The organism is Simplicispira metamorpha (assembly GCF_004341365.1).
Classification (GTDB): Bacteria; Pseudomonadota; Gammaproteobacteria; order Burkholderiales; family Burkholderiaceae_C; genus Simplicispira; species Simplicispira metamorpha.
On record NZ_SLXH01000001.1, the window covers coordinates 170,582 to 225,674 of the forward strand.

Annotated in this window: 58 protein-coding genes (2 of these 58 cut by a window edge); 16 read left to right on the forward strand and 42 right to left on the reverse strand. The window is 64.7% G+C overall.

Annotated elements, in window-relative coordinates; genetic code table 11:
- The 4 genes in view from EV674_RS00825 to EV674_RS00840 are tightly spaced (at most 49 nt apart) and all read right to left on the reverse strand, a layout consistent with a single transcriptional unit that may run on beyond the window.
- Positions 1-78, reverse strand: the 5' end (the start) of a protein-coding gene (locus EV674_RS00825) for a F0F1 ATP synthase subunit B (RefSeq protein WP_119014665.1). It extends 393 nt beyond the left edge of the window; only the first 78 of its 471 coding nucleotides appear in the window; its start codon is at positions 76-78; its stop codon lies off the left edge, out of view.
- Positions 79-112: 34 nt separating this feature from the next.
- Positions 113-361: a F0F1 ATP synthase subunit C gene (gene atpE / locus EV674_RS00830; protein WP_091458130.1), complete on the reverse strand. Its 249-nt coding sequence runs from the start codon at positions 359-361 to the stop codon at positions 113-115.
- 49 nt (positions 362-410) lie between these two features.
- On the reverse strand, positions 411-1,289 hold the full coding sequence (gene atpB / locus EV674_RS00835; RefSeq protein WP_119014666.1) for a F0F1 ATP synthase subunit A: 879 nt from the start codon (positions 1,287-1,289) through the stop codon (positions 411-413).
- A gap of 19 nt (positions 1,290-1,308) precedes the next feature.
- Positions 1,309-1,782, reverse strand: coding sequence for an ATP synthase subunit I (locus EV674_RS00840; protein WP_119014667.1), 474 nt, complete (start codon positions 1,780-1,782; stop codon positions 1,309-1,311).
- Between the two features lie 282 nt (positions 1,783-2,064).
- On the opposite strand from EV674_RS00840, the gene EV674_RS00845 reads away from it, so the two are divergent.
- Genes EV674_RS00845 through lipA form a run of 3 tightly spaced genes read left to right on the forward strand, consistent with a single transcriptional unit; the run spans position 2,065 to position 4,090 of the window.
- A complete protein-coding gene (locus EV674_RS00845; RefSeq protein ID WP_119014668.1) occupies positions 2,065-2,382 on the forward strand; it encodes a YbeD family protein in 318 nt (105 codons plus the stop codon).
- A gap of 20 nt (positions 2,383-2,402) precedes the next feature.
- Positions 2,403-3,092: a lipoyl(octanoyl) transferase LipB gene (gene lipB, locus EV674_RS00850; RefSeq protein WP_119014686.1), complete on the forward strand. Its 690-nt coding sequence runs from the start codon at positions 2,403-2,405 to the stop codon at positions 3,090-3,092.
- A 17-nt stretch (positions 3,093-3,109) separates the two neighbouring features.
- A complete protein-coding gene (lipA, locus tag EV674_RS00855) occupies positions 3,110-4,090 on the forward strand; it encodes a lipoyl synthase (protein ID WP_119014669.1) in 981 nt (326 codons plus the stop codon).
- Between the two features lie 203 nt (positions 4,091-4,293).
- Here the strand turns inward: lipA and ptsP are convergent, their stop codons facing one another.
- From ptsP to EV674_RS00870, 3 genes are read right to left on the reverse strand one after another with little or no spacing between them, the layout of a single operon-like run.
- Positions 4,294-6,045: a phosphoenolpyruvate--protein phosphotransferase gene (gene ptsP / locus EV674_RS00860; RefSeq protein ID WP_119014670.1), complete on the reverse strand. Its 1,752-nt coding sequence runs from the start codon at positions 6,043-6,045 to the stop codon at positions 4,294-4,296.
- Positions 6,046-6,094: 49 nt separating this feature from the next.
- On the reverse strand, positions 6,095-6,364 hold the full coding sequence (locus tag EV674_RS00865) for an HPr family phosphocarrier protein (RefSeq protein ID WP_119014671.1): 270 nt from the start codon (positions 6,362-6,364) through the stop codon (positions 6,095-6,097).
- Positions 6,365-6,399: 35 nt separating this feature from the next.
- Positions 6,400-6,807: a PTS sugar transporter subunit IIA gene (locus tag EV674_RS00870; protein WP_119014672.1), complete on the reverse strand. Its 408-nt coding sequence runs from the start codon at positions 6,805-6,807 to the stop codon at positions 6,400-6,402.
- A gap of 210 nt (positions 6,808-7,017) precedes the next feature.
- Between EV674_RS00870 and EV674_RS00875 the strand changes: the two genes are divergently transcribed.
- Positions 7,018-7,521: a TlpA disulfide reductase family protein gene (locus tag EV674_RS00875; RefSeq protein WP_119014673.1), complete on the forward strand. Its 504-nt coding sequence runs from the start codon at positions 7,018-7,020 to the stop codon at positions 7,519-7,521.
- A gap of 118 nt (positions 7,522-7,639) precedes the next feature.
- On the opposite strand, the gene EV674_RS00880 is transcribed toward EV674_RS00875, so the two are convergent.
- Positions 7,640-8,095, reverse strand: coding sequence for a c-type cytochrome (locus EV674_RS00880; protein WP_119014674.1), 456 nt, complete (start codon positions 8,093-8,095; stop codon positions 7,640-7,642).
- 186 nt (positions 8,096-8,281) lie between these two features.
- Between EV674_RS00880 and EV674_RS00885 the strand changes: the two genes are divergently transcribed.
- Together EV674_RS00885 and EV674_RS00890 are read left to right on the forward strand one after the other, a co-directional pair.
- Positions 8,282-8,950 (forward strand): cytochrome b/b6 domain-containing protein, encoded by a 669-nt coding sequence (locus EV674_RS00885; protein ID WP_119014675.1) that lies wholly within the window; start codon positions 8,282-8,284, stop codon positions 8,948-8,950.
- Between the two features lie 76 nt (positions 8,951-9,026).
- A complete protein-coding gene (locus EV674_RS00890) occupies positions 9,027-9,518 on the forward strand; it encodes a GNAT family N-acetyltransferase (RefSeq protein ID WP_119014676.1) in 492 nt (163 codons plus the stop codon).
- 61 nt (positions 9,519-9,579) lie between these two features.
- Here the strand turns inward: EV674_RS00890 and EV674_RS00895 are convergent, their stop codons facing one another.
- The 21 genes from EV674_RS00895 to EV674_RS00995 form a co-directional block, all read right to left on the reverse strand.
- The gene (locus EV674_RS00895) at positions 9,580-10,086 is read right to left on the reverse strand and encodes a peroxiredoxin (RefSeq protein WP_119014677.1); all 507 of its coding nucleotides are present in this window, start codon (positions 10,084-10,086) and stop codon (positions 9,580-9,582) included.
- A gap of 77 nt (positions 10,087-10,163) precedes the next feature.
- A complete protein-coding gene (gene rpsQ, locus EV674_RS00900; RefSeq protein WP_119014678.1) occupies positions 10,164-10,433 on the reverse strand; it encodes a 30S ribosomal protein S17 in 270 nt (89 codons plus the stop codon).
- A gap of 9 nt (positions 10,434-10,442) precedes the next feature.
- Positions 10,443-10,637 (reverse strand): 50S ribosomal protein L29, encoded by a 195-nt coding sequence (gene rpmC / locus EV674_RS00905; RefSeq protein ID WP_119014679.1) that lies wholly within the window; start codon positions 10,635-10,637, stop codon positions 10,443-10,445.
- A gap of 17 nt (positions 10,638-10,654) precedes the next feature.
- The gene (gene rplP / locus EV674_RS00910; RefSeq protein WP_119014680.1) at positions 10,655-11,071 is read right to left on the reverse strand and encodes a 50S ribosomal protein L16; all 417 of its coding nucleotides are present in this window, start codon (positions 11,069-11,071) and stop codon (positions 10,655-10,657) included.
- Between the two features lie 3 nt (positions 11,072-11,074).
- Positions 11,075-11,950, reverse strand: coding sequence for a 30S ribosomal protein S3 (rpsC, locus tag EV674_RS00915; RefSeq protein ID WP_119014681.1), 876 nt, complete (start codon positions 11,948-11,950; stop codon positions 11,075-11,077).
- Between the two features lie 14 nt (positions 11,951-11,964).
- On the reverse strand, positions 11,965-12,297 hold the full coding sequence (rplV, locus tag EV674_RS00920; RefSeq protein ID WP_100412086.1) for a 50S ribosomal protein L22: 333 nt from the start codon (positions 12,295-12,297) through the stop codon (positions 11,965-11,967).
- A 9-nt stretch (positions 12,298-12,306) separates the two neighbouring features.
- A complete protein-coding gene (rpsS, locus tag EV674_RS00925; RefSeq protein WP_047349368.1) occupies positions 12,307-12,585 on the reverse strand; it encodes a 30S ribosomal protein S19 in 279 nt (92 codons plus the stop codon).
- Positions 12,586-12,595: 10 nt separating this feature from the next.
- Positions 12,596-13,420: a 50S ribosomal protein L2 gene (rplB, locus tag EV674_RS00930; RefSeq protein ID WP_119014682.1), complete on the reverse strand. Its 825-nt coding sequence runs from the start codon at positions 13,418-13,420 to the stop codon at positions 12,596-12,598.
- A gap of 2 nt (positions 13,421-13,422) precedes the next feature.
- Complete coding sequence (rplW, locus tag EV674_RS00935; RefSeq protein ID WP_119014683.1) at positions 13,423-13,737, reverse strand: 50S ribosomal protein L23; 315 nt, start codon at positions 13,735-13,737, stop codon at positions 13,423-13,425.
- Positions 13,734-14,354: a 50S ribosomal protein L4 gene (rplD, locus tag EV674_RS00940; RefSeq protein ID WP_119014684.1), complete on the reverse strand. Its 621-nt coding sequence runs from the start codon at positions 14,352-14,354 to the stop codon at positions 13,734-13,736. Before rplD ends, rplW begins: the two co-directional genes overlap by 4 nt.
- Positions 14,354-15,028, reverse strand: coding sequence for a 50S ribosomal protein L3 (rplC, locus tag EV674_RS00945; protein WP_119014685.1), 675 nt, complete (start codon positions 15,026-15,028; stop codon positions 14,354-14,356). The genes rplD and rplC overlap by 1 nt, the downstream gene beginning before the upstream one ends.
- 213 nt (positions 15,029-15,241) lie before the next feature.
- A complete protein-coding gene (rpsJ, locus tag EV674_RS00950; RefSeq protein WP_005796953.1) occupies positions 15,242-15,553 on the reverse strand; it encodes a 30S ribosomal protein S10 in 312 nt (103 codons plus the stop codon).
- Positions 15,554-15,574: 21 nt separating this feature from the next.
- Positions 15,575-16,765 (reverse strand): elongation factor Tu, encoded by a 1,191-nt coding sequence (gene tuf, locus EV674_RS00955; RefSeq protein WP_132750334.1) that lies wholly within the window; start codon positions 16,763-16,765, stop codon positions 15,575-15,577.
- Between the two features lie 251 nt (positions 16,766-17,016).
- The gene (gene fusA / locus EV674_RS00960; protein ID WP_119013552.1) at positions 17,017-19,119 is read right to left on the reverse strand and encodes an elongation factor G; all 2,103 of its coding nucleotides are present in this window, start codon (positions 19,117-19,119) and stop codon (positions 17,017-17,019) included.
- 152 nt (positions 19,120-19,271) lie between these two features.
- Positions 19,272-19,745 (reverse strand): 30S ribosomal protein S7, encoded by a 474-nt coding sequence (rpsG, locus tag EV674_RS00965; RefSeq protein ID WP_027996767.1) that lies wholly within the window; start codon positions 19,743-19,745, stop codon positions 19,272-19,274.
- 170 nt (positions 19,746-19,915) lie between these two features.
- Positions 19,916-20,293, reverse strand: a complete 378-nt coding sequence (gene rpsL, locus EV674_RS00970; RefSeq protein ID WP_056266875.1) for a 30S ribosomal protein S12 — start codon at positions 20,291-20,293, stop codon at positions 19,916-19,918.
- Between the two features lie 102 nt (positions 20,294-20,395).
- On the reverse strand, positions 20,396-21,568 hold the full coding sequence (locus EV674_RS00975) for a D-alanyl-D-alanine carboxypeptidase family protein (RefSeq protein ID WP_119013553.1): 1,173 nt from the start codon (positions 21,566-21,568) through the stop codon (positions 20,396-20,398).
- Between the two features lie 89 nt (positions 21,569-21,657).
- A complete protein-coding gene (locus EV674_RS00980; RefSeq protein WP_119013554.1) occupies positions 21,658-22,299 on the reverse strand; it encodes an alpha/beta hydrolase in 642 nt (213 codons plus the stop codon).
- A gap of 83 nt (positions 22,300-22,382) precedes the next feature.
- Positions 22,383-22,736, reverse strand: coding sequence for a (2Fe-2S) ferredoxin domain-containing protein (locus EV674_RS00985; protein WP_119013555.1), 354 nt, complete (start codon positions 22,734-22,736; stop codon positions 22,383-22,385).
- Between the two features lie 9 nt (positions 22,737-22,745).
- Positions 22,746-23,873 (reverse strand): VanZ family protein, encoded by a 1,128-nt coding sequence (locus EV674_RS00990; protein ID WP_119013556.1) that lies wholly within the window; start codon positions 23,871-23,873, stop codon positions 22,746-22,748.
- A gap of 19 nt (positions 23,874-23,892) precedes the next feature.
- Positions 23,893-24,321 carry a CopD family protein gene (locus tag EV674_RS00995; RefSeq protein WP_119013557.1) on the reverse strand — a complete coding sequence of 143 codons (429 nt, stop codon included), beginning with the start codon at positions 24,319-24,321 and terminating at the stop codon, positions 23,893-23,895.
- Between the two features lie 91 nt (positions 24,322-24,412).
- Between EV674_RS00995 and hemB the strand changes: the two genes are divergently transcribed.
- Entirely contained in the window at positions 24,413-25,420 is a 1,008-nt protein-coding gene (gene hemB, locus EV674_RS01000) for a porphobilinogen synthase (RefSeq protein WP_119013558.1), read from the forward strand.
- A gap of 52 nt (positions 25,421-25,472) precedes the next feature.
- Positions 25,473-26,603 (forward strand): magnesium transporter CorA family protein, encoded by a 1,131-nt coding sequence (locus EV674_RS01005; RefSeq protein WP_119013559.1) that lies wholly within the window; start codon positions 25,473-25,475, stop codon positions 26,601-26,603.
- A 92-nt stretch (positions 26,604-26,695) separates the two neighbouring features.
- Here EV674_RS01005 and EV674_RS01010 read toward each other — a convergent pair whose 3' ends face one another.
- Positions 26,696-27,388 (reverse strand): dienelactone hydrolase family protein, encoded by a 693-nt coding sequence (locus tag EV674_RS01010; protein ID WP_119013560.1) that lies wholly within the window; start codon positions 27,386-27,388, stop codon positions 26,696-26,698.
- Between the two features lie 67 nt (positions 27,389-27,455).
- Between EV674_RS01010 and EV674_RS01015 the strand changes: the two genes are divergently transcribed.
- Complete coding sequence (locus EV674_RS01015; RefSeq protein ID WP_119013606.1) at positions 27,456-28,091, forward strand: MarC family protein; 636 nt, start codon at positions 27,456-27,458, stop codon at positions 28,089-28,091.
- A gap of 141 nt (positions 28,092-28,232) precedes the next feature.
- Here EV674_RS01015 and rsmA read toward each other — a convergent pair whose 3' ends face one another.
- The 3 genes from rsmA to EV674_RS01030 are packed head-to-tail and all read right to left on the reverse strand — an operon-like array spanning position 28,233 to position 32,985.
- Positions 28,233-29,000, reverse strand: a complete 768-nt coding sequence (rsmA, locus tag EV674_RS01020; RefSeq protein WP_119013561.1) for a 16S rRNA (adenine(1518)-N(6)/adenine(1519)-N(6))-dimethyltransferase RsmA — start codon at positions 28,998-29,000, stop codon at positions 28,233-28,235.
- Between the two features lie 38 nt (positions 29,001-29,038).
- On the reverse strand, positions 29,039-30,472 hold the full coding sequence (locus EV674_RS01025; RefSeq protein ID WP_119013562.1) for a peptidylprolyl isomerase: 1,434 nt from the start codon (positions 30,470-30,472) through the stop codon (positions 29,039-29,041).
- A gap of 11 nt (positions 30,473-30,483) precedes the next feature.
- Positions 30,484-32,985 carry an LPS-assembly protein LptD gene (locus EV674_RS01030; protein ID WP_374761684.1) on the reverse strand — a complete coding sequence of 834 codons (2,502 nt, stop codon included), beginning with the start codon at positions 32,983-32,985 and terminating at the stop codon, positions 30,484-30,486.
- Positions 32,986-33,094: 109 nt separating this feature from the next.
- On the opposite strand from EV674_RS01030, the gene EV674_RS01035 reads away from it, so the two are divergent.
- The 6 genes from EV674_RS01035 (at position 33,095) to EV674_RS01060 (ending at position 41,861) form a co-directional block, all read left to right on the forward strand.
- Positions 33,095-34,240 carry an aminoglycoside phosphotransferase family protein gene (locus tag EV674_RS01035; RefSeq protein ID WP_119013563.1) on the forward strand — a complete coding sequence of 382 codons (1,146 nt, stop codon included), beginning with the start codon at positions 33,095-33,097 and terminating at the stop codon, positions 34,238-34,240.
- Positions 34,241-34,317: 77 nt separating this feature from the next.
- The gene (locus tag EV674_RS01040) at positions 34,318-35,064 is read left to right on the forward strand and encodes a 16S rRNA (uracil(1498)-N(3))-methyltransferase (protein WP_119013564.1); all 747 of its coding nucleotides are present in this window, start codon (positions 34,318-34,320) and stop codon (positions 35,062-35,064) included.
- A gap of 170 nt (positions 35,065-35,234) precedes the next feature.
- The gene (locus EV674_RS01045) at positions 35,235-36,404 is read left to right on the forward strand and encodes a LuxE/PaaK family acyltransferase (protein WP_132750335.1); all 1,170 of its coding nucleotides are present in this window, start codon (positions 35,235-35,237) and stop codon (positions 36,402-36,404) included.
- Between the two features lie 23 nt (positions 36,405-36,427).
- A complete protein-coding gene (locus tag EV674_RS01050) occupies positions 36,428-38,962 on the forward strand; it encodes an acyl-CoA reductase (protein WP_119013566.1) in 2,535 nt (844 codons plus the stop codon).
- 30 nt (positions 38,963-38,992) lie between these two features.
- Positions 38,993-40,294, forward strand: coding sequence for a phenylacetate--CoA ligase family protein (locus tag EV674_RS01055; protein WP_119013567.1), 1,302 nt, complete (start codon positions 38,993-38,995; stop codon positions 40,292-40,294).
- Positions 40,287-41,861 (forward strand): ATP-binding protein, encoded by a 1,575-nt coding sequence (locus EV674_RS01060; RefSeq protein ID WP_157983688.1) that lies wholly within the window; start codon positions 40,287-40,289, stop codon positions 41,859-41,861. The genes EV674_RS01055 and EV674_RS01060 overlap by 8 nt, the downstream gene beginning before the upstream one ends.
- Positions 41,862-41,939: 78 nt before the next feature.
- Here the strand turns inward: EV674_RS01060 and EV674_RS01065 are convergent, their stop codons facing one another.
- The 4 genes from EV674_RS01065 to EV674_RS01080 form a co-directional block, all read right to left on the reverse strand.
- Complete coding sequence (locus EV674_RS01065) at positions 41,940-42,485, reverse strand: phasin family protein (RefSeq protein ID WP_157983689.1); 546 nt, start codon at positions 42,483-42,485, stop codon at positions 41,940-41,942.
- Between the two features lie 246 nt (positions 42,486-42,731).
- Positions 42,732-43,103: a carboxymuconolactone decarboxylase family protein gene (locus EV674_RS01070; protein WP_119013570.1), complete on the reverse strand. Its 372-nt coding sequence runs from the start codon at positions 43,101-43,103 to the stop codon at positions 42,732-42,734.
- A 72-nt stretch (positions 43,104-43,175) separates the two neighbouring features.
- Complete coding sequence (locus EV674_RS01075) at positions 43,176-46,466, reverse strand: efflux RND transporter permease subunit (protein ID WP_119013571.1); 3,291 nt, start codon at positions 46,464-46,466, stop codon at positions 43,176-43,178.
- Positions 46,467-46,476: 10 nt separating this feature from the next.
- The gene (locus tag EV674_RS01080) at positions 46,477-47,598 is read right to left on the reverse strand and encodes an efflux RND transporter periplasmic adaptor subunit (RefSeq protein WP_241524954.1); all 1,122 of its coding nucleotides are present in this window, start codon (positions 47,596-47,598) and stop codon (positions 46,477-46,479) included.
- Between the two features lie 233 nt (positions 47,599-47,831).
- On the opposite strand from EV674_RS01080, the gene EV674_RS01085 reads away from it, so the two are divergent.
- Entirely contained in the window at positions 47,832-49,010 is a 1,179-nt protein-coding gene (locus EV674_RS01085; RefSeq protein ID WP_119013573.1) for an MFS transporter, read from the forward strand.
- A gap of 80 nt (positions 49,011-49,090) precedes the next feature.
- Here EV674_RS01085 and EV674_RS01090 read toward each other — a convergent pair whose 3' ends face one another.
- From EV674_RS01090 to otnI, 5 genes are all read right to left on the reverse strand, one after another.
- Complete coding sequence (locus tag EV674_RS01090; RefSeq protein WP_119013608.1) at positions 49,091-49,453, reverse strand: hypothetical protein; 363 nt, start codon at positions 49,451-49,453, stop codon at positions 49,091-49,093.
- Positions 49,454-49,665: 212 nt separating this feature from the next.
- Positions 49,666-51,138, reverse strand: coding sequence for a M20 family metallopeptidase (locus EV674_RS01095; RefSeq protein WP_119013574.1), 1,473 nt, complete (start codon positions 51,136-51,138; stop codon positions 49,666-49,668).
- A gap of 58 nt (positions 51,139-51,196) precedes the next feature.
- Positions 51,197-52,408, reverse strand: a complete 1,212-nt coding sequence (locus tag EV674_RS01100) for a GGDEF domain-containing protein (protein WP_119013575.1) — start codon at positions 52,406-52,408, stop codon at positions 51,197-51,199.
- A gap of 213 nt (positions 52,409-52,621) precedes the next feature.
- Entirely contained in the window at positions 52,622-54,619 is a 1,998-nt protein-coding gene (locus tag EV674_RS01105; protein ID WP_119013576.1) for a methyl-accepting chemotaxis protein, read from the reverse strand.
- Between the two features lie 96 nt (positions 54,620-54,715).
- Positions 54,716-55,093 carry the end of a 2-oxo-tetronate isomerase gene (gene otnI / locus EV674_RS01110; protein ID WP_119013577.1) on the reverse strand. Its footprint extends 438 nt past the window's final position, so only the last 378 of its 816 coding nucleotides appear in the window; the start codon falls outside the window, past its right edge — the gene reads right to left on this strand; it ends in the stop codon at positions 54,716-54,718.

A 55,093-nucleotide genomic window follows, 5' to 3' on the forward strand; every position in this document is an offset into this window, starting at 1 on the left:
CCACACGAACTTCATCGTGAACAGCACCAGGATCAGGAAGACGATGGCCTGAACGAACAGGGTCGCGTTGATACTCACGGCAACACCTTTCTATTTGGGCGTTGAGGGGAGCTTAGGCCAGAACGAAGGGGTTGGCGAAAGCGAACAGCAGGGCAATGGCCACGCCGATCAGGAAAGCAGCGTCGATCAGACCAGCCAAGATGAACATCTTGGTTTGCAGTTCGTTGATCAGTTCAGGCTGGCGAGCCGAGGCTTCCAGGAACTTGCCGCCCATCAAAGCAATACCGATCGAAGCGCCGATAGCGCCCAGACCAACGATCAGACCACAAGCCAGAGCGACGAGACCGAGAATGTTTTCCATGATGACTCCTGATTAAAAAAAGAAAAGTTGAAAAAGAAAAGGGAAATGGTCAGTGGGCTTCATGCGCCTGGCCGAGGTAAATCAGCGTCAGCATCATGAAAATGAAGGCTTGCAGGGTGATGATCAAAATATGAAAAATCGCCCAGATCGAGCCTGCAATGATGTGCCCCACAGGGAGCAACACACCAGAGAGCGACATGGCAGCAGCACCACCCATCAGGGCGATCAGCATGAACACCAACTCACCAGCGTACATGTTGCCGAACAGTCGCATGCCATGCGAAACGGTCTTGGCAACGTATTCAATGACCTGCATGAGCAGGTTGACCACACCCAGAACCAGGGCGAAGACAGGATTCTTGCTGGTACCGAAGGGAGCGGTAACCAATTCGTGCGCCCAGCCGCCCATGCCTTTGATCTTGACGCTGTAATAAAAGCACAAGATCAGCACAGCAGAGGACAGACCCAGTGTGGTGGACAAATCCGCCGTAGGCACAACACGCAAATAGGCATGCGCCGGATCATGGCCCGCAGCGCCGTAGATTTGCGCCCAAATGACAGGCAGCAAGTCCACGGGCAACAAGTCCATGGCATTCATCAGGAAAATCCAGACGAACACGGTCAGTGCCAGTGGCGCAATGAATTTGCGGCTTTGTGCGTTGTGGATATTGGCCTTGGCCTGGTTGTCCACCATTTCCACCATCATCTCGACTGCTGCCTGAAAACGCCCGGGGACGCCGGAAGTTGCTTTGCGGGCAGCAAGCCAAAAAACGAACAATCCCAAAAAGCCCACCAACACGCTCACGATGACGGAGTCGTAGTTGATCACCGACATATCGATGATGGATTTTTGCTTGATGTTCTGAAGGTGCTGCAGGTGGTGAACGATGTATTCACTTGCAGTCGGAGCGTGCGCTTCTGCGGCCATCGGACAACTCTTCTCTTAATCAATCGGTTTTTCGGACACCAGACTGCACCATGAGCGCAATCCAGTACGTTTTCATCGTCACCACCATGCCAGCCAGCAGTGCCAGCCAACTCAGCTGCGCTACCAGCCGGGGCGCGGCCGCCAGCATGGCAACAGTCAACACAATCTTGACCATTTCCCAACCAAAGAACCCCACCATGGCCGCCCCAGGCGACCCAGCAAAGCGCTGACGGGCCATACCGCGCGCAAACAGCGCTGCGGGAACCACCACCGCCAATGCACCGTAACCAGCAGACCACCCTATCGGGGGCTTGCCAGAAACCAGTCCGGCTAACAAAGCCACCAGCCCACCCACCAGCGCCTGCACCACTACCAGCCGCCATACCGGGATGGCCCGGTGGCGACTGCGCCACGCCTGCGCTTCTTGTGCAGTCAGGGGCTTGAAGTCAGATTCTTCAGCCTCAGCTTCTGTCTCGGGAGCGATTGTTTTCATCGTTTGAAGCCCCCGCGCTACAGACATAAACTTTTACAAAGCCCCTGATTATAAGTAAAAACCCCTGCATTTCAGCAAAGACCTGCTTGTCTGGGGGCTGCGCCGTGCCTGAAAAGCACTGTTGTGGTGGCATTCCAACGCAATGCGCCACGGCCTGAAAGCCCCCGCGCAGACCTGACGTCCTGCGCTGCACACCCATACCAGGGCGTACAAAATTCATGTCCAACGGCCTCTGAAGCACAATACGCCTGCCCCTGAAGCTATTGAATTAAGAGCATTTGCATGACAACGCCCCCCATTTTTCACGCCAACGGCGCAGTGCCCCCCCCCGCCGATCCACGGAAAGATTCGCTGATCGAATATCCGTGTCTTTTTCCCCTCAAAGTCATGGGTGCCCAGGTGGAGGGTTTTGTCCAAGCCATCACAGAACTGGCGCAGCGCTTTGACCCCACTTTCGATCCGACCACCATTGAGCTGCGCCCCAGCAGCGGCGGCAAGTACGTGGGCGTGACCATCACCATCACCGCCACCAGCCGCGAGCAGCTTGATGACCTGTACCGCGCGCTGTCCGGCCATCCCATGGTCAAGATCGTGCTCTGACGCGCATGAGCGCCGCCGCCATGCAGACCCGTCTCTGGGGACATACACCCTATCTGCCGGTGTACCAGGCCATGCAGGAATTCACTGCCCAGCGCACCGCCAGCGAGCCTGACGAGCTATGGATTTGTGAGCACCCCGCCACCTTCACCCAAGGCCTGGCCGGGCGTGCCGAACACTTGCTCCAGCCCGGTGGCATTGCCGTGGTGGCCACCAACCGGGGTGGTCAGGTCACTTTTCACGGGCCGGGCCAGGTCGTGGCGTACCCGCTGGTGGATTTGCAACGCGCTGGCTACTACGTCAAGGAATATGTGTACCGCATCGAAGAAGCCGTGCTGCGTACGCTGGCGCACTTTGGTGTCACCGGCCACCGGGTGGCGGGCGCGCCTGGCATTTATGTGCGGCTCGATGATCCGCACAGCCACGCCCAGCTGCCCCAGCGCCCGCAACAACGCACGGGCAGCGCGCCGCCCGCGCCCGATTTCACCGGCCTGGGCAAAATTGCCGCGCTCGGCATCAAGGTCAGCCGCCACTGCACGTACCACGGCGTATCGCTCAACGTGGCCATGGACCTGGAGCCCTTCGGGCGCATCAACCCTTGTGGCTACGCGGGTCTGCAAACCGTAGACCTTTCTACAATCGGCGTCCACACCACTTGGGAAGACGCCGCGAATGTGCTGGCCCGGCAACTGTTGGCCCGCCTCGCGCCCTAACCTCTCCCGTACCAGCCATGAGCACCTCCGACGTCGTGCGCGAAGCACAATCCTCCGAAAACTACAACCCGCTGGCCAAGCAAAAGGCAGCCGCCAAACTCTCGCGCATTCCGATCAAGGTCGAGCAGGGCGAGGCACTGAAAAAACCCGACTGGATTCGCGTCAAGGCGGGCAGCCCCACCACGCGCTTCTACGAGATCAAGGACATCCTGCGCGAGCACAAGCTGCACACCGTCTGCGAAGAGGCCAGCTGCCCCAACATCGGTGAATGCTTTGGCAAGGGCACGGCCACCTTCATGATCATGGGCGACAAGTGCACGCGCCGCTGCCCGTTCTGCGACGTGGGCCATGGCCGCCCCGACCCGCTGGACAAGGATGAACCGCTGAACCTGGCCAAGACGATTGCAGCGCTGAAACTGAAATACGTGGTCATCACCAGCGTGGACCGCGACGATCTGCGCGACGGCGGTTCAGGCCATTTTGTGGAGTGCATTCAGCACATCCGCCAGCTCTCGCCGCAAACGCAAATCGAGATTCTGGTGCCCGACTTCCGGGGCCGCGACGACCGCGCACTCGACATCCTCAAGGCCGCGCCACCCGACGTGATGAACCACAACCTGGAAACCGCGCCGCGCCTGTACAAGGAAGCGCGCCCGGGTTCGGACTACCAATTCAGCCTGAACCTGCTGAAGAAGTTCAAGGCGCTGCACCCCAACGTGCCGACCAAGAGCGGCATCATGGTCGGCCTGGGCGAGACGGACGAGGAGATTTTGCAGGTCATGCGCGACATGCGCGCGCACGGCATCGACATGCTCACCATCGGCCAGTACCTGGCGCCCAGCAACAGCCACCTGCCGGTGCGCCGCTATGTCCACCCCGATACCTTCAAGATGTTCGAGGAAGATGCCTACAAGATGGGCTTCAGCCACGCCGCCGTGGGCGCCATGGTGCGCTCAAGCTACCACGCCGACCAGCAGGCGCACGCAGCGGGCGTATAACTACCAAAGTGATAGCTGCTTGCGCTTACTGTGCAAGGCTTTGCGCCTGATTTGATCTGAAATTTTGGCCTCCGGCACCTTGCCGGAGTGCTGGAAGTGGCTGCCGCAGCGGCCAACGCAATCGGGCAGCCTGAAAAAACCCACCAAAACAGTGCCAAGCGCCCGCACAATGGGCGCTACCAGCTATCAAATAAAGAGCGCCATCAAGCCCCCAACAGGGCCGATGGGTCTTCCGCGGTCAGCACCTGCTGGGCCCAGGACGCCAGCTTGCGCGTGTCCGCGCGCAGCACCTCTTGCTTGACGGCCAGAATTTGCGCCGGGTGCATGGAAAAGCTGCGCAGGCCCAGGCCCAGCAGCAAGCGCGTCATGGTGACATCGCCCGCCGTCTCGCCGCACACCGAAACGCTTTTGCCTTGCGCCCGGCACGCCGCGATCACCTCGGTAACCAGGCGCAGCACGGCTGGGTGCAGCGGGTCATAGAGGTGCGACACCGCCTCATCGGTGCGGTCAATGGCCAGGGTGTACTGGATCAGGTCGTTGGTGCCGATGGACAAGAAATCAAAGTACCGCAGGAAGGTGTTCACCATCAACGCAGCCGCCGGCACCTCGACCATGGCGCCCAGGCGCACTGCGCCATACACCTGGGGGCGCGCATCCAGCTCGGCACGGGCCAGGGCCACCTGCGCCAGGGCTTGGTGGATCTCGCTGGCGTGGGCCAGCATGGGAAACAGCACGTTGATCTGGCCGTGGGCCGCCGCCCGCAGCACGGCGCGCAACTGGACGCGGAACATGGCCGGATCGGCCAGGCTCCAGCGGATGGCGCGCAGGCCCAGCGCGGGGTTGAGGTGGTCGTCTTTGTGCGTCTTGTCCAGGGGCTTGTCGGCGCCGATGTCGATGGTGCGGATGGTTACGGGCAGGCCCTGCATGCCCTCTACCGCGTCCCGGTAAGCCTGGTACTGCTCTTCTTCGTCAGGCAGGCTGCCATTGCGCCCCATGAACAGGAATTCGGTGCGAAACAGACCCACGCCCACTGCGCCGGCCCGCACGGCCACAGCGGCATCGGCGGGCTGCTCGATGTTGGCCAGCAGTTCAATGCGCTGGCCATCCAGGGTAATGGAGGGCGTGTGGCGCAGGCGTGCCAGGCGCTCGCGCTCCAACTCCATCTGGCGCTGGCGAAAGCCGTATTCGGCCAGGATGATGGGCGACGGATCGACGATCATCACGCCCGCATCGCCGTCAATGATGACCCAGTCGTCCTGGCGCACCAGCTGGCTGGCCACACGGGCGCCCACCACGGCGGGGATGTCCATGCTGCGCGCGACGATGGCGGTGTGCGATGTCTTGCCGCCCACGTCGGTGACAAAACCGGCAAACACGCTTTTCTTGAATTGCAGCATGTCGGCGGGCGAGAGGTCGTGGGCCACCAGCACCAGGGGCACGTCCATGGTGTCGTCCAACAGCAAATCCTGCGAGGTCTTGCGCCGCGATGGCGGCGGCGGCGCCACCGGGTGGGCCACGCCCTTCATGGTGCGCAAGATGCGCTCGACCACCTGCTCCAGATCGGCCTTGCGCTCACGCAGGTAAGCGTCTTCCATTTCATCAAACTGGCGCGCAATCACTTCCAGCTGCGTTGTCAGCGCCCACTCTGCGTTGTAGAGGCGCTCGGTGATCCAGTGCTTGACGCCGCTGGTCAGTGCCTCGTCTTGCAGCAGCATGAGGTGTACGTCGAGCAGCGCCGCCAGCTCGTGCGGGGCGTCGTGCGGCATGTCGTCTTGCAACCGCTGCAGCTCTTCGGCCACGGCGTTGCGGCCCCGTCGCACGCGCTCGATCTCGGCGGGCACCTGGTCGGGCTCGATGAAGTAATGCGCCACATCGACACGGCTGGAGCCCACCAGCACGGCACGGCCAATGGCGATGCCGCGCGCAACGGCCAGGCCCGGAATGGAAAACGTCATCCGCACCTCCTGCGCAGGCTACGGGCAATGGCGGCCACCTGCAGCGCGCTCATTCACCCTCGCCAAACTTGTCGGCCAACAGCGCAAGCAGGGCGTCCATCGCTTCCTGCTCCTGGGCGCCTTCGGTTTCTATCTCGACCTGTGAGCCGATGCCGGCAGCCAGCATCATCACACCCATGATGCTTTTGGCATTGATGCGGCGGCTGCCTTTGCTCATCCAGACCTCGCAGGGAAAACTGCCCGCCAGCTTGGTGAGCTTGGCCGATGCGCGGGCGTGCAGGCCCAGTTTGTTGCTGATGGTCGCGGTCGTCTTGATCATGGAAAACTTGGAGTTCTGGTTGCAAAGGGGCTCACTCAAGAGCACACGCCAGGTGCGCCAACCGGCACCTGCATCACCCCTTGGGTGCCGCCGACCAGGGCGCGCTGCACCAGGGCGTCAAGCGGCTCGGCGCGGTAGCAGACGGCGCGCAGCAGCATGGGCAGGTTGATGCCGGTCACCAGGCTGGCTTGGCGGCCCTGCACCAGGCGCTGGGCCACGTTGCACGGCGTGGCACCGAGCACGTCGGTCAGCACCAGGGTGGGGACATCACCACCAGGCTCCAGCAGGCGCTGGACATCGGCCAGAGTGTCCTCGGGCGCAGCCTGGGGCGGCACATCGAAGGCCAGCACGCTGTGGGCGCTGTCGGCAAACACATGCAGGGCGCATTCGCGCAGGGCGTGGGCCAGCGGGGCGTGGGCAATGATCAGAATGCGTGTGCTCATGGGAAAAATCACGGTGTGGGTGGGATTATGGCTGCGCCGCTGCCGTGGGTACCGTATGGACGGCATTGCAACTGCCGGAGAACTATTGGCCCACAGGCGCTATCCCAGCATGGCAATAGGTTCCTGGCGCCACAGGGGCTTTGGCACACCCAAGGTGCAGTGCCAGCACAATCGCGCGCTGGGATGTTTTTATCCAGAGAAAGTTTTTGTATGCGTACCAAACATGCCGCGATGGCACTGGCACTGGCCGTTTTTGTGGGTGTAGGTGCCTGGGTGGCCTGGGGGGCGGGCAAATCGCCAGCGCCGGAATCGACGTTTGTGCTGCTCGACGGCACCCACCACACCACGGCCAACATGCGTGGCCGCGTCACACTGGTGAATTTCTGGGCCACCAGCTGCACCACCTGTGTGGCCGAAATGCCAGAGTTGGTCGCCACCCACCAGAAGTACCAGGCCCAGGGTTTTGACACCGTGGCCGTGGCCATGAGCTACGACCCGCCCAGCTACGTGGTCAACTTTGCGCAAACCCGCAAGCTGCCGTTCAAGGTGGCCATCGACAACACGGGCACCGTGGCCCGCGCCTGGGGCGATGTGCGCCTGACGCCCACCACCTACATCGTCAACAAGCGCGGCGAGATCGTGAAAAGCTACATCGGCGCGCCGCAGTTCGATGAGCTGCACCGCCTGATCGAAAAGCTGCTGGCCGAAACCTGATGGCAGTGCAGGCATACCAGATGCCTGCACGCCCCGGTTTGATATAAAAACAGCCTCAAACGCCCGTCCAGCGGGCGCAAGTAGCTATCACATCAAGAGCAAAAAGCGCTGTGGCAGCTTACTTGTTGCGGTAGGCGTCGTGGCAGGCCTTGCAGGTTTTGGCAGCCTCGCCAAATGCGGCCTTGAGGTTGTCCAGATTGCCCGTCTTGGCGGCAGCGGCCAGCTTGACGGATTCGGTCTCCAGCTTGGTGGCGTGCTCTTTGTATTTGGCCTGTTCTGTCCAGATTTCGGGTTTGGCCTTGGTGGGCGCGCCCTTGTCGGTGCCAGGGCCAAAGGCGGCCCAGGGCAGCCGTGCCATGCTGGCAACGATGTCTGCGTTTTCTTGTGCGGCTTTGGCGTCAAAAGGCACTTTGCCGTTGGCCATGGCACCGATGCGACCAAAATGCTGGCCCAGCACAAAAAAGCTGGCTTGGCGGTATTCAATGGCGTCTTCGGCCTTGGCAAACTGGGCCGCAGCGGGCACCGACACGGTGGCAGCGGCTGCAGCCAGGGCCAACAAAGCAATGGTTTTCATGGGGATTCTCCTTGGTGAAAGCAGTGGAACAAAAGCAAAAAATGCCGGGTCGCAGTATGGCTGCTGTGTGTGCAAGCGGCGTGTAAAGCCGGAGTTTTTCACTCTTGTACACACAGCCCGGCACCACCGCAGCTGCCACACTGCTGCCTCTTTTTGACACGGCGCCCTACAGCGCTTTTTGCATCTATGAATCACACCGTTCGCGTCTGGGATCTGCCCACCCGCATTTTTCACTGGTCTTTGGCTGCGTCCATCGTGGCGCTGGTGGTCAGCGCCAAGCTGGGGGGCAACGCCATGGTCTGGCATTTCCGCTTTGGCTATGCGGTGCTGGCACTGCTGCTGTTCCGGCTGGTGTGGGGCCTGGTGGGCGGGCGCTGGTCGCGTTTTGTGGCGTTTTTGTATTCACCAGCGCGCCTGCTGCGCTACCTGCGCGGCCAGGAGCACCCCGAAGATGCGGTGGGCCACAACCCGCTGGGGGCGCTATCGGTGTTTGGCCTGCTGGGGGCCGTCGCCCTGCAAGTGGGCACCGGTCTGTTCAGTGACGACGAAATCGCATTTGCCGGCCCACTGACGCGCTTCGTCTCCAACGACTGGGTCAGCCAGGCCACAGGGCTGCACAAAGACATAGGCCAATACCTGGTCTTGGGCCTGGTGGCACTGCACCTGCTGGCCATCGTGCTGTATGTGCTGGTCAAGCGCCAAAAGAGCATGGTGCGCGCCATGGTGGTGGGCGACAAGGTACTGCCCACGCCGGTGGCCCCCTCCCGCGACGATGCGGCCTCGCGCCTGCTGGCCCTGCTGGTTCTGGCGCTGTGCGGTGGTGTCGTCTGGTGGCTGGTCGGGCTGGGGGGCTGACCCCGGGTGAACGCGCTGGTGGCCACAGGCCGGGCACCGCTACACTGGGCTTTCCGTTAGCTGAGCCCTGAGTGCCGTGGACACCCCTTCCGTAACCCTGTCAAACCCCGTCACCCCTGAAGACCTGGACACCGTGCGTGCGCTGTTCCAGGAGTACGCAGACAGTCTGGAGATTGATCTGCACTTTCAGGGTTTTCTGGCCGAACTGGACGCTCTGCCCCATCCGTATGTGGCGCCGCGTGGTGCCCTGCTGGTGGCCCGGGTCGATGGGGCCGTGGCGGGCTGCTGCGCCTTGCGCCCTTTTGACAACGCCGATTACCCCAATGCCAGCGAAATGAAGCGCCTGTACGTGCGCAAAGCGTTTCGCGGTTTTGGCCTGGGCCGACAACTGGCCGAAGCCACCCTGGACTTGGCACGGCAGGCGGGCTACGCCTGCGTCTTGCTGGACACGCTGGACGACATGGAGTCCGCGCGTGCCCTTTACGCTGATTTGGGGTTTGAGGAGATTCCGCCCTACTACCACAACCCGATTGCAGGCGCGCACTACCTCAAAGCTGATATTTTTTAGCGATTTTGGCTGCCAACGCCCGCGCAGCAAGCGCTGGCAGCTCTGTTTTTTATAGCAAATATCAGGCGCGCGCCTGGGCCAACAAGGTGTCGGCATCACTGACCGTAAACTGGCCTGGCCCTTCCACATTGAGCTGCACCACTTTGCCATCCTTGACCAGCATGGAGTAGCGGTTGCTGCGCAGGCCCAGGCCCTTGCCTGTCAGGTCCAGCGTCAGGCCGGTGGCCTTGGTGAAAGCAGCATCGCCGTCAGCCAGCATCCGCACCTTGCCAACGGTTTTCTGGTCACGCGCCCAGGCGCCCATGACAAAAGCGTCGTTCACGGACACACACCAGATCTCATCGACACCTGCAGCCTTGAATTCGTCGGCCTTGGCCACAAAACCGGGCACATGCTGGGCCGAGCAGGTGGGCGTGAACGCCCCCGGCACGGCAAACAGGGCAATGGTCTTACCCGCAGCAGCCTCGGCCACGTTCACGGGGTTGGGGCCGAGACTACAGCCGTTGCCCTCGGTATCCATAAACTCCACCAAGGTGGTAGCCGGAAGGGTGTCGCCAATGTTGATCATGCAGGTCTCCAAAAAAGAAAAACGACCCACATTGTGGGTCGTTTTCAGGGGCTTTGCAGCGCAGCGCCGTGAAGGCGTTACACCAATGCGGCCTTTGTTACCAAGCGGGTAGCCACCCAGTTCTTGGTCTTGGAGAGCGGACGGCTCTCGGTGATTTCAATCACGTCACCCGTGTGGAATTCGTTGTTTTCGTCGTGCGCGTGGTACTTGCTCGACTTGCCAACGATCTTGCCGTAGAGCTCGTGGGTCACACGGCGCTCGACCAGCACGGTCACGGTTTTTTCACGCTTGTCGCTGACCACCTTGCCAATCAAGGTGCGCTTGAGGGATTTTTTAGCTTCCGTCATGTGGGCTCCTTACTTGGCGGCTTGCTTTTCAGCAAGAATGGTCTTGGCGCGGGCGATGTCACGGCGCGTAGTGCGCAGCGTGCCCGTGTTGTTCAGTTGTTGCGTAGCCTTTTGCATGCGCAGACCGAAATGGGCTTTTTGCAAAGCCTTGATTTCTTCCTTGATGCCAGCGACGTCTTTTTGGCGCAGTTCAGCAGTATTCATATCAGTTTCTCCTGAAATCACTGACCCACCATGCGCGAGACAAACGTCGTGCGCAGGGGCAGCTTGGCAGCGGCCAGACGGAAGGCTTCGCGGGCGAGTTCTTCGGGCACACCGACGATCTCAAACACGATCTTGCCAGGCTGGATTTCGGCCACGTAGTACTCAGGATTGCCCTTACCGTTACCCATACGCACTTCGGCAGGCTTGGTAGAAATGGGCTTGTCCGGAAACACGCGGATCCAGATACGACCACCACGCTTGACGTGGCGGGAGATTGCACGGCGTGCAGCCTCCAGCTGACGGGCCGTCAGACGGCCACGGTCGGTGCACTTCAGACCGAAATCACCGAACGCCACCGAGTTGCCCCGGGTAGCGACGCCAGTGTTGCGGCCTTTTTGTTCCTTGCGGAACTTGCGGCGAGCAGGTTGCAGCATCTTTTATTCTCCTTTTCCGTCCGCTGCTGTAGCGGGCGCGTCTGCTTTACGAACGCGCTTAACGGCATCGGCACCAGCGCCGGCGGGTTTGTCGCTGCCATCGGCAGGCGCAGCGTTGGCACCTGCTGGGCGGCGTGGACCACCACGGCCAGCACCAGCACGGTCGCCACCAGGGCGGCCATCACGGCGGGGGCCACGGGGACGGCGCTCTTCGTCTGGACGCGGTGTTTCCACAGCGGGCAGATCGTTGCGACCCAAGGTGTCACCCTTGTAAACCCAGACCTTCACGCCGATCACGCCGTAAGTGGTCTTGGCTTCAGAGGTGCCATAGTCGATATCGGCGCGCAGCGTGTGAAGTGGCACGCGACCTTCGCGGTACCACTCACAGCGGGCGATTTCGATACCGTTCAAGCGGCCGGACGACATGATCTTGATGCCCAGGGCACCCAGACGCATGGCGTTTTGCATGGCACGCTTCATGGCACGGCGGAACATGATGCGCTTTTCGAGCTGCTGGGTGATCGAGTCAGCGATCAGCTTGGCATCGATTTCAGGCTTGCGCACTTCTTCGATGTTCACTGCCACTGGCACGCCCAGGCGCACAGCGAGTTCCTTCTTCAGGTTCTCGATGTCTTCGCCCTTCTTGCCGATTACCACGCCCGGACGTGCCGAGTAAATGGTGATGCGGGCATTCTTGGCGGGGCGCTCGATCAGGATGCGCGAAACCGACGCATTCTTCAGCTTGGCCTTGAGGTACTCGCGCACCTTGATGTCTTCGGCCAGCATGCCAGCGAAGTCACGGTTGCTGGCGTACCAGCGGCTTGCCCAGTTACGGCTGACCGCCAGGCGGAAGCCGGTAGGATGGATTTTCTGTCCCATAGTCTTCCTTGGCCTCAGTTGCCAACCGTCACGTACACATGGCACGTGGGCTTGCTGATGCGATTGCCGCGGCCTTTGGCGCGCGCGGTGAAGCGCTTGAGCGTGGTGCCTTGTTCGACGTAGATGGTCTTGACCTTCAATTCGTCGATGTCAGCGCCATCGTTGTGTTCGGCGTTGGCAATGGCCGACTCCAGAACCTTCTTGACGATGCCCGCAGCTTTTTTCTGCGTGAAGCTCAAGATGTTCAAGGCTTGGTCAACCTTCTTGCCGCGGATCAGGTCAGCGACCAGACGGCCCTTATCGACCGACAGACGGACGCCCCGGAGGACTGCACGTGTTTCAGACATGGTCGTTCCTTATTTCTTCTGGACTTTTTTGTCCGCGGGGTGACCCTTGAAGGTGCGCGTCAGGGCGAATTCGCCCAGTTTGTGGCCCACCATCTGGTCGGTGACATACACCGGCACGTGCTGCTTGCCGTTGTGAACGGCGATGGTCAGACCGATGAAATCGGGCAGAACCATAGAGCGACGCGACCAGGTTTTCACTGGCTTCTTGTCCTTGGTGGCGATGGCTTTTTCAACCTTGGCCAGCAAGTGATGGTCAACAAACGGACCCTTTTTGAGAGAGCGAGTCATTTGCTACCCCTTACTTCTTGCGACGCGACACAATCATGCCTTGTGTGCGCTTGTTGTTGCGGGTGCGATAACCCTTGGTCAGATTGCCCCAAGGATCGACGGCATGACGGCCTTCACCAGTACGACCTTCACCACCACCATGGGGGTGATCCACCGGGTTCATGGCCACGCCGCGCACTGTCGGGCGAATACCCATCCAGCGCTTGACACCGGCCTTGCCCAGTTGGCGCAGGCTGTGCTCTTCGTTGGCAACTTCACCAATGGTGGCGCGGCATTCGATGTGGATGCGGCGCACTTCGCCCGAGCGCATACGCACTTGGGCATACGTGCTTTCGCGGGCCAGCAGCGTAGCCGAAGCACCTGCCGAACGGGCAATTTGCGCACCAGCACCGGGCTTGAGCTCGATGCAGTGAATGGTCGAACCGACGGGGATGTTGCGGATAGGCAACGTGTTGCCAGCACGGATCGGCGCTTCGGAACCGGACATCAGCGTGCTGCCGACTTCCAGGCCACGGGGAGCGATGATGTAACGACGCTCACCGTCGGCATAGCACACCAGAGCGATGTGGGCCGTACGGTTGGGGTCGTATTCAATGCGCTCGACCTTGGCGGCAATGCCGTCTTTGTTGCGCTTGAAGTCCACCACACGGTAGTGGTGCTTGTGGCCACCGCCCTTGTGGCGGGTAGTGATGTGACCATTGTTGTTACGGCCAGCTTTCTGGAACTGGGGTTCCAGCAGCGGGGCGTAACCATCGCCCTTGTACAGGTGGTCACGGGTAACCTTCACCACAGCACGTTGGCCGGGCGAAGTGGGTTTCATCTTGATGACAGCCATGATTACGCGGCCTCCCCGGACAGGTTCAGCTCTTGACCGGGCTTGAGCGTCACATAGGCCTTGCGAACGTTGTCGCGGCGGCCCATGGTCTTGCCAAAACGCTTGGTCTTGCCTTTGGTGTTCACCACAGACACGCCCTTGACCTCGACCTTGAACATCAATTCCACAGCGGCCTTGATTTCAGTCTTGGTGGCGGTCTGCAGCACCTTGAACGTCACAGCATTGGACTTTTCAGCAACCATGGTGGCCTTTTCGGACACGATGGGAGCGACCAGCACCTGCATCAGACGACCTTCGTCAAACTTGGGGCTATTCATGCGAACATCTCCTTGAGCTTGTCGATCGCGCCCTTGGTGACGATGACCTTCTTGTAATGCACCAGCGACACGGGATCGGCGTAACGGGGCTCAACGACGAGCACGTTCACCAGATTGCGGGAAGCCAGGTACAGGTTCTCGTCCACTTCTTCGGCAATCACCATGACGGATTGCAGGTTCATAGCCTTGAACTTATCGGCCAGCACCTTGGTCTTGGGCGATTCGAGTTTGAGCGAATCCACCACAGCCAGACGACCTTCACGGGCCAGCTGCGAGAAGATCGAAGCCATACCAGCGCGGTACATCTTCTTGTTGATCTTCTGGGTGAAGTTTTCGTCAGGCATGTTCGGGAAAATCCGACCGCCCCCACGCCACAGAGGCGAAGACGTCATACCAGCGCGAGCGTTACCCGTACCCTTTTGCTTGAAAGGCTTTTTGGTCGAGTGACGGACTTGTTGGCGGTCTTTCTGGGCACGGGTGCCTTGGCGACCGTTGGCGCGGTAAGCGACCACGATCTGGTGAACCAGATCTTCGTTGTATTCACGACCGAATACGGTTTCAGGAACATCCAGCTTGGATGCGCCTTGGCCTTGGTCATTCAGGAGTTCGAGCTGCATTAGTTCGCTCCTTTGGCGGCTTTGGCCTTGATGGCGGGACGCACGCTCACGAACCCACCCTTGGAACCGGGGATTGCGCCCTTGATCAAGAGCAGTTGACGCGCTTCGTCGATGCGGATGACATCGAGGTTTTGCGTGGTCTTGGTGACGTCGCCAAGGTGGCCCGTCATGCGCTTGCCGGGGAACACGCGACCGGGGTCTTGTGCCATACCGATGGAGCCGGGCACATTGTGCGAACGGCTGTTACCGTGCGACGCGCGCTGCGAGGCCATGTTGTGGCGCTTGATCGTACCGGCGTAGCCCTTACCGATGGAAGTGCCTTGCACGTCCACTTTTTGGCCCACGGAAAACACATCGGTCACGGGAACCGTGGCACCAGCGGCGTACTTGCCAGCAGTATCAGCAGTGACGCGGAATTCCTGGATGATTTCACCGGCTTCCACACCTGCCTTGGCAAGGTGGCCGGCTTCTGGCTTGGTCACGCGCGAAGCTTTGCGCGAACCGAAAGTGACCTGCAAGGCCACATAGCCATCGTTCTCTTGGGTTTTGATCTGGGTCACGCGGTTGTTAGACACATCCACCACTGTGACGGGCACTGCGTCCCCATCATCAGTGAACAGACGCATCATGCCCACCTTGCGGCCCAGCAACCCCAGGGAGTTGCTCAGACTCATTTGTTTCTCCAAAACTTCCACCGCCGCGACTTCAATTGGCCCCGGCGTTGCACTCTCGTGCATGAAAGACGGTTGATAAAACTTCGCCTGTTTGCATATGACTTGCACACACAAAACAGGCGAAGCCGCAAAGTATAGCGCGAACAGCTTTTACAAGCAAGTTCGCGCTATGGCTTTACTTTTTCGGCGCGTGCTGCGCCGAAGAAAAGGTGCTTACTGCAGCTTGATTTCGACGTCCACGCCGGCTGGCAGGTCGAGCTTCATCAGGGCGTCCACGGTTTTGTCCGTGGGATCCACGATGTCCATCAGACGCTGGTGCGTACGGATTTCGAGCTGATCGCGGCTGGTCTTGTTGACGTGGGGCGAACGCAGAATGTCAAAACGCTTCATGCGCGTCGGCAGCGGCACGGGGCCCTTGACGATGGCGCCGGTGCGCTTGGCAGTGTCAACGATTTCAGCAGCGGACTGGTCGATCAGCTTGTAATCGAAAGCCTTCAGGCGGATGCGAATTTTTTGCTTGGACATGGCAGTTTCCTTGGTCAGCGATTAGGCGAGGATCTTGGCAACCACGCCGGCGCCCACGGTACGGCCACCTTCACGGATAGCAAAGCGCAGGCCTTCTTCCATGGCGATGGGGTTGATCAACTTGACGGTGATCGACACGTTGTCGCCCGGCATGACCATTTCCTTGTCGGCAGGCAGCTCGATAGCGCCAGTGACGTCGGTGGTACGGAAGTAGAACTGGGGACGGTAGTTGTTGAAGAAAGGAGTGTGGCGGCCGCCTTCGTCCTTGCTCAGCACATACACCTCAGCCGTGAAGTGGGTGTGGGGCTTGATGGAGCCGGGCTTGCACAGCACTTGGCCACGCTCGACGTCTTCGCGCTTGGTGCCGCGCAGCAGCAGACCGACGTTGTCGCCAGCCTGGCCTTGGTCCAGCAGCTTGCGGAACATTTCCACGCCGGTGCAGGTGGTCTTGACGGTGTCTTTGATACCGACGATTTCGATTTCTTCGCCGACCTTGATGATGCCGCGCTCGATACGGCCAGTCACCACAGTGCCACGGCCAGAGATGGAGAACACGTCTTCCACGGGCATCAGGAAGGCACCGTCCACAGCGCGCTCAGGCGTGGGGATGTAGGTGTCCAGGGCTTCGGCCAGCTTCATGATGGCTTCTTCGCCGAGCTTGCCCTTGTCGCCTTCGAGGGCGAGCTTGGCGGAACCACGGATGATCGGGGTGTCGTCGCCAGGGAAGTTGTACTTGTCAAGGAGTTCGCGCACTTCCATTTCGACCAGCTCGAGCAGCTCTTCGTCGTCCACCATGTCGCACTTGTTCAGGAACACGATGATGTAGGGAACGCCCACTTGGCGAGCCAGCAGGATGTGCTCACGGGTCTGGGGCATGGGGCCGTCAGCGGCCGAGCACACCAGAATAGCGCCGTCCATCTGGGCAGCGCCGGTGATCATGTTCTTCACATAGTCGGCGTGGCCGGGGCAGTCCACGTGGGCGTAGTGGCGACCAGCGGTTTCGTATTCCACGTGGGCGGTGTTGATTGTGATACCGCGGGCCTTTTCTTCGGGCGCTGCGTCGATCTGGTCGTAAGCCTTGGCTTCGCCGCCGAACTTGGCGGACAGCACTGTAGCGATGGCCGCTGTCAGCGTCGTCTTGCCATGGTCCACGTGACCGATCGTGCCCACGTTGACGTGGGGCTTGGTGCGTTCAAACTTACCTTTTGCCATTTTCGATTCTCCAAAGAGCGATGCCTGTGTAGTGGTTTAACGTCTGCATCCGGTTGCTGATTCGCCCTGCACAGGCAACGGAGCGGCACCGGATCGCAGATTGCAAAATATTTGCTATTAAATCGATAGCTTCTAGCGCTTACTGCGTAAGGGCCAGAGGCTGTTTTGATCTAATTTACCTAGACAGAATCTGGTTGACCCCGATCTGGCTAGCGGGGTCAGAGCAGCAAAGCTGGTCTGACCCCAAGGGCTTATTTAGCCCGTGAAGCCATGATGGCTTCAGACACGTTGCGCGGTGCTTCGCTGTAGTGCTTGAATTCCATCGAGTAGGTAGCGCGACCTTGCGTGGCCGAGCGCAGCGTGGTCGAGTAACCGAACATTTCCGACAGCGGCACTTCAGCGCGAATGGCCTTGCCACCACCCGGGATGTCGTCCATGCCCTGCACCATACCGCGACGGCTGGACAGGTCGCCCATCACGTTGCCGGCGTAGTCTTCGGGGGTTTCGACTTCCACGGCCATCATGGGCTCCAGAATCACGGGGTTGGCTTTGCGGCAACCTTCCTTGAAACCGAAGATGGCAGCCATCTTGAACGCCAGCTCGTTCGAGTCCACATCGTGGTACGAACCGAAGTGCAGCGTGACCTTGACGTCCACCACAGGGTAGTTGGCCAGCACGCCTTGCGTGACAGCTTCGTTGATACCCTTTTCCACCGCAGGAATGTATTCGCGCGGCACCACACCACCCTTGATGGCATCGATGAACTCAATGCCCTTGCCGGGTTCATTGGGTTCAATCTTGAGCACCACGTGACCGTACTGGCCCTTACCACCGGACTGGCGCACGAACTTGCCTTCGGCTTCTTCGATGGTCTTGCGGATGGTTTCGCGGTAGGCCACTTGGGGCTTGCCGACGTTGGCTTCCACACCGAACTCGCGCTTCATGCGGTCAACGATGATTTCCAGGTGCAGTTCACCCATACCGGAAATGATGGTCTGGCCCGACTCTTCATCGGTCTTGACGCGGAAGGACGGATCTTCAGCAGCCAGGCGTTGCAGGGCGATGCCCATTTTTTCCTGGTCGGCCTTGGTCTTGGGCTCGACAGCCTGCGAGATCACAGGCTCGGGGAACACCATGCGTTCCAGCACGATGGGCGAACCAACATCGCACAGGGTTTCGCCTGTGGTCACTTCTTTCAGGCCCACGCAGGCAGCGATGTCACCGGCGCGGATTTCATCCACTTCGACGCGGTCGTTGGCCATCATTTGCACGATACGGCCGATACGCTCTTTCTTGCCCTTGACCGAGTTGAAGACGGTGTCGCCCTTGGTCAGCACGCCGGAGTACACGCGCACGAAGGTCAGCTGACCGACGAAGGGATCGGTCATCAGCTTGAATGCCAGCGCAGAGAACTTCTCGCCATCATCGGCCTTGCGGCTGATGGGGGCTTCTTCGTCGTCCGTACCTGTCACATCCGGAATGTCGGTAGGTGCGGGCAGGTAGTCGATCACGGCGTCGAGCATGCGCTGCACACCCTTGTTCTTGAAGGCCGTACCGCACAGCATGGGGTGGATTTCGGTGGCAATGGTGCGCTGACGCAGACCAGCCTTGATTTCCGCTTCGCTCAAGTCACCTTCTTCCAGGTACTTGTTCATCAGCTCTTCCGTGGCTTCAGCAGCGGCTTCGACCATCTTTTCGCGCCATTCCTTGGCGGATTCGAGCAACTCAGCAGGGATCTCCTGGTACTCGAACTTCATGCCTTGCGATGCTTCATCCCAGATGATGGCTTTCATCTTGAGCAAATCGACCACGCCCTGGAACTTGTCCTCGGCGCCAATCGGGATCACCACGGGCACAGGGTTGGCCTTCAGGCGCAGCTTCATCTGGTCATAGACCTTGAAGAAATTGGCACCGGTGCGGTCCATTTTGTTGACAAAGGCCAGACGAGGCACTTTGTACTTGTTGGCCTGACGCCACACGGTTTCCGACTGGGGCTGCACGCCACCCACAGCACAGTACACCATGCAGGCGCCGTCCAGCACGCGCATCGAGCGCTCGACTTCAATGGTGAAGTCCACGTGACCGGGGGTATCGATGATGTTGAAGCGGTGCTCGGGGTAGGACAGGTCCATGCCCTTCCAGAAGCAGGTCACGGCCGCCGAGGTGATGGTGATGCCACGCTCTTGCTCTTGCTCCATCCAGTCGGTGGTGGCAGCGCCGTCGTGCACTTCGCCCAGCTTGTGGGTCACGCCGGTGTAAAACAGGATACGTTCAGTGGTGGTGGTCTTGCCGGCGTCAATGTGGGCCGAGATACCGATATTGCGGTAGCGCTCAATGGGGGTCTTGCGAGCCATGGTGAGTCCTTGATGGGTCGTGTTTACAGGGGGGTCAGGCCACACATGGTTGCATCGCAGCCCGAAAATTTTGTGACCGCCTCAACCAGAACAAGGCTGCGGGCAAAAATGCCAGCAGCCTTGTGCGTTGACCGAGACTTCAGGTCAATCGCTTAGAAGCGGAAGTGGCTGAATGCCTTGTTGGCTTCGGCCATGCGGTGCACTTCGTCACGCTTTTTCATAGCACCGCCACGGCCTTCAGTGGCTTCCAGCAGCTCGTTGGCCAGGCGCTGGGCCATGGACTTCTCACCGCGCTTGCGAGCGGCTTCTTTCAACCAGCGCATGGACAGGGCCAGGCGACGCACAGGGCGCACTTCCACAGGCACTTGGTAGTTCGCACCACCAACGCGGCGCGACTTGACTTCAACCATGGGCTTGACGTTGTTGATGGCAACAACGAAAGCTTCCAGCGGGTCTTTGTCAGGGTGCTTTTTCTCGATCAGTTCCAGCGCGCCATAAATGATGCGCTCGGCCACTGCTTTTTTGCCGCCTTCCATGATCACGTTCATGAATTTGGACAGCTCTACGTTGCCGAATTTAGGGTCCGGCAGAATTTCACGTTTGGGGACTTCGCGACGACGTGGCATTTTTTACCTCTATCTTTGCTTCAGTTGGCATCTTTTCAGACACCGCGAGAGCCAATCAGGACTCCCACTTACTCGACCCACGCAAGACATTTGCGCTTGGGGTCACTACGCCGAATTACCGCGCCACGCGGCAAAGCAGCACCGAAAATTTCTGTGCAAAAGCGCAGGGCTTATTTGGCCTTGGGCTTCTTGGCACCGTACTTGGAACGCGACTGCTTGCGGTCTTTCACGCCTTGCAAGTCGAGCGAACCGCGCACGATGTGGTAACGCACACCGGGCAAGTCCTTGACACGACCGCCGCGCACCAGCACCACGCTGTGCTCTTGCAGGTTGTGGCCTTCACCGCCGATGTAGGAAATGACCTCAAAACCGTTGGTCAGGCGCACCTTGGCAACCTTACGCAGAGCGGAGTTAGGCTTCTTGGGGGTGGTGGTGTACACACGGGTACACACACCACGGCGTTGCGGCGAGTTTTCCATCGCCGGGCTCTTGGATTTGGTCTTTTCGACCTCGCGCCCGTGGCGCACGAGCTGGTTAATCGTTGGCATGAATGTCGTCCCTAAACGTAAAACGAAAACGTGAATCCCTTCGGAATTTCCGAAAAGCCTTCCAATGTAGCAGCGAGGCGCTTGCAAGGCAAGCAAAAACCTTTATCGGATCCACATGCGGATGGCATCCCAGGCGCGGCCCAGCACACCGGCCTGCTCCACGCCATCGAGCGCGGTCAAAGGCACCTCGCGCAGCACTTCTTCGCCCAGCGTGACCTTGAGCGCGCCAATGGCCTGGCCCTTGGCAAAAGGTGCCACCAGCGGGTCTTGGTGGGACACCTGGGTAGTGATCTTGCCAGCACTGCCCGCAGGCACGGCCACCACGATGGCCTCGGGGCGGCCCATCTTCACGCTGTTGCTCTGACCCTTCCAGACGGTGGGGGTGGCCACAGGCTGGGCCGCATCGAACAATTTGACGGCATCGAACGCGGTGTAGCCCCAGTTGAGCAGTTTCTGGCTTTCATTGGCGCGGGCGTTTTCACTGGACGTGCCCAGCACGATGGATACCAGTCGGCGCGTGCCCACATTGGGGAACTCACGCTTGGCCGTGGCCACCAGGCAGTAGCCTGCGGCGGCAGTGTGGCCCGTCTTCAGGCCATCGACCGTGGGATCACGAAACAGCAGCGCATTGCGGTTGTTGCCGTTGGAGGCAGGGGTGCCGGGGTAGCTGTACTGCTTGGTGGCGTAGTAGTGCATGTACTGCGGAAAGTCGTGCAGCAGCCGGGTGGCCAGGATGCTCAGATCACGCGCAGTGGTCAGGTGGCCAGGCTCGGTCAGGCCCTCGGGGTTTTTGTAGCTGGTGCCGGTCATGCCCAGGGCTTTGGCCTGTTCATTCATCAGCTTGACGAAGTTCTCAGCGGTGCCACCCACGCCTTCGGCCAGGGCCATGGTGGCGTCGTTGCCCGACTGCACGATCATGCCTTTGAGCAGATCGTCCACGGCCACCTGCATCTTGGGGTCGATGAACATGCGCGAGCCGGGCATCTTCCAGGCGCGCACGCTGACGGGGAGCTTTTGCTGCAAATCCACCTTCTTGGCGGTCAGGGCGTCGAACACCAGGTAGGCGGTCATCAGCTTGGTCAGCGATGCCTGCTCCACCGGCGCGTCGATGTTCTTGGCGGCCAGCACCTGGTTGGCCGTCACGTCCACCAGCATGTAGGTATGGGCCGCGATTTCAGGCGGCTGGGGCGCCTGCTGGGCCTGTGCCGATAGGGCAACGGGCACCAGCGCCGCAGCCAGAAAAAGGGAGCGCAGGGTAGAAAAAATGCGTTTCATGGGGTGGGCAAGCCATCAGTCAGAAAAAAAGAGCAGCGCACCAGCGCACACAAAGGCAACGCTGGCGGCGGGACGAAAGGCAGGGCGGTTCAGGCGCCCGATTGCAGGTGGCGCACCACCAAGTTTTTCAGCAGTGTCAATTGTCCGTGAAAGAAATGACCGCCACCAGGTACGACGGTGACCGGCAACACCTGGGGCCGTGCCCAGTCGAGCACGGTGGACAGGGGCACGGTGTCGTCGTGCTCGCCGTGGATGACCAGGGTGCGCAGGTGGGCCTGCGGCGGCACCGGGGCGACGTTGAAGCGGCTGGTGGCGGTGCCAACCAACACTGCGTGTTCGATGGTGCGCGCGTCCCACAGGTCGGCCAGCGCGTGGCTGGCGACAAAAGAGCCGAACGAGAAGCCTGCCAACGCAATCGGCCCCTGGGGCGCGACCTGCTCGACCACGCGCAGAAAGTCCTGCGCCTCGCCGCGCCCCTCGTCGTGGGCACCGACGCTGGCGCCCACGCCGCGAAAGTTGAAGCGCACCGCCGTCCAGCCGCACTGCACAAAGGCACGCGCCAGCGTCTGCACCACCTTGTTGTCCATGGTGCCGCCAAACAGCGGGTGCGGGTGGGCGATGACGGCCACGCCGCGCGGCACGGCACCTTCGGGCACGTGGGCGGCATCGCGCACGGCCTCGATGGTGCCGGCGGCGCCGAAGAGGCTCAGGCGTTCAGTCTGGGCATTCAAATTGCTATTCCTTTCATAGCTGCTGGCGCTTGACCAGAAAGCGCTGGAGGCCTAAAAGACCATAAAACGGGTATGAGCTTGAATCAGCGCCCAAGTTCCGCTGGCGTGAGCAACCGCTCTACCACCTGGCCGTTTTTCAGGTGGGACTCGACGATCTCGTCGATGTCGGCGGTGTCCACATAGCTGTACCAGGTGCCCTCGGGATAGACCACGGCCACGGGGCCGCCAGCGCAGCGGTCCAGGCAACCGGCCTTGTTCACCCGCACCTGGCCGGGGCCCGCCAGACCGGCCTCTTTGACCAGGGCTTTGCAGTGCTCGAACGCGGCCTTGGCGCCATGCTGGGCGCAGCAAGCCTCGCCATTGGGGCGCTCGTTGAGGCAAAAAAAGATGTGGCGTGCAAAGTAGCCGGGCGCGGTAGGGGTGGTGGTATCGGTCATGCGCGCATTTTAGGAAGCCACCTCGCGGCGCGACGCACGCAGCAGCACATAAACCAGTGCGGCATAAGGCCAGAGCCAACCCAGCCACTGGCCCATGCCAAAAAAGCGGATGAACCGCCCTTGCTCCCAGGCCTGCAAGGTTTGCGCAAAGTAGGCGCTGGTGGGCGCGTCATTGAGCAGCCCCAGGTGCACGGCCAGCACCAGCACCAGCAGCACCGCGCAGGCGCGCCGGGGCAGCCACAGCGTGGCCACCGCCAGCACCATGCCCATGCCAATGCCGGCACGCACCGGCACGCTCAGCCACTCCCAGGCGTGCGCCGGGCCATAACTCAGGGCCGCCGACAAGGCCGTGGCGGCCACGCCCACCGCCACGCTGACCAGCGCCAGCGCCGCCCGCCGCCCCGTGTGCACCGCCACGCTGTAGGCCAGCAGACAGGGCACCAGCAGCCCCAGCGCCACGCACAGCATTTCGGCAGCGGGCGAAAGCGGCTGCAACGCCTGCGCCCGTTCGGGCAGCCAGACCAGAAAAGGCGTGCCATCGAGCACATCGGCCAACGCACTCTCCAGGCGTTCCAGCACCTGGCCCAGACCAAACGGCTCAGCCGCCGGAAACAACAGCGCCCAGGGCCACAGTGCCAGCAGCACCAGTGCGCCACGCGCCTGCGGCACAAACCAGCGGGCCCGAAACCGGCTCCAGCGGTCAATCGCCCCCAGGCGCTCCAGCAACGCAGCCAGCAAGGCCCCGCCCAGCGAGCCCCCCGCGTTGAGCACCAAATCCAGGTTGGAGGGCACGCGCTGGGGCAGGTAAATCTGCAAAAACTCCATCAGCAGCGACAGCAGTGCGCCCGCCAACGCCGCCAGCGGGATGGCACTGCGCGGCCAACCCGTGCGCAACAGCGCCAGCGCCAGCAAAAAGCCCAGCGGCGCATAACCCACGACGTTGATGGCGATGTCAAACCCCGTCCAGTACGGCGGGGGAATGTGCGCCAGCAAAAACACCTGCGGGGCAATGCCCTGCGCCCGCCAGCCATCGAACGGGAACAGGCTGGCAAACACAATCAGCGCGGCATAGACCAGCGCCAGCGGCCAGGCCGAGGTTTGGTGGCGGGCGGGGGCCGATTCGGTCGGTGTGTCCATGCAGCCGCGCGCCGCGCGCTCAGAAAGGCTTGACCACCACCAGCACCACGGCCACCAGCAAGAGCAGCACCGGCACCTCGTTGAACCAGCGGAACCAGACGTGGCTGCGCTGGCTGGTGTCGGCCACCAGCTTGCGCAGGATCACGCCGCAGGCATGGTGGTAGCCCAGCACCAGGGCCACCACCGTCAGCTTGGCGTGCATCCAGCCATTGCCGGGGCCACGGCCCACGCCATAGCCCAGCCAGAGCCACAACCCCGTGGCCAGCGCGGGCACCGCCAGCAGCGTGGTAAAGCGCAGCAGCTTGCGCGCCATGAGCAGCAAGCGCTCGCGCTCGGCCACCGAGCCCGGCGCCACCATCGCCAGATTGACGAAGATGCGCGGCAAATAGAAAAGGCCAGCAAACCAGCTGGCCACGAAGATGATGTGAAAAGATTTGACCCAAAGCATGGGGGCAGTTTAAGGGCCACGGGGGGCCGGTGACAGTGCCCACATTCCCAGCGCTCCAGGCTCAAGCGCGGGATGGGGCACAATTTTCACCATGCACCTCTCCAGCCCCACCCCCTTTCCCGCCAACCGCCCGCGCCGCCTGCGCCGTGATGCCTTCACCCGCCGCCTGGTACGCGAGCACGCCGTCACACCCGACGACCTGATTTACCCGGTGTTCGTCCACGAAGGCCAGGGGCGCAGCGAGGCCATCGCCTCCATGCCCGGCGTAGAGCGCCTGAGCCTGGATTTGCTGCTGCCCGTGGCCGAAGACTGCGTCAAACTGGGCATTCCGGTGCTGGCGCTGTTCCCAGCCATTGACCCCTCGCTCAAAACGCCCGACGGCAAAGAAGCACTCAACCCCGACGGCCTGATCCCGCGCGTGGTGCGCGCCCTCAAGGCCGAGTTCCCTGACCTGGGCGTCATGACCGACGTGGCCCTCGACCCCTACACCAGCCACGGCCAGGACGGCGTGCTCGACCAGCACGGCTACATCATCAACGATGAGACAGTGGAGATTCTCACCGGCCAGGCGCTCACGCACGCCGAGGCAGGTGTGGACATCATTGCCCCCAGCGACATGATGGATGGCCGCATTGGCGCCATCCGCGAGGCGCTGGAGGTGCAGGGCCACATCCACACCCGCATCATGGCCTACAGCGCCAAGTACGCCAGCGCCTTCTACGGCCCCTTCCGCGACGCCGTGGGCACGCGCGGCGCGCTGGGCAAGGCCGACAAGAACTGCTACCAGATGGACCCCGGCAACACCGACGAGGCCCTGCGCGAAGTGGCCCTGGACATTGCCGAAGGCGCCGACATGGTCATGGTCAAACCCGGTATGCCCTACCTGGACGTGGTGCGCCGTGTCAAAGACGAATTCAAGGTGCCCACCTTCGCCTACCAGGTCAGCGGCGAATACGCCATGCTCAAGGCCGCCGCCGCCAACGGCTGGCTCGACCACGACGCCGTGATGATGGAAAGCCTGCTGGCCTTCAAGCGCGCCGGGGCCGATGGCGTGCTCACCTACTTTGCCCGTGATGCCGCCCGACTTCTGCAAAAATGATAGCTACTTACGCTCACCCAGCAAGCGATAGAGCCATATTTAACCCTCAGTAATGCGCATCTTTCACCTGCACAGCGGCGGCGTGCAAGAGCTTGGCGCCCTGCCCACCCAGGCGCCCGCGCAGGGCTTTGTCTGGATCGCCTGCACCCGCACGGCGCTGCAAGCGCAGCTGCCCGCCGTACAAAACGCCCTGCAAGCGCTGGCGGGTGTGCAGCTGGTGGACTTGCACGTCTCTGACCTGCTCAATGCGCAGCTGCCATCGCACTACGACTACACCTCGCAGTACGACCTGCTGGTGTTCCGGCGCCTGGCCAGCGCCGCGCCCGGCAGCGATGCCACCGGCGCCGACACCAATGGCAGCGCCCCGGCGCGCGGCGGCCCGCCCGTGCTGCGGCGCATCGACACCAGCCCGGTCGGCTTTGCCGTGTTCGACCAGGTGCTGCTGACCGTACACCCCAGCGACTGCGCCGTGCGCGAGGCCTATGCCGCGCGCCTGCTGGCCGCCATCCCCGGCGGCGATGCGCGTGAAAGCCGCAACCACCCTGCGCCCAGCACACGCCAGCCCGCCAGTCCCGCCGACCTGATGCTGCGCCTGGTCAACCTGATGGTGGACGGCTATCTCGACCTGCGCCGCACGCTCACGCGCCAACTGGACCACTGGCAAAGCGAGCTGCTCAAGCCGCGCGCGCGCTTTGTCAACTGGAGCGCGCTGCTGGATGCACGGCTGTCGCTGCACCAGCTCGATGAAATCTGCGAAGACCAGCGCAGCGCCGTGCAGGACTGGATAGACGCGCTGGCCACCTGGCCCGTGCCCGCCACCGCCGCCGGGCTGCGCGAGCACGATTTGCTGCAAGTGCGCAGCCGCGACGTGCTCGAGCACATCGAGCGCGTGGTACACCACGTGCGCCGCCTGGAGCAAAGCACCGAAACCGCCGTGCAAATGCACTTTTCAGTGCAAAGCCACCGCACCAACGACATCATGCGCACGCTCACTGCGCTGACGGCCGTGTTTTTGCCGCTGAACCTGATCGCCGGCATCTTCGGCATGAACTTTGAGTTTGTGCCGCTGGTACACCAGCAAAACGGCTTCTGGTGGGCCATGGGCACCATGGCGGCGATTGCGCTGGCCCTGCTGGCGCTGTTCTGGCGCAAGCGCTACCTGGCGCGCACCCTCGGGCGCTGAGGCGCGCGCGGCCAGCGCCGGACGGGCGGCCCGCGCCCGTCGTCCGTCGTCCGTCGTCCGTCGCCCATTGCCAGCCACCAGGCCGCCCCGCATCAGGCCAGGCAGTGGTCGAAAAAAGCCAGCGTGCGGTCGCGTGCGGCCATGGCGCTGGCCTCGTCGTAACTGGCGCGCTGGTCGCAGTTGAAACCGTGGTCGGCCTCATAGACATGTACCGCCACGTCGGGGTGGGCGCGGGCAAATGCCTGCACGCTGTCGAGCGCAATCCAGTGGTCGTGCCGGCCAAAATGCGCCAGCACCGGGCAGCGCGGCTGGCGGGCCATTTCCGGCGCACTGGTCATGCCGCCACCGTAGTAGCAGGCCACGCCCGCCAGGCCCTGCAAGGTGCAGGCTGCGCGCCAGGCCAGCAGGCCGCCCCAGCAAAAACCCACGGCGACCACCTTGGTGCCGCTGCGCTCCTGGGCGTAGTCGATGGCGGCCTGGATGTCGGGGAGCACACCCGCACCGGGCAATTGCTCCACCGCCGCCTTCAGGGCCATGCCCGCCTGCATGTCTTCGGCGCTGTAGCCCAGCTCCACCAGCGGCTGCACCCGCGTGAACAGGGCGGGCGCCACAGCCAGGTAGCCGCGTGCGGCAAAGCGCTCGGTCACGGCACGGATATGCGGGTTGACGCCAAAAATCTCTTGCAGCACCACGATGGCGCCGCGCGGCGGGCCTTCGGGCGCGGCCACCCAGGCCGGAAAGTGCTGGCCATCGGCGGCCTGGAGGTCAATGGATTGGCTGTGCATGCGGGTGTGCTCCTTAAAACCGGCATTTTTGCAGGTGCGCCAACACGCCTGGTGGCAAGATGGCCGCATGGATCTGAAACCCCTCATCACCTTGCTGGTCATCGTCAACCCGCTGGCCATCGTGCCTTTTTTCATCCACTACACCCAGGGTTTTTCGTCGCAGCAGCGCCAGCGCACCATCCAGGTGGCGGCCTTCAGCGCGTTTTGCGTGATAGCCACCTGCGCGCTGCTGGGGCTGCAAATTCTGGAGTTTTTCAACATCTCGCTGCAAAGCTTTCAGGTCGGTGGCGGCCTGCTGCTGTTGATCAGCGCCATGAACATGCTCAACGCCCAGCCCGCCGAGGCCAAGGCGCACACCAACGAGTTCGAGGAAGGCGCGGAGAAAGCCGCCGCCGGTGCCAGCATTGCCGTGGTGCCGCTGACCATTCCGCTGCTGACCGGCCCGGCGGCCATGTCCACCGTGGTGATCTACGCCGACCGGGCGCAAACCGTCTGGCAGCACACCGCGCTGGTGGGCTACGGCGTGGTGGTGGCGGTGGCCACCTACCTGTGCTTTTCGCTGGCCGAACCGATTGCGCGTGTGCTGGGCAAGACCGGCATCAATGTGATGACGCGGATCATGGGGCTGATTCTGGCGGCGCTGTCGGTGGAGGTGATGGCCGTGGGGCTGGGCAAAATCTTCCCGGTGCTGCTGGGGCGCTGAAGGCGGGTGCTGGCACCCTACTTTTCATGTCAAAACAGCCTGCAACGCCCGCCGATAAAGCGCGAGCAGCTATCAAAAACAAAGCAAATTACGCGGCACGGGCGGCGCCGTACCACCTGCGCGGGGCGCCTGCCAACGGGCCTACACCGCCTGCAAGCTGGCCGCCAGCGCCAGGTACTCGGCCACGGGCACTTCTTCGGCGCGGCGCTGCACGTTGAATTCGCCCGCAAAGCCGCGCGCCTCCAGCCAGCGGCCCAGGGTGTGGCGCAAAAGCTTGCGCCGCTGGCTGAAGGCCACCTGTACCAGTTCTTCCAGCAGTTTGGGCGCCAGCGCCACGGGCTGGTCGCGCGGCACCATGCGCACGATGGCGCTATCGACGCGCGGGGGCGGATCAAAGCTCTCGGGCGGCACAAACAGCACGTTCTCCATGGCGTAGCGCCATTGCAGCATCACCGACAGGCGGCCATAGTCGCCCGTGGAGGGCGAGGCCACCATGCGGTCTATCACCTCTTTTTGCAGCATGAAGTGCTGGTCGGCAATCACGTCCACAAACTTCAGCAAATGGAACAGGATGGGCGTGGAGATGTTGTAGGGCAGGTTACCCACCACTCTGATTTTGGGAGCACCCAGCGCTTGTGCCACCTGGGCAAAGTCCACTTTGAGCACATCAGATTCGATCACGTCGAGCTGGCCGTGCAGGCGCAGGCGCAGGGCCAGATCACGGTCGAGTTCGATCACCGTCAGGCGGCCCAGGCGCTCGACCAGCGGCTGGGTGAGCGCGGCCAGGCCGGGGCCGATCTCGACCATGGGCTCGCCCGGCTGGGGCGCGATGGCGTCCACGATGGCGTCGATGATGCCGTGGTCGGACAGGAAGTGCTGGCCAAAGCGTTTGCGGGGAATGTGTTTCATGCAGCAGGGGGTGGTGGAGGGGGTGCCGTGGGGGGCCGTTATTGCGGTGGCTCGCGGTATTCAACGTAGGCGCGCGCGCGCAGCTCCTGGCCCCACTGGGTGTAGGCCTCATCGAGCTTTTTGGCGCGCACGGCGTCGCGCGCCATGTCGCGCTGCTCGCGCGCGGAGGGGCGCACCTGGCGGCGCTCCATCAGCTGGATCAGGTGAACGCCAAAGCGCGACACCAGCGGCTCGCTGATGTCGCCGGGCTGCAGTGCGTCCATGGCGGCTTCAAACTCGGGCACGTAGCGGCCTGGGGTAGACCAGCCCAGATCGCCGCCTTGTTTGGCGCTGCCGTCTTTGGAATGCTCACGCGCCAGGGCGGCAAAGTCGGCCTGACCGGCCAGGATGCGGCGGCGGTAGTCGGCCAGGCGGGTGGCGGCAGCGGCTTCCGTGAGCTGCGCATTGGGCAGCAGCAGGATGTGGCGTGCGTGGCTTTGCGTGACCAGGGCGGCGGTGCTGATGCTGTCTTTTTCCACCACCTTCAGCACGTGAAAACCCGCGCCCGAACGCAGTGGCCCGGCCACGGCGCCCACGGGCAGTGCGGCGGTGGCGGCCACAAACAGCTCGGGGTAACGCTCGGCGGGGCGCATGCCCAGCAGACCGCCGCTGGCGCGCTCGGGCGCGTCAGAAAACTCCCGCGCCAGGGCGGCAAAGTCCTGGCCCGCGCGGGCCTGCTCGGCCACGGCCTGGGCACGGGCCTGGCGCTCGGCCACGGTGGCGGCATCGGCGTTTTCCGGCACGGCCACCAGCACATGGCCCAGGTTCAGCTCCAGCGCCGCCACATCGCCCGTGCCAGACTGCGCTTGGCGCAGGTAGATGTCCACGTCTTGCTCACTGACGCGCACGCGCGCTTCGACTTCGCGCTCGCGCAGGCGTTGCAGCGTCAGTTGGCGACGCAGGTCTTCACGGAGCTGCGCCGGGGTGATGCCGTCGGCGTTCAGACGCTGGTGCATCTCGGCCACGCTGACGCTGTTCTGGCGCGCCACGGCCAGCTCGGCCTGCGTGATGGCGTAGTCGTCCACGCGGATGCCGCCTTCGGTGGCTTGCTGCAGCTGGATTTTTTCCAGGATCAGGCGCTCCAGTACCTCGCGCAGCAGCAGCTCGCGCGGCGGCGGGTTGCCTTGGGCGGCCAGTTGCTCGGTGGCGCGGGCCAGGCGGGCCTGCACCTCGTTGTTGGTGACGGGGTCGGCGTTGACCACGGCGACGATGTAGTCGGCCTGGCGCGTGGCCGGTGCGCTGGCGGCAGTGGCCGCCGCAGCGGTGGCGGCAGCGGCGGTGGCCGTGCGCGCAGGCGCTTTGGCGCTGGCCGCTGGAGCGCGCGCGACGCCAGGTTTGGCAGCGCCCGGCGCGCGCAACCCCTGCGCGCTGGCGCCCGCAGAGACGAAGGTGGTCAGGCAGGCAAGGCCCAGGGCAAGGACACGGTGGTTCATAGCGTTCAAAATCAGTCGTAGTTGCTGAAGCGGCTGGGCGTGCTGACCTGCTCGCGCAGGTATTGGTAGCGCGGGATATTTTGTTTCAGGCTGGCCAGCGGGCTGGCGCCCAGGCTCAGGCGCGAGAAACCGACAAATTCGAGCTGGAACAGCAGCCGCGTGTTGGAAGTGGTGACGCTGCTTTGCAGGCGTTCGAGCACCACGCGGCCAATCCAGCAGCAACCGTCGTATTCGAGGCCGACCACGGTATCGACCAGTTTGCGGTCTTGCAGGCTGTAGTTCAGGCGGCCCACGCTGTACCAGCGGCCACCGCCCTGGCCCCGGCCTGCGCCCAGCTCCTGGCCCTTGTCGCCCCACAGGTCGTTGAGGGGCCACTGCCAGCCGATGTCGATTTGCTCGCTGGTGCCGCGCTGCAAGCGGTAGGCGGCATTGACGGTGCGGTAGTTGCCGGGGCTGTAGCGCGCGCCAATGGTGGAGCGGATGGAGCGCCCGGTTTTGGGGTTGTACTGCACCGTCGAGTCCAGCCCCCACTGCGGCGTCCACTGCAAGCCCGCGCCCAGCAGCAGGTCGGACAGGCGCTCATCCAGCGGCGCGCTGCCGGGCAGGGTCACGTCCTGGTCAGAAAAGCGCAGGCGCTGGGCCACGCCAAAGCGCGCGGCCTCGGCGCCGGTGGTGGGGTCGAGCAGCCGCGAGGTCACGCCCAGCGTGAGCAGGTTGTTGTCGGCCAGGCGGTCGTGGCCACCAAAGGCGTTCTCGGTATAGATGGTGGTGAAGTTGAAGTCGTTGGCTGCGGTGTCGTACAGCGGCAGCAGGCGCTGGTCACGGAACGGCGTGTAGGTGTAGAAGGCGCGCGGCTCCAGCGTTTGCACAAAGCTGCGACCCAGGTAGCTGGCCTCGCGCTCAAAGACCAGGCCGCTGTCGAGGCTGAAGGTGGGCAGCACGCGGCTGGCCGAGCGCTGGCCATTGGCCAGCGGGCCGTCAAACTGGTATTGCGTGGCGTGCAGTTGCAAGCGCGGCGTGATGAAGCCTGCGGGAGCCAGATAGGGGCGGCTGATCTGCGCCAGGGCATAGCTGCGCGTGGCGTTGGGCTGGCCCGTCAGGCTGCGCTGGGCGCGAAAGCGCGTGGTGTCGGCCTCCAGGCGCGTCTCCAGCCCCCCGCCCAGGCTCTGGGTGGGCGTGTAGCGCCAATGCAATTGGGGCAGGCGGTCGTAGGGCGGCACGATGGGCGCGCTGGTGTCTTGCAGGGTTTGCCACTTCAGCGTGCGCAGTTGCAAGGCCATATCGCCCTGGCCCCACGACAGCGTGGCGTCCCCGGGCAGCAGGCGCTGGGTGAGCTGCTGGCCAGCGCGGGAAAAGTCGCGCCAGTAGTTGTCGTCGCTCACACGGTTCAGGTTGAGGTTGAGCCCCAGGCCGCCCACGCCGGTCTGCACCGTGGCCTGGTGCTGCACCGCGTAGCTCCAGCGGTCATGGCCGCGCAGGCGGTCGGAGGGCATGACATCGGCGCTCAGCTGGCCCCGGTAGGTGGGCTCCAGGTAGCGGAACTCGCCGCCCGCGCTCACGCCGCGCTTGGCCCGGATGGCAGCGCGCAGCGTGGCATCGCGGTTGGGCGCAATGTTCCAGTAGTACGGCTGGGCGTATTCCAGCCCGTTGAGGCTGTCCACCCCGATGGTCGGGGGCAGCAGGCCGGACTTGCGTTTTTCCGACAGCGGAAAGCTGATGTACGGAAACGGCAGCAGCGGCACGCCCTTGAACTCCAGCACCGCGCCCTCGGCGGTGCCCACTTCTTCGGCCATGTCCAGGTGGATGGTCTTGGCGCGCAACACCCAGTCGGGCTGCCAGCTGGCCTCGTCGGTGCGCTGGCAGGTGGTGTAGGTGGCGTTGTGGACCACGGCACGGTCGCGGTCGATGAAGTCCACGCGTGTGGAATCACCGTGTGCGGCGTTGCGCAAGAACTGGTACTGGACGTCGGTAAAAAAGCCCTCGAAGGCGTTGACGCGCAGCTCCAGCTCTTTGCCTTCATAGACGTTGCCCGCGCGGTTGATGCGCACCTGGCCCTGTGCCTTGGCCAGGTCGCCCTCCACCAGGTATTCCATGCGCTGTGCGCGGATCACGGTGTCGGCGCGGCGCAGCTCGGCGTTGCCCTCGATCACGGTGCGCACATCGGCCTGGCCCTCGATGCGGTCGCCAAAAACGAATGTGGGCATTTGCGCACGCTGGGCATCCGGAATGGTTTCTTGCAACAGGCCCGTGGCACGCAGCGGCGCAAGCGCGGGTGCGGGTGCGGGTGCGGGTGCGGGTGCGGGTGCGGGTGCGGGTGCGGCAGACGGGGCAGACGGGGCAGACGCCGACGGTGCCGGTGGCGATGGCGGCGGTGCATCGGTGGTGTTCTGCGCCAGGGCCGCCAGCGGCAGGGCGCACAACGCGCCAGCCACCCAAGGCGCCAGCGCCGTGCGGGCAGGGGTGCCAGCGCTGCGCGGGCGGGGCCACACGGACGGCGAAAGTGGGCGGGGCAGCAAGTCGTCGGGCAAGGGATTGAGTCCATCAAATGGGCGAGCCACCAGCGCCCATGCGCCTGCCCGCCACCCGCGCCAGGCAGGCCGGGTTTGTAAAATCCGATTATCCATGAGCCACCCTGCCCCCCTCTCTCCCAGCGCTGCGCCTGCCACCGCACCCACCGCCCCCACCACCGCTCCCAGCGTGGACTGGCCCAGCCCCCAGCGCCGCGCCGCTTTCGAAGCCTGGCTGGCGCCGCTGATCGCCCCGCACCAGTTGCAAGCGGCCAGCCTGCGCCCGGCCTCTGCTGACGCGAGTTTTCGGCGCTACCTGCGCCTGGACACCGCCACGCCCGGCGCCAGCTGCATCGTGATGGACGCGCCGCCCGACAAAGAAAACTGCCGCCCCTTCGTGCAGGTGCAAGCGCTGCTGGCGCAGGCTGGGCTGAGCGTGCCGCAGATCCTGGCCTGGGACGAGGCCCAAGGCTTCATGCTGCTGTCCGACCTGGGCACGCAGACGGTGATCGAGAAACTCGATCCCGAGCGCCCCCAAGACGCGTTTGCCTGGTACCAGCAGGCCACCGATACGCTGCTGCAATGGCAGCTGGCCTCGCGCCCCGGTGTGCTGCCGGTGTACGACGAAGCCCTGCTGCGCCGCGAGCTGGCACTGTTTCCGGACTGGTACATCGCCCAGCACCGGGGCACGGTGCTGGACGACGCGCAGCAGGCCGTGCTCAGCCACGCCTTCAACCGGATCGTGGCGCACAACCTGGCCGCGCCCAGCGTGTTCGTGCACCGCGACTTCATGATGCGCAACCTGATGGTGCCCCAGCAACCCGGCGGCCCGCTGGGCGTGCTGGACTTCCAGGACGCGGTGTACGGCCCCATCACCTACGACATCGCCAGCCTGCTGCGCGATGCCTTCATCAGCTGGGATGAGAATTTCGTCATCGACATTACCGTGCGTTACTGGGAAAAAGCCCGCAAAGCGGGGCTGGTGGGCGCCAACAGCCACAGCGGCTGGGGCGCCGACTTTGGCGAGTTCTACCGCAGCGTGGAGTGGATGGGCTTGCAGCGCCACCTGAAAGTGGCTGGCATTTTTGCCCGCCTGACGCTGCGCGACGGCAAGCCCAAATACCTGGCAGATGCGCCGCGCTTTCTGCACTACATCCGCGCCACCACCGACCGCTACCGCGAGCTGGGCCCGCTGCGCAAGCTCATCGACCAGATCGAGGGCACCGAAGCGGCCATGGGCTACGCTTTTGGCCGGATGTAGGCCGCGCACAGAATTTAAGCAAAATCAGCCTCCAGCCCTTGCACAGTGGGCGCGAGCAGCTATCAAAAAAGGACTGAATGCCCCGTTTTCACTGCCCCGTTGACCTGGCCACCGGCGTTGACATCGAACTGCCCGCAGGCGCCGCGCGCCATGTGCAGGTGCTGCGCCTGCAACCGGGTGACGCCATCACGCTGTTTGGCGACCGCGCCGGTGGCGAGTGGAGCGCCAGCGTCACCCACATGGGCCGCAGCAACGTGCGCGTGCAAATCGGCGTCCACCACGCCATCGAGCGCGAGGCGCCGCGCGCCATCCACCTGCTGGCGGGCATCACCGCCAACGAGCGCATGGACTGGCTGGTAGAAAAAGCCACCGAACTGGGCGTGGCCAGCATCACGCCGCTGCTGGCCGAGCGCAGCGTGCTCAAGTTGAAGGGCGAGCGCGCCGACAAAAAACTCGCCCACTGGCAGGCCGTGGCCGTGGCCGCCTGCGAGCAGTGCGGACGCAACCGCGTGCCGCCCGTTCACCCGGCGCGCAGCCTGGCCGACTGGCTGGCAGCGCAGTCCACAGGCGCTGCGGAGGACGCGGCGACCACGGCCATCGCCACACGCCTGCTGCTGTCGCTGCGCCCGGGCACACAGCCACTGCACGCCGCCGCCCCGGGCAGCGGCCCGGTGCTGTTCCTCTCCGGCCCGGAAGGCGGCCTCAGCAACGCCGAGGAAGACCTGGCCCTGCAACACGGCTTTGCCCCCGCCACGCTGGGTGCGCGCGTGCTGCGCGCCGAAACCGCGCCGCTGGCTGCGCTGGCCGCCCTGACGCTGGGTTGATCCGCCTGACGGCGCGCCAGCGTCGCCGCCCACCCGTTTCGGTTGCGCCCGCCTGCGCGGACACCGTGCCAGCCCCCCTCCACCAGCCCATAAAGAGGTCGGTATTTTCACAACTTGCCTATATCCTTGGCCGTGCAATTTCCCATGCACCAGAAACCAAGGAGACAGCATTGCGTATTCCCTCTGACCTGCCTGATTCCCGGTCATCAATGCCGCCTGCTGGCGTGGTTGACTACTGCGCCCAGCGCACACCCTACCTGCCAGAGGCTGACACCGATGCCCGCTTTGTCGCCGCCATGGCCGACATCACGCGCTGGCACCAGGAGCGCTCCCCCTGGTACCGCGCCTTTCTGGCCGCCAGTGGGATCGAGCCATCGGCACTGCGCACGGTGCAGGACGTGATGGCGCTGCCGCCCGTGCATGCCAACTTCTTCAAGGCCCATGAAGTGCTGTCGGTGCCCGAAAGCGCCATCGAAACACACCTGACCTCTTCGGGCACCACGGGTCAGAAATCACAAATGTTCTTCGACGCCTTCACCCTCGGCGGCGCACGGCGCATGGTGGACGACGTGATGGCCGCACGCGGCGTGGTCAGTGACGCTCCGGCCAATTACCTGGTCAACGCCTACGAGCCCTACGAGGGCCTGCGCGTAGGCACCTCCAACACCAACCAGTACCTGATGCGCTACGCACCGCCCGCCCGTACCTTCTGGTCACTGCGGGCGCTGGGGCCAGGCCAGCACGAGTTCGATGCCTTCGGCGTTCTGGCCACGCTGGCCGACTACGCCCAGGACAGCGTGCCCACGCGCATCATCGGCTTCCCGGCCTTTTTGCACTTCGCGCTGCGGCGCATGGCACAAACCGGTGCCCCGCCACTGCGCCTGCCACCGGGCAGCTGCGTCATCTTTGGTGGGGGCTGGAAAGGGCATGCCGACCAGGCCATTTCGCGCGAAGCCCTGCACCGCGATATCACCCACTGGCTGGGTATCCCGTCCGAGCGCATCGTCGAGACCTTCGGGGCGGTCGAGCACAGCATCCCTTACGTGGATTGCCACCAGCACCACCTGCATGTGCCCACCTGGTCGCGCGTGGTGGTGCGCGACGTGCGCACCCTGGCGCCGGTGCCCGACGGTACACCCGGCTTCCTGTCTTTTCTCTCGCCCTATATCACCTCGGTGCCCGCCCACAGCGTCGTCATGGGCGACTTGGCCGTGCGCCACCCCGGCGGCAGTTGCACCTGCGGCCTGCCATCGCCCTGGTTTGAAGTGCTGGGCCGCGCTGGCACCTCTTCCAACAAGAGCTGCGCCGCTGCCGCCGCCGAGCTGCTGCCCACCGCCTGAGCCGCCCCCACCCAAGGAAACCCATGGACATTTCAAGCTCCCCTGCCGCGATCGCACCGCATTTCTGGTTTGGCCGCTGGGTGGACGATGCCGCACTGCCCCACGCCCTGGAGCACCTGGCCGCGCATCTGGACGCCACCCTGGCCCGCGCCTTCCCCTTCGATGACCTGTTGAGCGCCTGCGCCGCCCTGGCAGAAGACCTGCGCCACGCGCGCGGCGCTTTCCAGGCACTGCATGCCCAGGCCTGCCGCAGCGCCACCCCGGAGGATGCGCGCGCAATGCTCGCAGCCATCGCCGCAATGCTGCAACGCGATGCGCTCCAAGAAAAACTGCGCTCCGAACTGGGCACCCAGCGCCCCGGTGTGCTGGAGCGCCGCTACCCTGGCCGCCAGTACGAGGCCTGGATGCCTGCGGGCTGCGTGGTGCATGTGGCCCCCTCCAATGTGTTCACCGTGGCCGCGATGGGCATGGTCGAAGGTTTGCTGGCAGGCAACCTCAACGTGGTCAAGGCCAGTGCGCGCGATGGCGACTTCGCGCCGCTGTTTGCCCAGGCCCTGGCTGCACACGATCCGGGCGGGCGACTGGCCGACTACATGGCAGTGCTGCGCCTGCCATCGAGCGACCAGGCACTGCTGCAACGGCTGTTTGCCCACGCTGACGTGATTTCTGCCTGGGGCGGCGAAAAGGCCGTGGCCGCCGTGCGCGCCAGCGCCCCGGCCCACACCCGCGTCGTCGCTTGGGGGCACAAGGTGTCTTTCGGCTATCTGGCGGCCGAATGCCTGGACGACCCCGAGGCCCTGGACGGCTTCGCGCGCGATATCTGCCGGCTCGACCAGCAAGCCTGCTCCAGCCCCCAAACGCTGCTGGCAGAAACCGATGGCCCGGGGCTGGACGCGCTGGCTCAGCGCCTGGCACAGGCCCTGGCCCGCATCGCCCCGACCATTGCCGGGCACCACCCGGACACCGCCGAACAAGCGGAAATCACCACGGCAGTGAGCGTGGCGCGGGCCGAGGAGGCCCTGCAACTGACCCGGGTCATCGAAGCAGCAGACGGCGGCTGGCGCATCCTGCTCGACCGCCGCCCGGGCCTGCGGCCTTCGCCGCTGTACCGCACCATCTGGCTCAAGAGCGTGCAGCGTGAGCACCTGGGCGCGGCCCTGCGCCCCATGCGCCCCTGGCTGCAAACCTGCGGCCTGGCCACGGGCCTGGCCAGCGCGGCGTCCTTGGCGCGCAGCCTGCTGTCAGCCGGTGTCAGTCGCATCACCCGCCCCGGCGAGATGATCGACAGCTACCTGGGTGCGCCGCACGACGGCGTATATGCATTGCAGCACCTGGCCCGGAGGGTCTCGGTGGATGGCCCGCCCGCCCTGGCCTGTGTGGGCAGTCTGGATGCGCTGGAGCCGCCAGCGGCGCTGCGACCACCCGCTGTGCCGGTGATGGACAAAGCCGCCTTCCAAGCCCTGTCCCTGGCGCATGACGATCCCTTGACTGGCCTGGTGGTGCGCAGCGGCGGCTCCAGCGGCCAGGTGGCCTACTCCACCTTCCGCTGGGCCGACTACCACGAACAAATGGCCGTCACCGCCCATGGTTTGGTGGCTGCGGGCCTGGAGCCCGCACGCGACCGGGTGATGAATCTGTTCGCGGCAGGGTATCTGTACGGCAGCTTCATCAGTTTCTGGACAATCCTGGAGCATCTGCGGGTGCGCCAATACCCCATGGCGATGGTGCCCGAGTACGAGCAGATCGCCGAGCAAATCCTGGCACACCGCACCAACGTGCTGATCGGCATGACGCCGCACCTGCTGGGTCTTTTCAGATCCCAGGGGCAGCAGATCAAGGCGGCGGGCTGCGTGGAAAAGGTGTTTTACGGCGGCGAAGCCCTGTCGCCCGCACAGGTGCGATTTCTGCGCGAGGAGTGCGGTGTGCCGGTGGTGCGCTCAGTGGCCTATGGCTCCAACGATGCAGGCCCCATGGGTTACCAGTGCGAGCACAGCCAAGGCGGCGTACACCACCTGTTCACCCGTTTGCAGACGCTGGAGATCGCGCGCCTGGACGAAGACGCGCCCGTGCAAGGCACCGAGATCGGTCGCTTGCTGCTGACCTCGCGCGCACGCAGCGCTCCCACCATCGCGCGCTATGAAATCGGCGACACCGGCCGCTGGGTGCCGGGCCCCTGCCCCTGCGCACGCCAGGAGCCGCGCTTTGAACTCACTGGTCGGCTGGGCGACGTTTTCAAGGCCGGCGGCCCCTTGCTGAACTACAGCCGTTTTGTGGATTTTCTGAGCCAGCAGCTGGACTACGCCGGGCCGGTACAGCTGCACATCGACAGCGAGCCTGCCGCTACCGTGCTGCGCATCTGGGTGGACGACACCTTGCAGGCACCCACCACAGAGGCAGCAGAGCAACTGTGCGCCTGGTACGACGAATTGGGCGTGATCCGCACCTACCAGCTGCCGCTGATCGTGCGCCTGGAAATCCATCCCCACAGCGATTTCGTGCGTGTCAAGGCCAGCGGCAAATTGCGCCATGTGTGCGACCACCGCCTGGACGCCACCTGACCCTTCCACCTATTTCCCCTCGCATCCACCATGACCGACCTCTCCGCTGCCGCACCGCCGACCCAGGCCCAGCGCCTGGCCGCGCTGCTGTCCTTTGCACGCACCCACTCGCCTTTTTATCGCGACTTCTACGCCGCCGTGCCACCGGGCGAGTCCCGCCTGGACGCCTACCCGGTGCTCGACCACAAGGCCTTCTGGGCCGCCAACACGGTGCATGACAACCGCGTATTCACCGCCCCACTCACGGAAGGCATCACTTTCAAGAGCGGCGGCACCACTGGCCAGCCCAAATACTCCGTATTCACCCACGCCGAATGGCGCGCATTCACCCAGGCATTCGGGGGCGGTATGCGCCGTGCTGGTCTGCGCGAAGGTGAGCGCATTGGCAACCTGTTCTATGCGGGCAAGCTGTATGCCTCATTCCTGTTCATTGGCCGCAGCATCGAAGCCGCTGGCGCAGGCATCTGCTACCCCATCGGAGGGGACGATGCCGAGGAAATCCTGGCCACTTGGCGCCAGTTCAGTCTGACCACCCTGGCGGGTGTGCCCACCACGCTGATGGCGCTGCTGGAGCGCCTCACGCCTGCCGACCGCGCAACGCTGCGCCTGGAAACCTTTCTGTATGGCGGTGAACCCATGTTTGCCGACCAGATCGCTGCGCTGCAGCAGGTGTTTCCCGGCTGCCAGGTGCGCTCGATCGGCGTGGCCGGTGTGGACTACGGCGAGCTGGGCTGGGTGCCCGCAGGCGCCGAACCCGGGGTGCACAGCGTGTTCGACGACAGCACCGTGCTGGAAATTCTGGAGGACGACAGCGACCAGCCGGTGCAAGGCACTGGCCAGGCAGGCCGGCTGGTGCTGACCAACCTGGAGCGGCGTCTGGTGCCCATCATTCGCTACCCGGTGGGGGACCGGGGCGCCTGGATGGATCCCCCGGGCACGCCCCAGCGGCGCTTTCGCCTGCTCGGGCGCACCGAGGAAGGCGCACGCATCGGCCCGATGACGCTGTATGTGGACGACATCCTGGCGCTGTTGGCCAGCCTGCAACGCCAGGGTACGGACTGCACGGTGCAGTCTTTCCAACTGTGCATAGACCATGCCGAACGCCGCGACCGGCTGCGCCTGCGCTTGGCCGTCACCACACCACAAGCGCGCAGTGAGGCCGATGGCACCCGCGTGCGCGAGGCCCTGTATGCCCAGCGCCCCATGTTTGCAGACCTGATCGATGCAGGGGTGGTGCATCCGCTGGAAGTGGAATGGACTACCCCCGCTGCCCTGCTCACCAACCCCCGTACCGGCAAGCTGCTGCGCGTGGTGGATCGCCGCCATGGCTGACTGCTCCATGCCCACCCAGACCCCGACGCCACAACCACCCGACCCCCGCCACGACTGGCTGCGCCTGAGCGTGCCTGCGCACCCACGCGCCATTGCCATCGTCCAGGCACTGCTGTCGGCCCAGGCCAGCACGCAGGGCTTCACACCCGCGCAACGCATGCGCATGCAAACCGCTGCCGAGGAAGCCCTGCTCACGGTGCTGCGCTGCGCCCATGACGACGAACCGGATGCCGATGCAGCCAGTGTGCTCGACATCCTGGTAGCGGTACTGCCCCCGGTGCTGCAATTGCGCATCACCGACCACGGACTGCCCTACGACCTGAGCCTGGTGCCGCAGTACGACCCAGCGCAGCCCGACAGCGCGGTACAGGACGATGCCGGTCTGTCCGCCTTCCTGATGCACCAATTGGTTGATCGCTCGCGGGTGCTCAACCTGGGTGCGCAAGGCCAGCATGTCGAACTCGAATGGTGGTTGCCCCAGCAAGGCGCCCTGACCACGCCAGTGGCCAACCACGCTGCGTCCGATCACGCGGGCCCGACCCCGGTGGAGCCCGCTCCAGCGCCGACCACCCTGCGCCCGCTGGAGGCTGGCGATGCCATCCATCTGGCCCGCCTGATGTACCGCAGCTATGGCTACTCGTACGTCAACCCCGACATGTACATCGCCGAACGCATCCTCGCGCGCGGCCAAGATGGCCGCCTGACCTCCTGGGTGGCGCAGGCGCAGGACGCCGCTGGCGCCCCCATCGTCGGCCACATCGCACTCATGAAAGACCACCGCGATGACCCGGCCCTCGAAGTCGGCGCCGCCGTGGTGGCACCCGACCAGCGCGGTGGCGGCCTGCTGGGCCAACTGCTGCAAACCGTGACCCAAGCCCTGGAGCAGCGCCCCGAGGCAGCGGCCTTCGTGCATGCCGTCACGCGCCATCCCTACACGCAAAAGACCTTTGGCCGACTGGGCTACCTGCCCACCGCACTGTTGCTGGCCTACACCCCGGCCAGCCTGCAATTTCGCAGCATTCCGGGCCAGGCATCGACCCAGCGGGGCAGCGTGTTCTATGCCTGCCGTCTGCTGCGCCCCGCCCCGCCAGTGGATGTCCACCTGCCACCCGATCTGGCCAGCCTGGTGCTGCCGCGCGCCGCCGACATCGGCATGGAGCTGCGGCCCCAGCCGCTGCGCCGGGATGCGCTGCAAGGTGCCACGCAGTTGCAGGTGCGCGTCGAGCCAGCACTCAACGCGGCCTTCGTGGTGGTGCGCCATGCCGGTGCTGACCTGGGCGAGGTGCTGCAACGCGCCCTGCGCCAGTGGTGTCGTCAGCAGGTCGATGCGATTTACCTCAGCCTTGACCTGTGCGACCCCGGTACACCCGCAGCGTGGGAGTGTGCAGCCCCTTTGGGTTTTCTGCCCGCAGGGCTGACGCCCTACATGCCCTGGCCCGCCACGCTGGCGCTGCAATACCTCAACAACCAATGGCTACAGGCCGACGCCATCGCCACCGTGGGCCCCGCAGCACAGGCACTGCGCGACCAAGTATTTGCCGCTTACCGGCAGCGTGAATGCCTTTGAGCCCACACAGCAAAAAGGCCGAACCCTTGCGGGTTCGGCCTTGGTGACTCTGGTGCGCAGGCCAGTGGCCTGCCGGGCTCAGACCTTGGCGGCGGGCTTGGCCGTCTTGACCGTCTTGGCCACCACGTCGGTCACGTGGTTTTGGGCTTGTGCCATGGCTTGCTGGGCAGCGGCCTGTGCCTGTGCAAAGGCTTGCTGGCCGGTGGTGGCAGCGTTCTTGAAGGCGGAAACAAAAGCTTCGCTGCCAGCAGGAACGTTTTGGGTCATGGACTCCACGGCGCTGCCCCAGGTCTTTTGCGCATCGGCCAGCTTGTCTTTGGACACCTTGGACAGCTCAGCGCCGGTTTGCGAGGTGATTTCGTAGACGCTGCGGCCATAGGCAGCGGCTTTTTCAGCCATGGGCTGGGCCATTTTGGTCTGGGCAGCCAGCACGTCTTCGGGGGTGGTGGCCGAGGCCACTGCCTGGATCGAACCCAGGGAGTTTTCCAGCACCGACTTGGCGGTGGCCATGTTCAGTTCGGCCAGCTTTTCAAAGCCAGCGAAAGCGGTGGTGGCCAGGGCGGTCAGGTCAGCGGCGGCGTTTTTGCCAGCAGCGGCGAAGGCTTGGGTGTCGATTTTTTGCATGAGAAGCTCCATCAGGTGGTGTTGAAAAAGCGCCGACTCCAGGCCTTCCCGGAAAAATGCTGCGGCGCAACATGACGCTATGGTAAGTGAGTTTGGCGCATTTGCAAGACATTTTTGTTGCAGTGCAACATTTTTCACTGCGCAGTGGAGAGTGCGGTGTTTACCGGGTGCGAGCAAACCGGGTTTTGACGGCGCGCTGCACCCAGCGCACCAGATTGGCGCCGTGGCGCGCCCAGCAGGGGCACATCAGGCCGACGCCGGTGCGGCGGCTGCGGCAGCGGCGCTGAATTCATCGAACGCCGCAGAGGTTTTGGCCGCATACATCAGCGATGGCCCGCCGCCCATGTACACGGCCATGGCCAGCGCCTCGGCCAACTCGGCGCGCGTGGCGCCCAGCTTGACCAGCGCCTGGGTGTGAAAGCCCACGCACGGATCACAGCGCGCGGCCACCGACAGCGCCACGGCAATCAGCTCCTTGGTCTTTTTGTCCAGCGCGCCCGCCGCGCTGGCCGCCTTGCCCAGCGCATGGAAGGCTTGCAGGGTGTCGGGGATTTCGCTGCGCAGCTGGCCCAGCTCGGCGGAAATGCCACGGGTGAGATCGGTGTAAGAAATGTCCATTGCTTGCTCCTGAAAGGTTAGGGTAAAAATCGGCTCCAGCCCTTGCGCAGCAAGCGCAAGCAGCTATCATTTTTAAGTCATTGCATCGGCCACGGGCGCGCCGCGCAGTGCGTCCAGGCGGTGGCGGTAGGCCGCGTAGTACAGGGTGGGAATGACCACCAGCGTGAGCACGGTGGACACCGAGATGCCGAAGATCAGCGAGATCGCCAGCCCGTTGAAGATCGGGTCGTCGAGGATGAAGAAGGCGCCGAGCATGGCCGCCAGCCCGGTCAGCACGATGGGCTGGGCGCGCGTGATGGCCGACTGCACGATGGCGCGCTCGAACGGCACCCCGGCGCGCACTTGCAGGTTGATGAAGTCCACCAGCAGGATGGAGTTGCGCACGATGATCCCGGCCAGCGCGATCATGCCGATCATGCTGGTGGCGGTGTACTGCGCGCCCAGCAGTGCGTGGCCCGGCATGACGCCGATGATGGTCAGCGGAATGGGCGCCATGATGATCAGCGGCGTCAGGTAGCTGCCAAACTGCGCCACCACCAGCAGGTAGATCAGGATCAGCCCCACGCCGTAGGCGGCGCCCATGTCGCGGAAGGTCTCGTAGGTGATTTGCCACTCGCCGTCCCATTTGAGGGCGTAGCCGCGCCAGGCGTCCTGCGGCGGGCGGATGAAGTACTCCTGCATCTGGCCGCCGTCGGGCATGGGCAGTTGGGCGATGTCGCCGCGCATCTGGAACATGCCGTAGAGCGGGCTGTCCACGTGGCCCGCCATGTCGGCGACGACGTAGTTCACCGGCAGCAAATCCTTGTGGTGGATGGGCTGCTCGCGCACGGTGTCGCTCACCGTCACCAGCTCACGGATCGGCACCAGGGCGCCGCTGGCGGCGCGCACCGTCAGTTGCAGCAGGGCAGCCAAATCGCCGTGCTGCTGCGGCGGCAGTTGCAGCAGGGCGGGCGCGGGGTATTTGCTCTGGTCGTGCAGGTACGTGGCGGCCTCGCCCGCCAGCCCGGCGCGCAGCGTGCCCACGATGGCCTGCTGCGGCACGCCCAGCATGGCGGCCTTGCGCCTATCGACCAACAGCAAGGTGCGCGGCGCGCTGGCAATGCTGCTGTCGTCCACATCGACCACGCCAGGGGTTTTGTCGAACACCGCGCGCACGGCCTTGGCGACCTGCTGGCGGCCCTCGGCCTCGGGGCCATAAATCTCGGCCACGATGGGCGCCAGCACCGGCGGGCCGGGCGGCACTTCGACCACTTTCACGTTGGCGCCCAGGTTCCGGCCAATGGCTTGCAACGCCGGGCGCACGCGCGTGGCAATGGCGTGGCTCTGGTCTTTGCGCTGCGATTTGTCCACCAGGTTGACCTGGATGTCGCCCACCTCGCCACCGGCGCGCAGGTCGTACTGGCGCACCAGGCCGTTGAAGTTGATGGGCGCGGCGGTGCCGGCGTAGGCTTGGTAGTCGGTCACTTCGGGCACGGTGGCCAGGTGCGCGCCCAGGGCGTGCAACACGGCGGCGGTCTGCTCCACCGGGGTGCCTGCGGGCATGTCCACCACCACCTGGAACTCGGACTTGTTGTCGAACGGCAGCATCTTCAGCAGCACCAGCCCGGCCGCAGGCAGCGCCACCGACAGCGCAATCAGCCCGGCAATGCCCAGGCCCAGCAGGCGGCGGTTGCGCGTGCCGCGTTTTTCGTCGAGCAGCGGCGTGAAGATGCGCGTGAACAGCGGCGTGATCTTGCCTGCCATGCCGTGCTGCGCCGGGGCGTGGCTGTCGGCGTGCGACGGGTCGGCGCCGCCTGCGCTGGCGTGGCTGGCCGACACGTCCCGCATCCACAGCCGCGCCAGCCAGGGCGTGACGACGAAGGCAATCGCCAGGGAGAGCACCATGCCCATGCTGGCGTTGATGGGGATGGGCGCCATGTACGGCCCCATCAGCCCCGAGACAAAAGCCATGGGCAGCAGCGCGGCAATCACCGTCAGCGTGGCCAGGATGGTCGGCCCGCCGACCTCATCGACCGCGCCGGGGATGATCTGCGCCAGCGTTTTGCCGGGGTACAGCTGCTGGTGGCGGTGGATGTTCTCGACCACCACGATGGCATCGTCCACCAGAATGCCGATGGAAAAAATCAGCGCAAACAGCGACACCCGGTTGAGCGTGAAGCCCCAGGCCCACGAGGCAAACAGCGTGGCCGTGAGCGTCAGCACCACCGCCGTGCCGACGATGGCCGCCTCGCGCCGCCCCAGCGCGATGAACACCAGCGCCACCACCGAGGCGGTGGCAAACAGCAGTTTCTGGATCAGCTTTTGCGCCTTGTCGTTGGCCGTGGCGCCGTAGTTGCGCGTTTCGGCCACCTGCATGTCCGCCGGGATGACGGTGTTTTTGAGCGCCTCGACCCACGCCATCACGGCGTTGGCCACGTCGATGGCGTTTTCGCCGGGCTTCTTGGTGATGGCCAGGGTGACGGCGGGGTATTCCGCCGCCTTGTCGCCCGCCGTGCCGTGCCAGACGTAGCGGCTGGGTGGCGGTGCGCCATCGCGCACGCTGGCCACGTCCGACAGGAACACCGGCTTGCCCGCGCGCACGCCCACCACCAGCTCGGCCACCTCGGCGGCGTTGGCCAGGAACGGCCCGGACTCGATGGCCACGGCGCGGTTGCCGCCCAGCAGCTCGCCCACGGGCAGACCGAGGTTGGCCGATTGCAGCGCGCGGCGCAGGTCGTCCACGGTGACGCCCGCGCCCGCCATGCGCGCGGCGTCCATCTCGACCATGACGGCGCGGCCCGGGCCGCCGATGGTGTGGACGGTGCGGGTGCCGGGCACGCGCTTCAAGTCCACCTCGACGCTGTGGGCCACGCGCTCCAGATCAAAAGCGCCGGTCTGCGGATTCGGGCTGAACAGCGTCAGCGAGACGATGGGCACGTCGTCGATGCCCTTGGGCTTGACCAGCGGCGGCTGCACGCCCAGGCCCTGGGGCAGCCAGTCGGCATTGGAGTTGACCGTGTCGTACAGCCGCACCAGCGCCTCGGTGCGCGGCACACCCACCTTGAACTGCACCGTGAGCACGGCCACGCCGGGGCGCGACAGCGACATCACATGCTCGGTGCCGGTGATTTGCGACAGCACCTGCTCGGCGGGGATGGCCACCATCTGCTCCACGTCGCGCACGCTGGCGCCGGGGAACGGGATGATGACGTTGGCCATGGTGACGTTGATCTGCGGCTCTTCTTCGCGCGGCGTGACCAGCACGGCAAAGGCGCCCAACAGCAGCGCCAGCAGCGCCAGCAACGGCGTGATCTGCGCCCCCTGAAAAAACGCCGCGATGCGGCCCGAAACGCCCAAGGTCTGGCGGGGTGGAATGGAACTCATGGCCGGGCCCTTATTGCGCGCGCGTGGCCGCTTGCGGATCGGCAATCACCTGTTCGCCCGGCGCCACGCCGGTCAGCACCTCGACGCGGTCGCCATCGACGCGGCCCAGGCGCACCTGGCGCAGCAGGGGCTTGCCGCCTTCGCCCTGCACGTACACGCCGGTCATCTCGGCGCGGCGCACGATGGACTGGAGCGGCACCGTCACGCGCTGGCCCGCCGCGCTGGCGCCCGTGCCCGCCACCGGCAGCCACAGGCGGGCAAACATGCCGGGCGCTGCGCCGCTCAGGCCCGCAGGCAGGTCGGCACGCACTTGCTGGGTGTGCGTGGCCGCGTCCACCGTGGGCAGGCGCTGCACGCGTGTGGGCTGGGGCCACTGCTGCGCGGCGGGTAGGCCCGGCAGCTCGACGCGCACGACCTCACTGCTGGCACTGTGGCCAGCCTTGCCACTGTCGCCTGCCACGCCCGTGGCCTGCGCCGCGCTGGCTGCGCCCAGCCACACCGACTGCGCCACCGACTGTGGCACCGCCGCCGTCACGCGCAGCGCGCTGGGGTCGTACAAGGTGAGCAGCGCGCGCCCGGGCAGGGCCATGTCGCCCAGTTGCACCGGCACCTCGGCCACCACACCCGCATACGGAGCGCGCACCGTGTGCAGGCCCGTCTGTGTGCGCGCCGCGCCCGCCTGCGCCACCTGCGCGGCCACCTGGGCGCGTGTGGCCTTGAACTCGGACTCGGCCCGCTCCAGCGCGGCCTGGCTGATGTATTTTTGCTGGTAGAGCTGCTGCTGGCGGCCGTACTCGCGCGTGGCCACCTCCAGCGCAGCGCGGGCGGCCAGCACCTGGGCGTCGCTGGCGGCAGCACTTTGGTCGGCAGTGCGCGCATCAATGCGCAGCAGCAACTGGCCCGCCTGCACCCGGTCGCCCGCCTTCACGGCCAGCTCGACCACGGCGCCGCTGACCTGGGCGGCGACCACGGTCTGGCGCACGGCCTCGACCACGCCGTCAAAGCCCGCGCGGCCTTGCGAGGCGGCGGCCTGTGCAGGCACCACGGCCAGCTCGGCAGGCGCTGCGGCGGCAGCCAGCGAGACCGGCAGCGCAACGGCCAAGGCGATGGCAAAAGGACGAAGGAGAAACATGGGCAGTCTTTCAAAACAGGCGCGTGCCACCGGCAACGGCGTGTTCACGGTCTTGCGGGGTGGCAGGGCATGGCGGGTATTATTTGCATGAATAGTTAAATAGTCAATTAGTTGATTTATCAACATCGCCCTGATGGCGGTAGGCTCTCGGGCATATCGCTACAGTGCCAGGGCCCTTGGCTGGCGGGCTGTGCCTGCGGCCCTCCTCCACACCCTTCATTTTTTTGCTGCCCATGAACCGCAATCTCTGGCTACTGGCCTTGTGCCAAGGTCTGTTTCTGACCAACAACGTGGTGTTCATCGCCATCAACGGGCTGGTGGGCCTGCAACTGGCGCCCTATGGCTGGATGGCCACGCTGCCGGTGATGGGCTACGTGGTGGGCGGCGCGCTGTCCACGCCGCTGGTGGCACAAACGCAGCGGCGCTGGGGGCGCCAGGTGTCGTTCCAGATCGGGCTGGTGGTGGCGCTGCTCTCGGCGCTGCTGTGCGCGTGGGCGGCTTTTCAGGGCAACTTCTGGCTGCTGTGCCTGGCTACGCTGGTGGCGGGCTACTACAGCGCCAACGGCCAGCTCTACCGCTTTGCCGCCGCCGAACTGACCAGCGCCGCCCACCGCGAAAAAGCCGTCTCGCTGGTGCTGGCCGGGGGCCTGCTGGGCGCCGTGGCCGGGCCCAATCTGGCCAGCCAGGCGCGCGACCTGTTCAGTGTGCCGTTTGCCGGGGCCTATCTGGCGCTGGTGGTGGTGGCGTTGCTGTCCATGGCCTGCATGGCGGCCATCCGTTTTGAGGCGCTGCCTGCCAGCACCACGGGCAGCGCCGGGCAGGGCCGGTCGTTGGCCGAGCTGATGCGCGAGCCGGTGTTTCTGGTGGCGGTGCTGGGCGCAGCGCTGGGCTATGGGGTGATGAACCTGCTCATGGCCGCCACGCCGCTGGCCATGCAGGTGTGCGGCTACGCCTTCAGCGATGCCGCCTTCGTGTTGCAGTGGCACGTGATCGGCATGTTTGCACCAGGCTTTTTTACCGGCCACCTGATCAAGCGCTTTGGCGTGCTGCCGGTGATGGGCGTGGGCGTGGTGCTGAACCTGGCCTGCGTGGTGGTGGCGTTGTCGGGGCAAGACCTGCACCAGTTCACGATTGCGCTGTTTTTGCTGGGTGTGGGCTGGAATTTTCTGTTCACCGGCAGCACCACGCTGGCGCTCTCCGCATACCGCCCCGAAGAAAAAGACCGCGCCCAGGCGGCCATCAACTTCTGCGTGTTTGCCACCATGGCCCTGACCTCATTTGCCTCGGGCGCGCTGATCACCACGCAGGGTTGGTCGCTGCTCAATGCGGGCTCGCTGTTGCCGATTGCGGTGACGGGTGCAGCGCTGCTGTGGCTGGCCGCACGCCAGCGGCGGGCGCGGGTGCCGGGCTGATGCAGCGCTGTGGCGCGGCCTGCGCCCAGCAAAACCTGCTACAGCCGGGGGCGCACGATGAACCCATGGCGGGGCGGCTTTCAGGGCGGGTTAGGGCCGGGCGGCAGCGGCACATCGGGCCGGTCCATGCCCTGCATGGGGTAGGCGTCGGCCACGTAGGCCGGGCCTTTCATCACCATGACGATGAAGGCGCCGATGGCGACGGTGAACACCACCGTCCAGTGCAGCACCAGCAGGCTGATGGCGTAAATCTCCAGCGTGCTCAGGGGGGCGGCCAGCGTCTGCGCGGACTCTGCCGCCTGCCACCAGCGCGCGGCCAGCGCGGGCAGGCACAGCAACGCGCTGCCGACCAGCCAGATTTTGGGCAGGGCGCGCAGTATCTGGCGCTCCTGACCAGCGGGGGTCTGCTGAAAACCGGGCAATCGTTTGAACAGATCGGACATGGCCACCTCCACACCATCAGGGGCAAAAATCTTACTACCCGGGCTGGCCGGGGCGCCGCCCGGAGCGGGGGCGGCACCGGGCACCACCCCGGGCGCAGCACAGGCCCTGCGGCCTGCGGGGCGCTGGGCCAGCCAGCCAGCCAGCCATGTTTTAAATTTGATAGCTGCTCGCGCCCACCACATCAGGCTTACAGCCCGATTTGACGCATAACTTAAGCCACCGGCAGGCTGGCAATCACCTGGGCCACAGCAGCGGTGAGTTTTTTGGCGTAGGGCACGTGCAAAAACTCGTTGGGGCCGTGGGCGTTGCTCTTGGGGCCGAGCACGCCACAAACCATCATCTGCGCTTTCGGAAACCCCTGGCTGAGCAGGCCCATGAGCGGAATCGTGCCGCCCTGGCCGATGTAGCCGCAGGGCGCGCCAAAGTGCGCCAAGCTGGCGGCGTTGAGCGCACCCTCCAGCCAGGGCGCGGTGTCGGGGGCGTTCCAGCCATCGGCAGCGCTGGCGCCTTCCCAGGTCACTTTGGCCTGGTAGGGGGCGTTGTCTTCCAGCAGCGCCTTCATCTCTTGCACGCAACTGGCTGCGTCCACCAGCGGCGGCAGGCGCAGGCTGAGTTTGAAGGCGGTGTAGGGCCGCAGCACGTTGCCCGCGTCTTGCAGGGCGGGCAGGCCCTCGGCGCCGGTCACGCTCAGCGTGGGCTCCCAGGTGCGTTTGAGCAGGGCCTGCACCGGGTCGTGCGTGGTGGGCAGGGTAAAGGTGGTGGCGCCGCCGCAGTCGTAGTGCGCCCACGGAAAGCGCTGGAACAGCTCTTCGCCCAGGATGGCTGCTGTGGCGCGCGCCTGCGCCAGCCGCTCGGGCGGCACTTGGCAGTGGAAGCGGGCGGGCAGCAGACGGCCCGTGGCGCTGTCTTCCAGGCGATCGAGCACCTGGCGCATGATCCGAAAACTCGACGGCACCAGCCCCGAGGCGTCGCCCGAGTGGATGCCCTCGGTCAGGATTTCCACCTTCAGCGTGCCGCTGGCCATGCCGCGCAGGCTGGTGGTGAGCCACAGCTGGTCGTAGTTGCCCGCGCCCGAGTCCAGACACACCACCAGGGCCACGTCACCCAGGCGCTCTTTCAGGGCGTCGATGTAGGGCAGCAAATCGCGCGAGCCGCTTTCTTCGCTGGTTTCGATCAGGCCGACGATGCGCGGGTGCGGCACGCCCTGGCGTTGCAGCTCCTGCACGGCGGCGATGCTGGCGTACACGGCATAGCCGTCATCGGCGCCGCCCCGGCCATAGAGCTTGCCGTCCTCCAGCTGGGGCGTCCAGGGGCCCAGGTCGCTGCGCCAGCCAGAAAACTCGGGCTGCTTGTCCAGGTGGCCGTACATCAGCACCGTCTGGCGGCTGGCGCTCTGCGTAGCGGCAATCTCGAAGAACAGCACCGGTGTGCGCCCCGGCAGGCGCACCACCTCCACGGTGAGCCCGGCCAGCTGCTGCGCCTCGACCCAGGCGGCGGCGTTGCGCACCACGGTGTCCAGCAGGCCCTGCTGCTCCCAGTCGGGGGCAAACAGGGGCGACTTGGCTGGAATGCGGATGTAGTCGGTCAGCGGGGGCAGGATGTGCTCGTCCCAGACTTGGCTGATGCGCGCCAGGGCGCTGGCAGGTTGCAGGGCGGCAGGGTGATCGGGGATGCGGGCGTTCATGGCGGGCTCCTGAAAGAATCAAACTGCGCCATTGCATCACAAGGCCGGTGCAGGCCCATCAGCTCAGCGGCGTGGGGCAGGTGCCGGACAGGGCGCTGCCGGGGCGGGTGAAGGGGCCTTGCGCCTGCGCCAGCTCCACCCGGTTGCGCCCCGCTGCTTTGGCGCAGTAGAGGGCGCTGTCGGCGGCGTGGATAAGCAAATCCCAGGCGTCCTGCGGGGCCAGCACACCGCCGTACACGCCAATGCTGAGGGTGACCGGAATATGCCCGCCCTCCCAGGCGCAGGGCGTGGCCTGCACAACGTCGCACAGCTGCTGGGCCAGGGCGCGGGCGCCTTGCAGTGTGGTGTCGGGCAGCACCACCAGAAACTCTTCGCCCCCATAGCGCCCCACCATGTCCTGGGCGCGGATGCGCTGCTGGATCAGCGCCACCACATGGCGCAGCACCTGGTCGCCCGCCAGGTGGCCGTAGCGGTCGTTGACGTGCTTGAAATGGTCAATGTCCACCATCATCAGCGCCATGAACTGGCGCTGGCGCAGGGCGCTGGCCACAGCGCGCTCCAGCGCGGCAATGATGGAGCGGCGGTTGGCCACGCCGGTCAGTGCGTCTTGCCCGGCCAGGCGGCGGTTGGTTTCATCGGCGCGGTCTTTGGCCATGAAGACAAAGCCCATCGAAGTGACCAGCAGCGCGATGAAGGCCACCATGAAGGTGAGGGTCTGCACCGTGTTGCCGTGCAGGATGGAGCTGCCCTCCATGGCCGAGGCCAGTGCCGAAGAGCCCCGCGCCAGCAGCATGGCGGCCTCCACGGCCAGGCCCGCCGCCAGCAGCCAGGCACCGCGCCCCGGGGAGCTTTGGCGCCGGGCGTGCAGCGTCCACCATACCCACAGCGTCTGGCAGGCCAGCAAATAGGACGCGCAGGCCACGCGCAGGCCGTAGTTGGCCATGAAGTGCTGCATCAGCGCCGCCATGAACAGCGGCGGCACCAGCATCACCGGCCACTGCATGGGCTGCCCCTGAAAATTGCGCACCGCCGCCAACAGCCCGGCAAACATGACCGACATCAGTGTGTTGCCCCACACCACCGACCACGCATCAGCGATCTGCCCGCGCAGCAAAAACAACACATAGCCCGCTGCACCGACCAGCAACGACATGGCCCAGTAGTGCAGACCGTCGCGCCAGTTGCCCCAGCCCAGCACCAGCAAGGCCGCCGCCATGGCCACCGAGGAGACGACGATCATCAGCATCAAGGTCGGGACATCGGCGGTCATGGGCAAATCCGGGGGAAGGCAGTAGCGGGCAGAAGCAAACAATAGCATCGGAGAGCGCCCACCAGGCGCGCGCCGCCTGGGGGGGCCAGGGCGCAGCACAGAACTCAGGCATGAAATATGCCACCAGCCCCCGTGCAGAAAGCGCTAGCAGCTATCATTTTTGCCATACTGCACTGCGGGCCTGTGGCTGCAGCGCAGCGCTGCACACGGGCCTTACTGCAACTGGCGCAGCCGCGCCGCAGCCTGCTGGGCGGGCAGCACTGCGGGCACATGGCCCGTGCCCGGCGCCGTCAGCCGGAACACCTGCACCGCGCTGCCCAGGCGCTGGGCCTGCTCGCGCAGGCTGTGTGCGGCGGCGGCCGACTGCTCGACCAGCGCGGCGTTTTGCTGCGTCATCTGGTCAAGCTGGTTAACGGCGGTGTTGACCTGGCCTATGCCCTGGGCCTGCTCGGAGGCCGCCGCCGTGATCTCGCCAATGATGTCGCCCACGCGCTGCACCGAACCCACGATCTCGTCCATGGTGGTGCCTGCGCTTTGCACCAGGCGCGCGCCCGAAGCCACCTTCTCTACCGATGCGCCAATGAGCTGCTTGATCTCTTTGGCCGCATCGGCGCTGCGCCCGGCCAGGCTGCGCACTTCACTGGCCACCACGGCAAAGCCCCGGCCTTGTTCACCGGCACGGGCGGCCTCTACCGCCGCGTTCAGCGCCAGGATGTTGGTCTGGAAGGCAATGCCATCAATGACGCTGATGATGTCGGCAATCTTGCGCGAGCTGTGGTTGATGTCGTCCATGGTGGTGACCACCTCGCCCACCACACGGCCACCGCGTGCGGCCACCTCGGCGGCCGAACTGGCCAGCGCGTTGGCCTGGTGCGCCGCATCGGCCGACTGGCGCACCGTGGCGGTGAGCTGCTCCATGCTTTGCGCGGTTTGCTGCAAGCTGCTGGCGGTTTGCTCGGTGCGGTCCGACAAGTCCTGGTTGCCGGTGGCAATCTCGGCACTGGCCGTGGAGATGCTGTCGGCGGCCTGGCGCACCTGTTGCAGCAGGTGCAGATAACGCTGGCGCATGCCCTCCACCTCTTGCACCAGGGCGCCGATCTCATCGCGCCGCGTGGTGCGAAACGCCTGCGTCAAATCGCCCTGGGCCACCAGCGTGATGGCCTGCGTCAGGCCGCGCAGCGGCTCGCTCACACCCCGGCGCAGCAGCACAAACAAGGCCAGTGCCAGCAAACCAATGGCCAGCAGCAGCATGCCCCACACGGTCAGCATCACCTGGCGCTGGCTGGCCATGGCCTCGCCATCGGGCACCTCGGCCACCACCCACCAGCCGTCGGCCTGGGTCTTGCGCACCAGGGCCCAGGGGTCATCGGCGCCAGCCAGCACCGGGGTGGCGTGGCGCACAAAACCGTCCTCGGCGCTGCCCAGCGCCGCCAGAAACTCCTGGGCCTGCGGGTAGGCCTGCAACACCTTTTGGCCCCGGGCCGTGGGGTGGGCCACCAGCACCGCGTCGGCCAGCGACTGGCGCGGGTCAATCACGTACACACCGCCGTGCTCAAAAAAGTGCGTCTGCGCCACCTGCTTTTCCAGCATGCTCTCGAAGATGCTGATGTCGTTGCCGATGAACAGCAGCGCCACCACCTGGCCACTGCTGCCCTTGACCGGCAGGTAGTGGCCCATGTAGGGCTTGCCGCCCACCACGGTGCGGCCGGTGTAGGGCTCGCCAGTTTTGACGCGCGCGTAGGCCGGGTTGCTGCGCTCCAGCAGCATGCCTTGCTGGCGCTCGCCCTTGTCGTTTTTGATGGAGGTGGTGATGGCGATGAAGTCCTCGCCCTTTTTGGCAAACACCGTGGCGATGCCGCCGCTTTCGGTGGCGAACTTGTCCACCGAGCCATAGTCGTCGTTGACCAGGGCGCCGTAGCTGCGCAACTCGCCCGTGGCCTCGTCCAGATGCATAGCCGAGTCAAAGTAGCGCTGGAAGCCCTTCATCGTCAGCTGCACCAGCTCGCGGTTGGCGCCCGCCGCAGCATCGAGCGACTGGGCCACGCTCTGGGCGGTGTAGCCCACGCTGCGCACCACCTGCGCGCGGGTGCTGCGCTCGGTCAGCACCATGATGGCCAGCCCCACCACCACCAACACCAGCGCCACCAGGGCAATCGCCAGCGCAGTGGTGCGCCGGGCCACGGATTGGTTGTTGGTAATGGACTCGGCCATGGCATGCTCCCCCTGCAAAAACACATCGACCGGAACACAGCCGGCCACGGGAACACTCTACGGCAGCGAAGTCGTTACATCTGATAACGCATTCCCTTACGCAGTCTTGCGTACCGGCCGCCAGCCCAGACCGGCGCGGGTGCCTGCGGCGGGGCGGTATTCGCAGCCCACCCAGCCGCTGTAGCCGCAGGCGTCGATCAGGTCGAACAGGTAGGGGTAGTGCAGTTCGCCCCGGTCGGGCTCGTGGCGTTCGGGCACACCGGCGATCTGGAGATGCGCCACGCGGCCCGTGGGCAGGTACTGGCGCAGCTTGGTGGCCACGTCGCCCTCGACGATCTGGCAGTGGTACAAGTCCATCTGCACCTTCAGGTGGGGCGAATCGACGGCGTCCAGCAGGGCGTGGGCGTGGTCTTGGCGGTTGAGAAAGTAGCCCGGCATGTCGCGCAGGTTGATGGGTTCGATCAGCACCTGGCA

Bases quoted from the DNA above. Each gene is read 5' to 3' on its own strand.
- EV674_RS01060 (WP_157983688.1), top strand. From the start codon at position 40,287: ATGGCTGACTGCTCCATGCCCACCCAGACCCCGACGCCACAACCACCC.
- EV674_RS01095 (WP_119013574.1), bottom strand. From the start codon at position 51,138: ATGAACGCCCGCATCCCCGATCACCCTGCCGCCCTGCAACCTGCCAGC.
- EV674_RS01005 (WP_119013559.1), top strand. From the start codon at position 25,473: ATGCGCATCTTTCACCTGCACAGCGGCGGCGTGCAAGAGCTTGGCGCC.
- lipB (WP_119014686.1), top strand. From the start codon at position 2,403: ATGCAGACCCGTCTCTGGGGACATACACCCTATCTGCCGGTGTACCAG.
- rpsL (WP_056266875.1), bottom strand. From the start codon at position 20,293: ATGCCAACGATTAACCAGCTCGTGCGCCACGGGCGCGAGGTCGAAAAG.
- fusA (WP_119013552.1), bottom strand. From the start codon at position 19,119: ATGGCTCGCAAGACCCCCATTGAGCGCTACCGCAATATCGGTATCTCG.
- hemB (WP_119013558.1), top strand. From the start codon at position 24,413: ATGCACCTCTCCAGCCCCACCCCCTTTCCCGCCAACCGCCCGCGCCGC.
- EV674_RS01075 (WP_119013571.1), bottom strand. From the start codon at position 46,466: ATGAGTTCCATTCCACCCCGCCAGACCTTGGGCGTTTCGGGCCGCATC.
- EV674_RS00880 (WP_119014674.1), bottom strand. From the start codon at position 8,095: ATGAAAACCATTGCTTTGTTGGCCCTGGCTGCAGCCGCTGCCACCGTG.
- rplV (WP_100412086.1), bottom strand. From the start codon at position 12,297: ATGTCTGAAACACGTGCAGTCCTCCGGGGCGTCCGTCTGTCGGTCGAT.
- rsmA (WP_119013561.1), bottom strand. From the start codon at position 29,000: ATGAAACACATTCCCCGCAAACGCTTTGGCCAGCACTTCCTGTCCGAC.
- EV674_RS01090 (WP_119013608.1), bottom strand. From the start codon at position 49,453: ATGTCCGATCTGTTCAAACGATTGCCCGGTTTTCAGCAGACCCCCGCT.
- EV674_RS01070 (WP_119013570.1), bottom strand. From the start codon at position 43,103: ATGGACATTTCTTACACCGATCTCACCCGTGGCATTTCCGCCGAGCTG.
- EV674_RS00865 (WP_119014671.1), bottom strand. From the start codon at position 6,364: ATGATCAAGACGACCGCGACCATCAGCAACAAACTGGGCCTGCACGCC.
- EV674_RS01100 (WP_119013575.1), bottom strand. From the start codon at position 52,408: ATGACCGCCGATGTCCCGACCTTGATGCTGATGATCGTCGTCTCCTCG.
- atpB (WP_119014666.1), bottom strand. From the start codon at position 1,289: ATGGCCGCAGAAGCGCACGCTCCGACTGCAAGTGAATACATCGTTCAC.
- rplP (WP_119014680.1), bottom strand. From the start codon at position 11,071: ATGCTGCAACCTGCTCGCCGCAAGTTCCGCAAGGAACAAAAAGGCCGC.
- rplD (WP_119014684.1), bottom strand. From the start codon at position 14,354: ATGCAGCTCGAACTCCTGAATGACCAAGGCCAAGGCGCATCCAAGCTG.
- EV674_RS01010 (WP_119013560.1), bottom strand. From the start codon at position 27,388: ATGCACAGCCAATCCATTGACCTCCAGGCCGCCGATGGCCAGCACTTT.
- EV674_RS00985 (WP_119013555.1), bottom strand. From the start codon at position 22,736: ATGACCGATACCACCACCCCTACCGCGCCCGGCTACTTTGCACGCCAC.
- rplC (WP_119014685.1), bottom strand. From the start codon at position 15,028: ATGAGTCTGAGCAACTCCCTGGGGTTGCTGGGCCGCAAGGTGGGCATG.
- rplW (WP_119014683.1), bottom strand. From the start codon at position 13,737: ATGAATAGCCCCAAGTTTGACGAAGGTCGTCTGATGCAGGTGCTGGTC.
- rpsS (WP_047349368.1), bottom strand. From the start codon at position 12,585: ATGACTCGCTCTCTCAAAAAGGGTCCGTTTGTTGACCATCACTTGCTG.
- ptsP (WP_119014670.1), bottom strand. From the start codon at position 6,045: ATGACGTTTTCCATTCCGGGCCTGGCCGTTGCGCGCGGCATCGCCATT.
- EV674_RS00870 (WP_119014672.1), bottom strand. From the start codon at position 6,807: ATGAGCACACGCATTCTGATCATTGCCCACGCCCCGCTGGCCCACGCC.
- EV674_RS01065 (WP_157983689.1), bottom strand. From the start codon at position 42,485: ATGCAAAAAATCGACACCCAAGCCTTCGCCGCTGCTGGCAAAAACGCC.
- EV674_RS00975 (WP_119013553.1), bottom strand. From the start codon at position 21,568: ATGAAACGCATTTTTTCTACCCTGCGCTCCCTTTTTCTGGCTGCGGCG.
- tuf (WP_132750334.1), bottom strand. From the start codon at position 16,765: ATGGCAAAAGGTAAGTTTGAACGCACCAAGCCCCACGTCAACGTGGGC.
- EV674_RS00885 (WP_119014675.1), top strand. From the start codon at position 8,282: ATGAATCACACCGTTCGCGTCTGGGATCTGCCCACCCGCATTTTTCAC.
- EV674_RS01080 (WP_241524954.1), bottom strand. From the start codon at position 47,598: ATGTTTCTCCTTCGTCCTTTTGCCATCGCCTTGGCCGTTGCGCTGCCG.
- EV674_RS01025 (WP_119013562.1), bottom strand. From the start codon at position 30,472: ATGAACCACCGTGTCCTTGCCCTGGGCCTTGCCTGCCTGACCACCTTC.
- EV674_RS01050 (WP_119013566.1), top strand. From the start codon at position 36,428: ATGGACATTTCAAGCTCCCCTGCCGCGATCGCACCGCATTTCTGGTTT.
- rplB (WP_119014682.1), bottom strand. From the start codon at position 13,420: ATGGCTGTCATCAAGATGAAACCCACTTCGCCCGGCCAACGTGCTGTG.
- EV674_RS00845 (WP_119014668.1), top strand. From the start codon at position 2,065: ATGACAACGCCCCCCATTTTTCACGCCAACGGCGCAGTGCCCCCCCCC.
- rpsC (WP_119014681.1), bottom strand. From the start codon at position 11,950: ATGGGACAGAAAATCCATCCTACCGGCTTCCGCCTGGCGGTCAGCCGT.
- EV674_RS01035 (WP_119013563.1), top strand. From the start codon at position 33,095: ATGAGCCACCCTGCCCCCCTCTCTCCCAGCGCTGCGCCTGCCACCGCA.
- rpsQ (WP_119014678.1), bottom strand. From the start codon at position 10,433: ATGACGGAAGCTAAAAAATCCCTCAAGCGCACCTTGATTGGCAAGGTG.
- EV674_RS00840 (WP_119014667.1), bottom strand. From the start codon at position 1,782: ATGAAAACAATCGCTCCCGAGACAGAAGCTGAGGCTGAAGAATCTGAC.
- atpE (WP_091458130.1), bottom strand. From the start codon at position 361: ATGGAAAACATTCTCGGTCTCGTCGCTCTGGCTTGTGGTCTGATCGTT.
- EV674_RS00990 (WP_119013556.1), bottom strand. From the start codon at position 23,873: ATGGACACACCGACCGAATCGGCCCCCGCCCGCCACCAAACCTCGGCC.
- EV674_RS01055 (WP_119013567.1), top strand. From the start codon at position 38,993: ATGACCGACCTCTCCGCTGCCGCACCGCCGACCCAGGCCCAGCGCCTG.
- EV674_RS00895 (WP_119014677.1), bottom strand. From the start codon at position 10,086: ATGATCAACATTGGCGACACCCTTCCGGCTACCACCTTGGTGGAGTTT.
- EV674_RS01040 (WP_119013564.1), top strand. From the start codon at position 34,318: ATGCCCCGTTTTCACTGCCCCGTTGACCTGGCCACCGGCGTTGACATC.
- EV674_RS00995 (WP_119013557.1), bottom strand. From the start codon at position 24,321: ATGCTTTGGGTCAAATCTTTTCACATCATCTTCGTGGCCAGCTGGTTT.
- rpmC (WP_119014679.1), bottom strand. From the start codon at position 10,637: ATGAATACTGCTGAACTGCGCCAAAAAGACGTCGCTGGCATCAAGGAA.
- EV674_RS01105 (WP_119013576.1), bottom strand. From the start codon at position 54,619: ATGGCCGAGTCCATTACCAACAACCAATCCGTGGCCCGGCGCACCACT.
- EV674_RS01015 (WP_119013606.1), top strand. From the start codon at position 27,456: ATGGATCTGAAACCCCTCATCACCTTGCTGGTCATCGTCAACCCGCTG.
- EV674_RS00875 (WP_119014673.1), top strand. From the start codon at position 7,018: ATGCGTACCAAACATGCCGCGATGGCACTGGCACTGGCCGTTTTTGTG.
- lipA (WP_119014669.1), top strand. From the start codon at position 3,110: ATGAGCACCTCCGACGTCGTGCGCGAAGCACAATCCTCCGAAAACTAC.
- rpsG (WP_027996767.1), bottom strand. From the start codon at position 19,745: ATGCCACGTCGTCGCGAAGTCCCCAAACGTGAAATTCTGCCGGACCCT.
- EV674_RS01085 (WP_119013573.1), top strand. From the start codon at position 47,832: ATGAACCGCAATCTCTGGCTACTGGCCTTGTGCCAAGGTCTGTTTCTG.
- rpsJ (WP_005796953.1), bottom strand. From the start codon at position 15,553: ATGTCCAAGCAAAAAATTCGCATCCGCCTGAAGGCTTTCGATTACAAG.